Origin of the sequence: Haloarcula sp. H-GB4 (assembly GCF_030848575.1) — an archaeon.
GTDB lineage: Archaea > Halobacteriota > Halobacteria > Halobacteriales > Haloarculaceae > Haloarcula.
The window spans coordinates 998778-1054466 of the sequence record NZ_JAVDDX010000002.1 but is presented as its reverse complement, the minus strand read 5'-3'; the positions used below and the strand labels follow the sequence as shown (position 1 = coordinate 1054466).

53 protein-coding genes and 2 tRNA genes (2 of these 55 running past the window's edge) are annotated in these 55689 nt (G+C 63.4%); 29 read left to right on the top strand and 26 right to left on the bottom strand.

Annotated elements, in window-relative coordinates; all coding sequences use genetic code 11:
• Positions 1–439: the 3' portion of a hypothetical protein gene (locus tag RBH20_RS13980; protein ID WP_306709612.1), read on the top strand. It extends 209 nt beyond the left edge of the window; 439 of the gene's 648 nt are visible here — the last part of the coding sequence; its start codon lies beyond the left edge, outside the window; the stop codon is at positions 437–439.
• Positions 440–463: 24 nt separating this feature from the next.
• Here RBH20_RS13980 and RBH20_RS13975 read toward each other — a convergent pair whose 3' ends face one another.
• A complete protein-coding gene (locus tag RBH20_RS13975) occupies positions 464–1300 on the bottom strand; it encodes a proline dehydrogenase family protein (RefSeq protein WP_306709611.1) in 837 nt (278 codons plus the stop codon).
• Positions 1301–1371: 71 nt separating this feature from the next.
• Complete coding sequence (locus RBH20_RS13970; RefSeq protein ID WP_306709610.1) at positions 1372–2343, bottom strand: proline racemase family protein; 972 nt, start codon at positions 2341–2343, stop codon at positions 1372–1374.
• A gap of 140 nt (positions 2344–2483) precedes the next feature.
• On the opposite strand from RBH20_RS13970, the gene RBH20_RS13965 reads away from it, so the two are divergent.
• The 7 genes from RBH20_RS13965 to RBH20_RS13935 all read left to right on the top strand — a co-directional run bounded on the left by RBH20_RS13965 (position 2484) and on the right by RBH20_RS13935 (position 8166).
• Complete coding sequence (locus RBH20_RS13965; protein WP_306709609.1) at positions 2484–3776, top strand: ABC transporter substrate-binding protein; 1293 nt, start codon at positions 2484–2486, stop codon at positions 3774–3776.
• 30 nt (positions 3777–3806) lie between these two features.
• Complete coding sequence (locus RBH20_RS13960; RefSeq protein ID WP_306709607.1) at positions 3807–4724, top strand: branched-chain amino acid ABC transporter permease; 918 nt, start codon at positions 3807–3809, stop codon at positions 4722–4724.
• Positions 4721–5830, top strand: a complete 1110-nt coding sequence (locus RBH20_RS13955) for a branched-chain amino acid ABC transporter permease (protein ID WP_306709605.1) — start codon at positions 4721–4723, stop codon at positions 5828–5830. The genes RBH20_RS13960 and RBH20_RS13955 overlap by 4 nt, the downstream gene beginning before the upstream one ends.
• Positions 5823–6635 (top strand): ABC transporter ATP-binding protein, encoded by an 813-nt coding sequence (locus RBH20_RS13950; protein WP_306709603.1) that lies wholly within the window; start codon positions 5823–5825, stop codon positions 6633–6635. The genes RBH20_RS13955 and RBH20_RS13950 overlap by 8 nt, the downstream gene beginning before the upstream one ends.
• Positions 6632–7354 (top strand): ABC transporter ATP-binding protein, encoded by a 723-nt coding sequence (locus RBH20_RS13945; RefSeq protein WP_306709601.1) that lies wholly within the window; start codon positions 6632–6634, stop codon positions 7352–7354. The genes RBH20_RS13950 and RBH20_RS13945 overlap by 4 nt, the downstream gene beginning before the upstream one ends.
• Positions 7355–7471: 117 nt before the next feature.
• Positions 7472–7882, top strand: a complete 411-nt coding sequence (locus RBH20_RS13940) for an SCP2 sterol-binding domain-containing protein (RefSeq protein ID WP_005537091.1) — start codon at positions 7472–7474, stop codon at positions 7880–7882.
• Positions 7883–7920: 38 nt separating this feature from the next.
• Complete coding sequence (locus RBH20_RS13935) at positions 7921–8166, top strand: hypothetical protein (RefSeq protein WP_004590621.1); 246 nt, start codon at positions 7921–7923, stop codon at positions 8164–8166.
• Positions 8167–8177: 11 nt separating this feature from the next.
• On the opposite strand, the gene RBH20_RS13930 is transcribed toward RBH20_RS13935, so the two are convergent.
• On the bottom strand, positions 8178–9224 hold the full coding sequence (locus tag RBH20_RS13930) for a HAMP domain-containing sensor histidine kinase (RefSeq protein ID WP_306709598.1): 1047 nt from the start codon (positions 9222–9224) through the stop codon (positions 8178–8180).
• Between the two features lie 117 nt (positions 9225–9341).
• Positions 9342–11318: a DUF460 domain-containing protein gene (locus RBH20_RS13925; protein ID WP_306709596.1), complete on the bottom strand. Its 1977-nt coding sequence runs from the start codon at positions 11316–11318 to the stop codon at positions 9342–9344.
• A gap of 165 nt (positions 11319–11483) precedes the next feature.
• Here RBH20_RS13925 and RBH20_RS13920 point away from each other — a divergent pair, with 165 nt between their 5' ends.
• From RBH20_RS13920 to RBH20_RS13905, 4 genes are all read left to right on the top strand, one after another.
• Entirely contained in the window at positions 11484–12044 is a 561-nt protein-coding gene (locus tag RBH20_RS13920) for a sugar O-acetyltransferase (protein WP_306709594.1), read from the top strand.
• Positions 12045–12121: 77 nt separating this feature from the next.
• Positions 12122–12469 (top strand): thioredoxin family protein, encoded by a 348-nt coding sequence (locus tag RBH20_RS13915; RefSeq protein ID WP_306709592.1) that lies wholly within the window; start codon positions 12122–12124, stop codon positions 12467–12469.
• 62 nt (positions 12470–12531) lie between these two features.
• Positions 12532–13299, top strand: coding sequence for a hypothetical protein (locus tag RBH20_RS13910; protein WP_306709590.1), 768 nt, complete (start codon positions 12532–12534; stop codon positions 13297–13299).
• Between the two features lie 74 nt (positions 13300–13373).
• Positions 13374–13892: an HPP family protein gene (locus tag RBH20_RS13905; RefSeq protein WP_306709588.1), complete on the top strand. Its 519-nt coding sequence runs from the start codon at positions 13374–13376 to the stop codon at positions 13890–13892.
• Between the two features lie 31 nt (positions 13893–13923).
• On the opposite strand, the gene RBH20_RS13900 is transcribed toward RBH20_RS13905, so the two are convergent.
• On the bottom strand, positions 13924–14154 hold the full coding sequence (locus RBH20_RS13900; protein WP_373567967.1) for a universal stress protein: 231 nt from the start codon (positions 14152–14154) through the stop codon (positions 13924–13926).
• Between the two features lie 8 nt (positions 14155–14162).
• Here RBH20_RS13900 and ddh point away from each other — a divergent pair, with 8 nt between their 5' ends.
• Positions 14163–15089, top strand: a complete 927-nt coding sequence (gene ddh / locus RBH20_RS13895) for a D-2-hydroxyacid dehydrogenase (protein ID WP_306709586.1) — start codon at positions 14163–14165, stop codon at positions 15087–15089.
• A gap of 36 nt (positions 15090–15125) precedes the next feature.
• Here ddh and RBH20_RS13890 read toward each other — a convergent pair whose 3' ends face one another.
• Both RBH20_RS13890 and thiD read right to left on the bottom strand, forming a co-directional pair.
• The gene (locus RBH20_RS13890; protein ID WP_306709583.1) at positions 15126–15761 is read right to left on the bottom strand and encodes a DsbA family protein; all 636 of its coding nucleotides are present in this window, start codon (positions 15759–15761) and stop codon (positions 15126–15128) included.
• 75 nt (positions 15762–15836) lie between these two features.
• Positions 15837–17222 carry a bifunctional hydroxymethylpyrimidine kinase/phosphomethylpyrimidine kinase gene (gene thiD, locus RBH20_RS13885; RefSeq protein ID WP_306709582.1) on the bottom strand — a complete coding sequence of 462 codons (1386 nt, stop codon included), beginning with the start codon at positions 17220–17222 and terminating at the stop codon, positions 15837–15839.
• 122 nt (positions 17223–17344) lie between these two features.
• Between thiD and RBH20_RS13880 the strand changes: the two genes are divergently transcribed.
• Positions 17345–17509, top strand: a complete 165-nt coding sequence (locus RBH20_RS13880) for a hypothetical protein (protein ID WP_004590650.1) — start codon at positions 17345–17347, stop codon at positions 17507–17509.
• 5 nt (positions 17510–17514) lie between these two features.
• Here the strand turns inward: RBH20_RS13880 and RBH20_RS13875 are convergent, their stop codons facing one another.
• From RBH20_RS13875 to RBH20_RS13840, 8 genes are all read right to left on the bottom strand, one after another.
• Positions 17515–18396, bottom strand: a complete 882-nt coding sequence (locus RBH20_RS13875) for a DMT family transporter (protein ID WP_306710467.1) — start codon at positions 18394–18396, stop codon at positions 17515–17517.
• Between the two features lie 40 nt (positions 18397–18436).
• Positions 18437–20749, bottom strand: coding sequence for a peptidase (locus tag RBH20_RS13870; RefSeq protein WP_306709580.1), 2313 nt, complete (start codon positions 20747–20749; stop codon positions 18437–18439).
• A 248-nt stretch (positions 20750–20997) separates the two neighbouring features.
• Positions 20998–21291, bottom strand: coding sequence for a stress response translation initiation inhibitor YciH (yciH, locus tag RBH20_RS13865; protein ID WP_004516073.1), 294 nt, complete (start codon positions 21289–21291; stop codon positions 20998–21000).
• Positions 21292–21335: 44 nt separating this feature from the next.
• The gene (locus RBH20_RS13860) at positions 21336–23570 is read right to left on the bottom strand and encodes a transglutaminase domain-containing protein (RefSeq protein WP_306709567.1); all 2235 of its coding nucleotides are present in this window, start codon (positions 23568–23570) and stop codon (positions 21336–21338) included.
• Positions 23567–24541 carry a DUF58 domain-containing protein gene (locus RBH20_RS13855; RefSeq protein WP_306709565.1) on the bottom strand — a complete coding sequence of 325 codons (975 nt, stop codon included), beginning with the start codon at positions 24539–24541 and terminating at the stop codon, positions 23567–23569. The genes RBH20_RS13860 and RBH20_RS13855 overlap by 4 nt, the downstream gene beginning before the upstream one ends.
• The gene (locus RBH20_RS13850; protein ID WP_306709563.1) at positions 24538–25497 is read right to left on the bottom strand and encodes a MoxR family ATPase; all 960 of its coding nucleotides are present in this window, start codon (positions 25495–25497) and stop codon (positions 24538–24540) included. The genes RBH20_RS13855 and RBH20_RS13850 overlap by 4 nt, the downstream gene beginning before the upstream one ends.
• 193 nt (positions 25498–25690) lie before the next feature.
• A complete protein-coding gene (locus tag RBH20_RS13845; RefSeq protein ID WP_306709561.1) occupies positions 25691–25960 on the bottom strand; it encodes a hypothetical protein in 270 nt (89 codons plus the stop codon).
• An 83-nt stretch (positions 25961–26043) separates the two neighbouring features.
• The gene (locus tag RBH20_RS13840; protein ID WP_004959132.1) at positions 26044–26727 is read right to left on the bottom strand and encodes a class I SAM-dependent methyltransferase; all 684 of its coding nucleotides are present in this window, start codon (positions 26725–26727) and stop codon (positions 26044–26046) included.
• 162 nt (positions 26728–26889) lie between these two features.
• On the opposite strand from RBH20_RS13840, the gene RBH20_RS13835 reads away from it, so the two are divergent.
• Together RBH20_RS13835 and RBH20_RS13830 are read left to right on the top strand one after the other, a co-directional pair.
• Complete coding sequence (locus tag RBH20_RS13835) at positions 26890–28233, top strand: tryptophanase (RefSeq protein WP_306709557.1); 1344 nt, start codon at positions 26890–26892, stop codon at positions 28231–28233.
• 98 nt (positions 28234–28331) lie between these two features.
• Positions 28332–28550, top strand: a complete 219-nt coding sequence (locus RBH20_RS13830; protein ID WP_306709555.1) for a hypothetical protein — start codon at positions 28332–28334, stop codon at positions 28548–28550.
• On the opposite strand, the gene RBH20_RS13825 is transcribed toward RBH20_RS13830, so the two are convergent.
• From RBH20_RS13825 to RBH20_RS13795, 7 genes are all read right to left on the bottom strand, one after another.
• Positions 28507–29484: a 5,10-methylenetetrahydromethanopterin reductase gene (locus tag RBH20_RS13825; protein WP_306709553.1), complete on the bottom strand. Its 978-nt coding sequence runs from the start codon at positions 29482–29484 to the stop codon at positions 28507–28509. The genes RBH20_RS13830 and RBH20_RS13825 overlap by 44 nt on opposite strands.
• Positions 29471–30244 (bottom strand): coenzyme F420-0:L-glutamate ligase, encoded by a 774-nt coding sequence (locus RBH20_RS13820; RefSeq protein ID WP_306709552.1) that lies wholly within the window; start codon positions 30242–30244, stop codon positions 29471–29473. Before RBH20_RS13820 ends, RBH20_RS13825 begins: the two co-directional genes overlap by 14 nt.
• A gap of 110 nt (positions 30245–30354) precedes the next feature.
• Entirely contained in the window at positions 30355–30843 is a 489-nt protein-coding gene (locus tag RBH20_RS13815) for a metallophosphoesterase family protein (RefSeq protein ID WP_306709550.1), read from the bottom strand.
• Positions 30844–30917: 74 nt separating this feature from the next.
• Entirely contained in the window at positions 30918–31214 is a 297-nt protein-coding gene (locus tag RBH20_RS13810; RefSeq protein ID WP_306709548.1) for a winged helix-turn-helix transcriptional regulator, read from the bottom strand.
• A gap of 121 nt (positions 31215–31335) precedes the next feature.
• Positions 31336–31989, bottom strand: coding sequence for a hypothetical protein (locus RBH20_RS13805; protein ID WP_004959117.1), 654 nt, complete (start codon positions 31987–31989; stop codon positions 31336–31338).
• Positions 31990–32438: 449 nt separating this feature from the next.
• A tRNA-Asp gene (locus RBH20_RS13800) sits at positions 32439–32511 on the bottom strand.
• Between the two features lie 51 nt (positions 32512–32562).
• A tRNA-Asp gene (locus RBH20_RS13795) sits at positions 32563–32635 on the bottom strand.
• 276 nt (positions 32636–32911) lie between these two features.
• On the opposite strand from RBH20_RS13795, the gene RBH20_RS13790 reads away from it, so the two are divergent.
• From RBH20_RS13790 to RBH20_RS13765, 6 genes are read left to right on the top strand one after another with little or no spacing between them, the layout of a single operon-like run.
• A complete protein-coding gene (locus RBH20_RS13790; RefSeq protein WP_004959115.1) occupies positions 32912–33139 on the top strand; it encodes a DNA-directed RNA polymerase subunit H in 228 nt (75 codons plus the stop codon).
• Positions 33139–34704, top strand: coding sequence for a DNA-directed RNA polymerase subunit B'' (locus tag RBH20_RS13785; protein WP_306709543.1), 1566 nt, complete (start codon positions 33139–33141; stop codon positions 34702–34704). The genes RBH20_RS13790 and RBH20_RS13785 overlap by 1 nt, the downstream gene beginning before the upstream one ends.
• A 1-nt stretch (position 34705) precedes the next feature.
• The gene (rpoB, locus tag RBH20_RS13780; RefSeq protein ID WP_306709541.1) at positions 34706–36532 is read left to right on the top strand and encodes a DNA-directed RNA polymerase subunit B; all 1827 of its coding nucleotides are present in this window, start codon (positions 34706–34708) and stop codon (positions 36530–36532) included.
• Complete coding sequence (locus RBH20_RS13775; RefSeq protein WP_306709539.1) at positions 36529–39438, top strand: DNA-directed RNA polymerase subunit A'; 2910 nt, start codon at positions 36529–36531, stop codon at positions 39436–39438. Before rpoB ends, RBH20_RS13775 begins: the two co-directional genes overlap by 4 nt.
• A 2-nt stretch (positions 39439–39440) precedes the next feature.
• Positions 39441–40628 (top strand): DNA-directed RNA polymerase subunit A'', encoded by a 1188-nt coding sequence (gene rpoA2, locus RBH20_RS13770; protein WP_306709537.1) that lies wholly within the window; start codon positions 39441–39443, stop codon positions 40626–40628.
• A complete protein-coding gene (locus RBH20_RS13765; RefSeq protein WP_306709534.1) occupies positions 40628–41053 on the top strand; it encodes a NusA-like transcription termination signal-binding factor in 426 nt (141 codons plus the stop codon). Before rpoA2 ends, RBH20_RS13765 begins: the two co-directional genes overlap by 1 nt.
• A gap of 57 nt (positions 41054–41110) precedes the next feature.
• Here the strand turns inward: RBH20_RS13765 and RBH20_RS13760 are convergent, their stop codons facing one another.
• Entirely contained in the window at positions 41111–43498 is a 2388-nt protein-coding gene (locus RBH20_RS13760) for a methyl-accepting chemotaxis protein (protein WP_306709532.1), read from the bottom strand.
• Between the two features lie 470 nt (positions 43499–43968).
• Here RBH20_RS13760 and RBH20_RS13755 point away from each other — a divergent pair, with 470 nt between their 5' ends.
• The 6 genes from RBH20_RS13755 (at position 43969) to RBH20_RS13730 (ending at position 48507) form a co-directional block, all read left to right on the top strand.
• On the top strand, positions 43969–44397 hold the full coding sequence (locus tag RBH20_RS13755) for a 30S ribosomal protein S12 (RefSeq protein WP_306709529.1): 429 nt from the start codon (positions 43969–43971) through the stop codon (positions 44395–44397).
• Between the two features lie 2 nt (positions 44398–44399).
• Entirely contained in the window at positions 44400–45020 is a 621-nt protein-coding gene (locus RBH20_RS13750) for a 30S ribosomal protein S7 (protein WP_306709527.1), read from the top strand.
• A gap of 49 nt (positions 45021–45069) precedes the next feature.
• On the top strand, positions 45070–46446 hold the full coding sequence (locus RBH20_RS13745; RefSeq protein ID WP_306709525.1) for a PQQ-dependent sugar dehydrogenase: 1377 nt from the start codon (positions 45070–45072) through the stop codon (positions 46444–46446).
• A 74-nt stretch (positions 46447–46520) separates the two neighbouring features.
• The gene (locus tag RBH20_RS13740) at positions 46521–47099 is read left to right on the top strand and encodes a biotin transporter BioY (RefSeq protein ID WP_306709523.1); all 579 of its coding nucleotides are present in this window, start codon (positions 46521–46523) and stop codon (positions 47097–47099) included.
• On the top strand, positions 47099–47803 hold the full coding sequence (locus RBH20_RS13735; RefSeq protein WP_306709521.1) for an energy-coupling factor ABC transporter ATP-binding protein: 705 nt from the start codon (positions 47099–47101) through the stop codon (positions 47801–47803). Before RBH20_RS13740 ends, RBH20_RS13735 begins: the two co-directional genes overlap by 1 nt.
• Positions 47797–48507 carry an energy-coupling factor transporter transmembrane protein EcfT gene (locus RBH20_RS13730; protein WP_306709519.1) on the top strand — a complete coding sequence of 237 codons (711 nt, stop codon included), beginning with the start codon at positions 47797–47799 and terminating at the stop codon, positions 48505–48507. The genes RBH20_RS13735 and RBH20_RS13730 overlap by 7 nt, the downstream gene beginning before the upstream one ends.
• Positions 48508–48555: 48 nt before the next feature.
• Here the strand turns inward: RBH20_RS13730 and RBH20_RS13725 are convergent, their stop codons facing one another.
• From RBH20_RS13725 to RBH20_RS13715, 3 genes are all read right to left on the bottom strand, one after another.
• The gene (locus RBH20_RS13725; protein ID WP_306709517.1) at positions 48556–51654 is read right to left on the bottom strand and encodes a PAS domain S-box protein; all 3099 of its coding nucleotides are present in this window, start codon (positions 51652–51654) and stop codon (positions 48556–48558) included.
• 153 nt (positions 51655–51807) lie between these two features.
• Positions 51808–52602 (bottom strand): DUF5781 family protein, encoded by a 795-nt coding sequence (locus RBH20_RS13720; RefSeq protein ID WP_306709516.1) that lies wholly within the window; start codon positions 52600–52602, stop codon positions 51808–51810.
• Positions 52603–52668: 66 nt separating this feature from the next.
• Positions 52669–53862, bottom strand: a complete 1194-nt coding sequence (locus RBH20_RS13715; RefSeq protein ID WP_306709514.1) for a PLP-dependent aspartate aminotransferase family protein — start codon at positions 53860–53862, stop codon at positions 52669–52671.
• A 203-nt stretch (positions 53863–54065) separates the two neighbouring features.
• Here RBH20_RS13715 and RBH20_RS13710 point away from each other — a divergent pair, with 203 nt between their 5' ends.
• A protein-coding gene (locus RBH20_RS13710; protein WP_058994061.1) for an elongation factor EF-2 crosses the window boundary here: on the top strand, positions 54066–55689 show its 5' portion. The gene runs 563 nt beyond the window's last position; only the first 1624 of its 2187 coding nucleotides appear in the window; the start codon lies at positions 54066–54068; the stop codon falls past the right edge of the window.

The following is a 55689-nucleotide window of genomic DNA, read 5'->3' as shown; positions in this document are numbered from 1 at the left end:
ACCAATCGACCGCGAGGGGTCGCTTGCTCCCCGTGCGTATCCTGGGCAGCCGCCATCGGAGCTAGCGGGCCAGAGCATGGTCGAGTACGTCACCGCGTTCGAACTGGCCTACCGGCAGAACGCCGAGATGGTAGCGAACACTGACATGACGACTGACGGCAAGCCCGATAGCTACCTGACGCGGTTCGACATCTCCGTCCAGAGTACCTGGGTCGCCCCGGGGCCAACTAATTCGGCTGTCATCCGATTGCAGTACATCGGCTCCGGACGGATTCACCCCGGGATGGACTTCGACTATATAACTCAATATGTCACGTACTATGTCAGCTCGACACGGGCCGTCCGTGCCAGAACGACCCGGAACGATTTCGATGGGGCCGATTCGCTAGACCCCGACCCGTGGGAGAATGGGAATCCCGTTGCCTGCTTCGAAGGATAGGGCAGCACGTAGCCAACAGCTACTCTAACTCAACACGGCTCGGACAGCAAACAGCGCGTTTTCCTTGCGTTCGCGGACGCGCCGGTAGAAGTAGGAGAACCACTTGTCGCCGTAGGGGATGTACTGCCACATCGGGACGCCCTCGGCGGCGAGGTCGCGCTGTTCGTCGTCGCGGACGCCCATCAGCATCTGCACCTCGTAGTCGGTTCCGTACTCGTCGTGGAGGTCCTTCGCGTAGTCTATCATCGCCGGGTCGTGGCTGCCGACGGCGACGCCGCCCTCGAACTCCTCGAACATCAGTTCGAGACAGTCTCGATAGGCTTCGTTGACGCGCTCTTTCTTCTTGTAGGAGACACTCTTTGGCTCGGAGTAGGCTCCCTTGACTAGTCGGACCTTCCCGGGAAGGGGTGCAAGCCGTTCGAGGTCCTCGGGCGTCCGCTTGAGGTTCGCCTGCGTACAGACGCCGACGCCGCCCTCGTGTTCCGTAACGAGTCGCTCGTACGCGTCAAGGGTCACGTCGGTTGTAGTGTAGTCCTCCATATCGACCCAGACGAAGACATCACGGTCGTCACCCGCTGCGACAATACGTTCAAGATTCTCGACGAATACGTCGTCGCCAACGTCAAGTCCGATCTGCGAGGGCTTGACTGAGATACAGCAGTCGAGGCCGCTCCTGTCGATTTCCTTGACCAACTCGATGTACTGGTCTGCGTCCTCGTCGGCTGGCTGGCGCTCGTCGTAGTGTTCGCCAAGCAGATTTAGGATGCCCTTGACGTCGTCATCGTTGAGCGAAGCGACGTGGTCGAGCGCCCCCGGCGCTGTCTCCCCGGCGACGAAGTTGTTTGCTATCGGCGGAATCATTATCGAAACTACGCCACTATATCAGCCTAAACGCACCCCCTACCAAAAAAATCAGTCTATAACGCCTGAAATCAAACGAGAGTAAAACTGCCGAGCGTATCGTCGTCGTCCCGGTAAAACGTGTGCTCGCCCGTGATATGCGCTGTACCCGAGACGACCGGGCTGGTCACGGTTACCCCTCCGTCAACGCTGGTATCGGTGATGTACCCCTCAAATGTCGACCCGACCGGGCCAGTCACTTCGACACGCTCGCCGACGGCGAGGTCGCCGTCGACGTGATGGAGCGTCAACCGCGCACACGTGCCTGTTCCACAGGGGGAGCGGTCGACGGAGCCGTCGGCGAACACCACACAGCTCCGGTCGCCGTCGCCGCCAGCTGTGAGTTCGACTGCTGAGACGGTCGCCCGCGTACCGGTGACTGGGTCCTCGGGTGCGGCGTCGTTGACTGCTCGGCGGAGTTCCAGTGCGGGGTCGATACACTGCGTGGCGTCCTCGCTGTTGAGCGTGACGCCGAGACTGTCAGCGTCGACGACGGCGAAGTAGTTCCCGGAATAGACGATACGAGCTTCGACCGGGACGCCGTCCTGTTCGACGGTTACCGTCTCACAGACGTAACTGTCGACGTTTTCGAACGCAACGCGACGGACGACGCCGTCAGCTATCTCGACCGTCACGTCGACCAGTCCGGCGGGGGTTTCGACAGTCAGCTCTGGCACTTCGGGAAGCTCGCCCCGTTCGATGAGTGCGGTGACGACTCCGATGAGGCCGTGACCACACATGTCCAGATAGCCATCTGTATCCATGAAGAAAACCCCGAGGTCAGCCCGGTCGGTCGGTACCGGGACTGCTCCGAACATGCCTGCGTGTCCGCGGGGCTCCTGCATGAGGAGTTTCCGGACGCCGTCAGCCGTGGCTTTGAACTGGTCGCGTCTCTCCCGGACGGTCGCTCCGGTGAGCGTGTTGGCCTCGATACCGTCGAGGACGATGCGTGTTGGTTCCCCACCCGTGTGCGTGTCTACCGTGATGAACTCCGTTCGTTCCATAGCCGTAGCGATACTCTATGCGGCAAACGCGTTCCAGAAGTATTAATTCACGGCTTCTCGTATGCCGTGGAGAACATGGTGCCTACCATGGACGGTGACAGGGTTATACAGGGACTTACGAAAAAGGATATCAGTATACCATGAACGACCATGACACGCGTTCGATTGACAGGCGAAGCGTAATCAAAGCCGCTGCCAGTGCCGGGCTCGTCGGCCTCGCCGGCTGTTCCGGTGGTGCTCCCGACGAAGGTGATGGGGGTGACGGCGAATCGACGGATTCCGCGACGGATTCCTCGACGGACTCCGGGTCCGAAACCTACACCATCGGGATGGTTGACAGCCTCTCCGGGTCACTGTCGGCGTTCGGTCAGCGGAACCAGCGCGGCAAGGAAATCGCGCTCGACGATATCAACTCCGTCGGTGTCAGTGGCGGCGAACTGGCGATCTCACAGCAGGACGACCAGAGTACGAGTCAGGGTGGGGTCAGCGCAGCCCAGACGCTCGTCAATCAGGAAGGGGTCCCGCTGCTCATCGGCACTGTCGGGAGCGGCGTCAGCACGGCCATCCACGAGAGCGTCGTCCAGAACACGGACGTCGTCCAGATCAGCCAGAACAGCACTAGCCCGAACCTGACGAACTTCCCGGACCTGCTCCGGATGCCACCGGCCGGCAAGGCTCAGGCGGAGGCAATTTCGTCGCTCCTCAACGAGGACGGCAACGAGTCCGCTGCCCTGGCCTGGATTAACAACGACTACGGCCAGTCCGTCGGTGAGGCCTTCATCGAAGCCTACGACGGGGAGATTGTCTACAATGAACCCCACGATCAGGGCCAATCCTCCTACAGCAGCACCATCTCCTCGATGTCTGACACCGACGCTGACGCGTGGGTGTTCATCACCTACCAGCCGGAGTTCGCAACGATGTCCCAGGAGGCGTTCGATCTGGGTGTCACCGACCAAGCCGCCTGGTACGGCGGTGACAGTGTCAAGGGCCCAAAAGTCCTCGAATCCGCTCCCGAGGGTAGCCTCAACGGAATGAAAGCTGTGGTTCCGAGCGTCCCGCAGGACGCCGAGAACTACCAGGCGTTCGTCTCAGAGTTCGAAGAGCGCTTCGGCGAGGAACCAACGTCGTGGTCGGCCTATGCCTACGACGCGGTGGTCGTCAGCGCACTCGCTATCGAAGCCGCCGACGAGTTCACGGGCTCGGCGCTCATGGAGGTCGTCCGGGACGTGACTCGTCCCGAGGGTGAGGAGGCGACCACCTACGAGGATGCACACGAAATTCTGGCCAACGGTGGCTCTCCGTCGGACGTGGACTATACCGGCGTGAGCGGCCCCATCGACCTTGACGAGAACGGTGATCCCGTCGGGTTGCTGCAGGTGTTCGAAGTTGTGGACCACGCGTACGAATCCAGCGGCTTTATCGAGGGCTAACGCGGCCACAACCCTTTCCCATTTTCACCAATGGCGCAGATATTACAGTACCTGGCAAACGGGCTCGTTTTCAGTAGTATCATCATCCTCGGGAGTATCGGTCTCTCGCTGGTCTACAGCATCGCCGACTTTGCGAACTTCGCACACGGCGATACGATGACGCTCGGTGCCTACGGGGCGTTCGTCGCGTTCGGTGTGTTCGGCGGCCTCGGCGGCACCGTTCTCGGTCTCCCGGTTGGGTTCTTCCTGTCTCTGGCGGTCGGGATGGCGCTTGCCGCCGTCGTTGCCGTCCTCACCCATATCTTCGTGTACAAGCCCCTCGATACGGACTCAATCGGGCTGCTCATCACGAGCATCGGCGTGGCGTTCGTCTACCGCGCGGTGCTACAGGCGACCTTCGGGACGGACTTCCTGCAGTACGATATCCGCCGTAGCGGGCCGATTCCGGTGCTACTTGACACACTCGATATCGCCGTGACACAGCGAGACGTTGCGATCATCGTCAGCGCGGCGGTTCTCGTCGCCGGCCTGCATCTCCTACTCCAGCGGACGACGCTGGGCCGGAAGATGCGTGCGACAGCTGACAACCCCGATCTCGCACGCGTGAGCGGTATCCGAACTGACCGCGTCATCCTCGTCATGTGGGTCGTCGGCAGCGCCCTGGCTGCCGCCGGCGGCGTCTTCCTCGCGTTGTACAGCCAGCTCGACCCGCGCATCGGGTTCAACATTCTGCTGGTCGTGTTCGCCGCAGTCATCCTCGGCGGTATCGGGTCGGTGTACGGCGCGATGCTCGGTGGGCTCCTCATCGGGATGCTCCACGAACTGACGCCGCTGCTTAGCGATGTTGGCCTTCCGATCAGTAACGCCTACGCGCCGGCTGTTGCGTTCGTCATCATGGTCGCGGTCCTGCTTGTCAGGCCCCGGGGCATCGCAGGTGATATGACATGAGCACGCTTGATGTCGGTACGTACTCGCCCCGCGAAAAGGGCGTCGTGGGACTGCTCGGCGCGCTCGCTGCGCTCCTGCTCGTGGCGGTTTTGACCGGCGTCCTCGCACCAGCGTACCTGCTGTATCTCATTGGGTTGTCGGCGATGTACATGCTCCTCTCGATGGGGCTGAACGTCCAGTGGGGGTACGGTGGCATGATCAACTTCAGCGTCGCGGCCTTCTTCGGCCTCGGCGCGTACGGGACCGCGCTGCTGACGGCGTCCGGCTCACCGATCTCCGGCGGTGTTAGTCCCGTCATCGCGCTATTTGGTGGTCTCGCCCTCGCGGCGGTGCTCGCGGTACTCATCGGCTATCCGACGCTGAAACTCCGCGATGACTACCTCGCGATCGCGTCACTGGGGCTCGCGGAGGTCGTGCGTATCTTCATCCTCAACGAATCGCAGTGGACGGCGGGCAGCGCCGGTCTGACCGGCATCCCGCTGTTTTTCTCCGACTGGCCTGTGCTCGGCGACCTGACCTACCCGTACGTATTCAACGTGGGCGGGACGCCAGTGTTCAATATGAGTCAGTCGGTCGTCACCAGCTTCCTGAACGTCGTCCTCGTCACAGTGATCGTCGCGGCGGTCTACCTGTTCCTCCGGCGCATCCACCAGTCGCCGTGGGGCCGCGTCCTCCGGACAATCCGGACCGACGAGGACCTTGCGGAGACGCTGGGCAAGAACACGTTCGCGTTTAAGATGCAGGCGTTCGTCATCGGGAGCCTCATCATGGCGCTTGCGGGCGTGTTCTACTCCCATCTCGTGTTGTTCGTCAGCCCGCAGGACCTCCAGCCCATCACGACGTTCTACGTCTGGGTCGCCGTTATCCTCGGCGGCACTGGCAGCGACCGCGGCGCGATGCTTGGTGGGTTTACAATCGTCGCTATCCAGCAGGGGACGCGCTTCCTGACTGACACCGGGGCGCTACCAATCGGTGCCGCGCCCTTCCGACTCATGCTGGTCGGGCTGCTCATCATCTTCATCGTCAGGCTCCGCCCGGAGGGGATTCTCCCGCCGGAGCGCGAACTTATCTGGCCCGACTCGCTGGGGGGCGGTCGCGATGAGTGAGCAGTCGCTCGTCTCCGACGGCCCCGTCCTCGGGAAGGCCGACCCCGTTCTCCGTGCTGAGGGGCTGGAGAAACGCTTCGGCGGCCTCGTGGCAACGGACGACGCGTCCATCGAGGTCGAACGCAGCACGATTACGGGTCTCATCGGCCCGAACGGGGCCGGTAAGTCGACGCTGTTCAACCTCGTCTCGGGCTTCTATGAGCCCGATGCAGGCTCCGTCTCGGTCAACGGCGTCGACGTGACTGGCCAGAAGCCCCACGAAATCGCCGATCAGGGGATGATCCGGACGTTCCAGACGCCACGAAAACCGGAGGGGATGACCGTCCGGGAGGCGCTGCTGGTGGGGCCACACAACCAGACCGGGGAATCGATAATCCCGTTGTTCACATCGCCAAGTACCGTCGAACAGGAGGAACGGCGCTCGCTGGAACAGGCCCAGAAGATGCTCGAACGGTTCGAGATCGGTGATCTGGCCACCCAGCCTGCGACGGATCTTTCGGGCGGACAGATGAAACTGGTCGAACTGGCCCGCGGAATGATGGCCGAACCCGATCTGCTGCTCCTCGACGAGCCTGTCGCCGGTGTCAACCCCGTGCTGGCCGACAAACTCGCCGGGTTCATCGAGGAACTCAACGAGGAGGGGATCACCTTCCTCATCATCGAACACGACATGAACTTCATCATGCGGCTTGCCGACCCGATTATCGTCCTCAATCAGGGAAGTGTCCTCGTTGAGGGGCCGCCCGAGGCGGTCCGGAGCGACGAGCGCGTCATCGACGCCTATCTGGGAGGGCCGTCGGAATGACCGACCCCATCCTCACTGTCGACAGCGTCGACAGCGGCTACGGCGAAGTACAGGTGCTCGATGACCTCTCGCTGACCCTTGGCGAGGGGGAAATCGCCTGTCTCGTCGGCCCGAACGGGGCCGGCAAGTCTACCGTTCTCAAGACGGTGTTCGGTATGCTGGAGCCTTGGACCGGCTCGGTACGTCTCGGCGACCGCGAAATCGGCGGGATGGCCCCCGAGGACATCGTCCGTATCGGCGTCGGCTACGTCCCACAGACGGAGAACGTGTTCGGCTCGCTGACCATCGACGAGAACCTCCGGATGGGCGGAGTCGCTCGTGACGGCGGCCTCGACGAGACCGTGGCCGAACTGTACGACCGGTTCCCGATCCTCGACGACAAGCGTACCGCGAACGCCAAGACGCTCTCGGGCGGCCAGCGGCAGGTGCTGGCCTTCGCCCGCGCGCTCGTGATGGAGCCCGACGTGTTGCTCATCGACGAGCCAAGTGCCGGGCTGGCTCCCAACACGGCCAAGGAAGTGTTCGACGACGTAGAGACAGTCAACGAACTCGGCACGTCGATCCTGATGGTCGAGCAGAATGCCCGTGAGGGACTGGGCATCTCCGACCGCGGGTTCGTCCTTGACCAGGGGACGGTCAAGTTCGAGGGTGAGGCCGACTCGCTGCTCGACGACCCCGAGGTGTCTCGGCTGTATCTCGGCGGCGAATCACGCCGCTGAGACCTCGTTCGACAGTTTTCCTCGCGTTCGCCGCGGAGCCACAACGACGACTTCCCGGGTGTTGCACTCGAAAGGACAAGGCAACACAGAAAAGCCCCCCTTGCATACCGCCTGCCAATGACTGTGACGCTGCCGACCGACGCCGATGACTGGGCCGCCGCGTGGCGCGACCGGATCAACGAGCGGGCCGCGTTCGCTGACAGCGCCGACGACTTCACCGCTGTATTCTGTTTCGAAATCCGTGCCGACGACGCCTACACCGGTGAACCGATACAGTTCGTCGTTGTGATCAAGGACGGTGTCTGTACCGCCGCCGGAACGGTCGCAGACCCCGAGTACGACTTCGCGTTCCGTGGCCCCTACAGCGAGTGGGTCACGATGCTGCAGGGCGACCTCGACATCTCCGCCGCCGCGATGGACGGAACCTTTGACGTCGAGGGCGACACGATGCGGCTGCTTCGCCGGCAGGACACTATCGCCGAAATGGTCGCGGCGGCACAGAACGTCGACACCGAGTTCGAGTACTGACCGACGGGCTTTTGTCCGCCCGCCGGACCAACACGGGTATGTTGGATAAACTCGGTGCGGTTGGTATCGGCGGTATCGTCGTGTTGCTCGCCGGCATCGGTCTGGTCGCGTGGAAGGCACCCATCGTCGCCGTCGGCATCGCTCTCGTCGTCGGGGGCCTCGGACTGGTCGTCTACGGCCTCGTCACGAGCCTGCTCGGCGCGTTCGGACTTGGTGGCGGCATGGGCGGTATGGGTGGCGGCGGTATGGGCGGTGGCGGTATGGGCGGCGACGGGATGCCCTGAAGCGGAAACGACTAACAGGCGGTGTCCGCATCGATATCGAATTCGAACCGTGCACCGCCGTGTTCTCCTGTTGTGACACGCACTGTCCAGCCGTGGGCTTCGGCGATTGTCCTGACGATATAGAGACCGAAGCCGGTCCCGTCAGCCGCCCGTGACGCGCCCGGTTCGAACACCCGCTCCCGTTCGTCGGGAGCGATTCCCCGGCCGTCATCCTCGATCGCGAAGCCGTCGGGTGTCGGTACGATGCGAACCGTTATTTCGGTGGCGTCGCCTCCATCTTCCTCATCGGCTGCGCGTTCATTGCGCTCAGGCCCGTGTGTGACGGCGTTAGCGAAGACGTTCTCGAACAGTCGGAGCAATCGCTTTGGGTCAGCTTCAATCAGTATCGATGGCGGGGGTTCCAGCACTGCGCTGTCGGTCTCGACGTGGGTCCACGCCGTCGTTACCACGTCAGCGATATCGACGGCCTGCTCGTCGGCTGCCAGCGCCCCGTCTCTGGTTGCGGTCCGCAGGTCCTCGATAATCGATTCTAACCGCCCTAACCCATCTCTGGCGGCGTTGATACGCTCGACCGACAGCTCCTCGGCAGCGAGTTCGAGGTGGCCACTAGTGACGGCAAGCGGCGTCCGGAGGTCGTGTGCCAGCAGGTCAGCGAACTCTGTGAGCCGCTCGTTCTGTCGCTGGAGGTGCCACTCCCGTTCCCGCCGGTCCGTAATATCCCGGCCGACACCGCTGAACCCCTGAACTGTGCCGTCGTCCGCCGTGAGGAGCCGGCCGCTGAGTTCGAACGTCACCACCCCCTCCGTCGTCTCGGCCCGCGCTTCAACGGTCGTTTGACCCGACTCGAACACCTCCTCGAGAGCTACTTCAACGGCTTCCCGGTCATCCGCGACGAAGAACTCGGTCGGCTCTGTGCCCGACAGTTCGCTATCCGTCAGGTCGAACAGCTCGTTCAGCCGAGTGTTCCAGTACGCAAGTTTGCCGTCTGCGTCGTAGACGTAGAAGACATCGTCGAGAGTCTCGACCGCGGCCGCCAGAACACGACACTGGTCTTCCATGCGAGACAGACGCACCCGAAGGACATAACTACGCAGTACGGCTGGCTCGCTGTCGGAGCAGTCCCGCACCGGTGGCGGGGCCGGCTAGCGACTGTTCACCGGCCGCCAACACAGTACCTAGTTCTCGCTCGTCGGCCGGTCAGCCCGGTGTTCGCTGATGATCTGGTCGACCATCTCCGCGTTCTGCTCCTTCCGGCGGTCGGCGGCGCGCTCTTCCCAGTCCTCGATTGCCGCCTCGATTTCGCCTTCGCGGGTGACGGCCAGTTCGTCCACTTCCTGTACGGTGACCATCTCCGCTGGCGCGACAGGAATGTCGTTATCAAACAGCACCTGATCGGCGATGTCAGAGAGGTTCCCGTTCCGGAGGACGATTTTCGGGTCGATATCCGCCAGCTGCTGGGCCGTCGACCGGCCCGCGCCCGAGGCGTCCCGGAACATGACAATGTCATCCTCAACGAGGCCGAACCGTTCATCAGCGTCGGCGATGGCGTCTCTGGTGAACTGTTCGACCACCTTGACCGGGGTCAGCCCCTCCTGTTTCTCTGAGACATCGGCGAAGTTCGAGTGATCGAGCTTCCACAGCGCCTTCAGCCTCTCGAGCTTGTCGGCCAGCGCCTCGCGTTTCTCCTCCTCCTCATCGACTTTCCGTTCGAGGGCCTCGTTACGCCGCTGAAGCCGCGTCACCTCGCGGTCTTTTCTGACCTCGCGCCGGCCCTCGCTGCGGGCCTTCTCCAGTTGCTTGTCCTTCTCCGAGAGCTGGTCGTCCTTGCGCTTGATTGTCTCTTTGAGGTCGTCAACGTGTGATTCGAGCCGTTCGATGCGGGCGTTCAGCCGCTTGATCTCCTTCTCGTCGTCGGTGAGTTCCCGCGGTTCGTGCGCCGTGGTGTCCTCGTCCTCACTGTCGTCGTCTTCGAGGTCCCGCAACACTGTTTCGACGCTCTCCTCGCCGGCGACGACGCGGTCGATGACCGGTCCGACATCGTACTGTGGCGGGACCTTGCCCGCGACGCGCTCGAACTGGTCGGCGTGGTTGTCGAAGGCGTAGAGGGCGGCGGCCATCGCGTCTCGCTCGTGGTCGTTGTCGTACGCCTCCTCCCGGGTCCGGTGTTTCTTCTCGTCGACCGGAAGGTCGGTGTCGGGTTCCCAGCCGGCGGCGCTGAAGGAGCGCCGGAGCTTCTCGACCGTTTCTGGCATCGGCGTCACGTCGGCGGCGACGACGACGGGCCGTCCGCGTTCGATAATCCACTCCGTCGTCGCGGCGGCGTCGTCAGTGCGTGAGGAGTACACGTCCAGTACAGTGCCGTCCAGAGAGACGATGGCAACGGCCGTCGTCGTTCCGGGGTCGACGCCGACGACGACGTGGTCGCGCCGTTTCGCGAGCGGCTTGAACTCGATGCCGTCCCGCCGCTGTCGCTCGATTTCGACGCGCGTGTCGCCCGACCGGGCTCTCGATACCGGGATGTCCTGTGGTCGGGCCGAGACCTGAAACACGGCGTTGGAGAACCCGCCATACTTCTCTGTCACGTCCCGCTCGTACTCCAGGCCGGCAGCGTCGAGCTCGGACTCGATATCGCGCGTTCGCTTCCGGACTGCGCCGTGGATGCGCCGGGTGTAGCGGTCCTCTGACCACCCGCCTTTTCCGGTCGAGCGGCCCCGCGAGACCTTCACCTCTGTTGTATCGGTGAAGGCGGACACCTCCTGCCCGACGTTGGCGGCGGCCAGCCGGGCCGCGGCCTCGGCTTCCTCCATCGGGTCCTTGCCGTAGGGGACGCCGTGACGTTTGGCGACCCGGGAAAGCGGTTCGGGCCGCTCGTCGCCGGTCACCTGCACCAGTTTCGTTTCGTCGGGGAGGGACCCGAGGACGTGGATCAGAGCGTCCTTGTCCTCGGCAAGTTCGTACATATTGTCCGTCGCGACGATGGCCGGCTCCTCGTCCTCGATGCGCCGGCGGAGCTTCCGCCGCGAGACCACGTCTCGCTCGACTGATTCCCCGTCGAAGACCACCAGCGCGTACGACGGCGCGTCGCCGCGCACGTCGCCGCTCTGGATGTCGACACCGAAGACGACTGCGTCGAGCGCTGCCGTGCGGTTCACGAACCATGGTAGGCGACGGTCGACTATAAATCCGTTCCGGGCTAGCAGGGTGGGTCGTGTTTCGGGACGCGATGCCGACCCCAACATCTCTTATCAGGGCGCTTCGACAGCCCACTATGACTATCCCTCGCTGCACCGCGAGAGAGACTCCGGAGGCTGGTCGGCATGCCCTCTGAAAAAGAAAAGATGCTCGCTGGCGAGCGCTACGACGCGAGCGACCCGGAACTCGTCGCCGCCCGTGAGCGTGCGAACGAACTCACCCGGGAGTACAACCAGACCGACCCGGCAGACACTGACACCAGACAGGCGCTCATCGAGGACCTGTTCGGCTCGGTCGGCGCGGACTGCCACGTCGAACCGCCGTTCCGGTGTGACTACGGCGACAACATCCACGTCGGTGAGGGGTTCTACGCGAACTTCGACTGCGTCGTACTGGACGTCTGCCGGGTCGATATCGGCGACGACTGCCTGCTCGGGCCGGGCGTCCACATCTACACCGCGACGCATCCGCTCGACCCGGATGAACGACGCAGCGGCGTCGAGTACGGGAAGCCGGTGACTATCGGCGACAACGTCTGGGTCGGCGGGCAGGCGGTCATCAACCCGGGCGTCACCGTCGGTGACGACGCCGTCATCGGGTCTGGCGCAGTCGTCACTGACGACGTTCCCGCTGGCGTCGTCGTTCAGGGCAACCCCGCGTCGGTCGTCCGTGAAATCGAGGACTGACGGCCCCGGACAGCAGTTGCGGCCGAACGAGCGTGACTCGTCGCGGGGTTCTTCGCGCTGTGGCACGTACTGCCCCCATGGACACGAAAACGGAACACAGCGTTCAGACGGTCGAAACACGGGACGAACTCGACGACGTACTGGCGACGGATGACCGCGTGCTGGTGATGGTCCGAACAACTGGCTGTACTATCTGCAAGTCGATGGAGCCGATACTTGACATCGCTGCGAAAGCCACTGACGCCACAGTGATCGTGTTCAATCCGAAACACGACCTCGATGCTGTCGACGCGTTTGATGTCCGGAGCGTGCCGACGTTCCTGCTATTTGCTGACGGAGACCTGATTCACCGCCGTGCCGACGGATTCGTCCCGGCTGAGGACCTGATCGAGTTCGTCGAGCGCGGGTCGGAATCGGACGTGTGAACTGGGTTGCATTGTCACACTGAAGCAACACTTTTGCCATTGCTTGTCGAAGTGGTCCGACGATGGCCCTCCAAATCGGCTCCGCCCTCGAAGAGGCGGGGTACCGGCTGTTCAGTCGTACCGGCGGGATACTACTCGCAGCGTTTTTAGCCCTGATAGTTAGCTTGCAGGCACTGCTAAACACTATTCTGGCGACGTCCTATGCCAGACTGGGATACGGTGAGATTGCCGCAGCTATGCCGCTCACCTTCGACATCCCGCTTACTGTTGCTGGTGCCGGTATCGCTGTCAGCTCCGTGATCTCACTGTATCTCACTATCGTGTCTTTCCGAACGTTTGTCGCTGGGGCACGCACTAGCTTCCCCGAGGGAGCGTTCACACGGAATGTCCCACTCGCGATGGTGAACGTGCTGGTCGGCGGACTCGTCTACGGTCTGCTGGTGTTCATCGGGTCGATATTGCTCATTATCCCCGGTATCTTTGCGTACGTTGCGTTCGTCTTCATGGCACCGTACATCATCGTCGAAGATCGGAACTTCATCGCGGCGCTCAAAGAGAGCTACCGGCTCACCGAGGGCGACCGGATAGCGCTGTTTGGGCTGCTGTTCATCGTCGTTGTTGCTGCGGGGCTCCTCGGCGGAGCTATCGGGCTCCTCGGCGCATTGGCGCTTTCGGGGCCGGCCTCGCAGTTACCGACTATCGTCTTCCAACCGCTGCTGTCGCTGTACAGCACTGCGGTTATCGCAGTCGCGTTTGAGCAACTCCGCGAGAGTGGTGGGCGGCCACCGTCGGCCCCGAGCGAGGACGACACGACGATGGCGGCTCTCTGACCGCTGTCGTCTCCACTCGGGTCGACTCTGTCGGACCGTGACTGTCTTATCCGTCCAGTTTCCTACCGGGAGCAATGCGACGGCATCGGGTCGGGACGAGCCTGTACGCTGGCGTGCTGTTTGTCGTCCTCGGAACGCTCGCGTGGGTGACCGGGCAACCGTTTATTTTCCCGAGTCTCGGCCCGTCTGCGTTCATGCTCGCGTTTCAGCGGGACCGCGACCGGACAGGACTGGTCAGCGTCGTCGTGAGCCATCTCATCGGCGGTCTCGCTGGGCTTGTCGCGTACGTCCTGCTCGCAACAGGCGTCTCGCTGGTCGCGGACCCGGCGGCGTTCTCGATGGCCGGGCTCCGCCTCGTTGCGAGTGCGACGCTCTCGCTCGTCGTGACGAGCTGGGGGATGATTGCGACCGATACGGTTCACGCGCCGGCCTGTGCGACGACGCTCATCGTCTCGCTAGGGCTGCTCTCGACCCCGCTGCAGGTCGCAGTCATCGTCGTCGGTGTCGGTGTCCTCGTCGCGTTCCACGCGCTCGTGTTGTCCGCGTACCACCGAGCTACTAATCCGTCCCGGCTAGGCCTGGTCGATGGGTGATGCGGTCACGCAGGACTCTGGCCACCGTGGCTTACTCCTCAGACAACTGTACGGTCAGCACCGGCACTGGTGATTCACGGACGACCGTCTCCGCGACGCTTCCGATAAGATAGTGGTCCAGCCCGGTCCGGCCGTGGGTTCCCATTACGACGAGGTCCGCGGGAACTTCCGTGACGGCGTCGACGCGCTCGGTAGTCGTTGGAACTGATCGGCTGGAGACCCTGCCGCGTTCCGGAAAAGGACTATACTGTCTCCGCTGCAGGGACGGATATGGATATCTCCAGAATCGCTGTCCACGAGTCGGTTGCGAAGGCCTGTCCGCTGGAGTCGATGGTCGCCGCGCTACAGGGGCCTGACATTCCCGTCGAGATTGTCGGCGACGACGCCTCATTCGATGCCGGTGATTGCGTCGTCACCTTCTCGCCGCGGGACGCGTTTCTGGACGCCACCTGGGTTCACGGTATCCGGGCGGGCTACGACGAGTTCGACGTGGCTGCCTACGAGGCCACCGGGACGGCGCTGACGAACAGCACCGGTATCCACGGCGACACCGTCCCAGAGACTGTCGTCGGCTACCTGACGGCGTTCGCCCGCCGCCTCCACGTCTATCGGGACCGGCAGCGCGACAACGACTGGACACAGGAACCGTACGACGCGCCGTTCACGCTGACTGGCGAGCAGGTGTGCATGGTTGGACTGGGCACTATCGGTCAGGGCGTCGCTGAACGGGCCGGTGCGCTGGGGATGGACGTCGTCGGCGTTCGCCGCTCCGGTGATCCCGCCGAGAACGTCGAGCGCGTATACACGCCCGACGAACTGGACACCGCCGTCGCCGACGCGCGCTTCGTTGTGCTGTGTTGTCCGCTCACCAAGGAGACCGAGAGCATGGCCGATGCCAGTCTCCTTGCACAGATGCGGACTGACAGCTACCTCGTCAACGTCGCCCGGGGACCGGTCGTCGTCGAGGACGCGCTGCTGGACGCCCTTGACGACGGGACGATTGCGGGGGCGGCTCTGGACGCCCACTGGGCGGAACCGCTCCCGAGCGACCATCCGCTCTGGGACCACGAGTCGGCCATCGTGACGCCACATGTCGCCGCGTCCACGAGCCGGTATCACGAGGACATCGCGGCACTTGTTGAGGAAAACATCGAACGGGTCACACACGGCGAATCACTGCGGAACCGCGTCGCGTGAGCTCAGGCGCAGGCAATGCCGCTTTGTTCGCCTCGCTCAGGCACCTTCGACCAGCCGTTCGAGCTGCTCGGGCGGAACCGCGCCGCGGGCGGCGTGGCCATCGTAGGCGAACGTCGGGACGCCGGTGATGCCCTGGCGCTTGGCCGCAGTGAATTTCTCGCGGACCGCAGAGCGGAGAGCGTCGTCCGCGAGCGCCGACCGGATTTCGTCGCCGTCGACGCCCGCGTCCTCGGCCAGATTGACCAGCAGGTCTTCGTCGCCGATATCCTGTCCGTCCTGCCACAGCGCCTCGAAGACGGCTACGTCGAAGGTCAGCCACGTCTCGTAGTCGTAGTGTTCTTTGACGTAGTAGGAGGCAATCTGGGCGGGCAGCGAGTCGATGTCGGTGGCGATATCCAGATCCATCTCGACGTCGTACTTCGCTTGCAGCCGGCGGACGCTTTCCTTGGCCTGCTCGTAGTAGTCCTCGTCTTTGCCGTCGTCGACGGTGTGGTCGATGGAGCCGTCGGGATTGCGCTTCCCGCTCCGAAGGTCGAAAGGATGCCAATCGACCTCCAGTTCGTCCTCACGCGTCGACTGGTACTGCCTGAGCGATTCGCGTCCGAGATAACAGAACGGGCAGACGTAGTCCGAGAAGACCGTGATCCGCTCGCTCGACTGTGTCTCACTCATACGTCTGGGTATGCGTTGCTCGCGGTTAAACGCGGCCACCGTCTGTGTCGGACCAACGCACGACCGACTGACCGGCTACACGTCGTCCTCGATGGTCCTGTAGACGGTCTCCACCCGGGAGACGAGGTCGTCAGCGTCCGCTGCGAACAGTGTCACGCGCCCATCGGTACCCACGCCCTCGCGGCCGACGACGGCGACCGGTGTCCCCTCGCTGGTCTCGAATGCCTGACCGACGCCCCACGCCATAGCGTCGTCGGAAACCCCGTCCGGTCGCTCGTTGGGATCGTACGCAGCGACAGGCCCGTCCAGCGACGCCAGCGCGTCCTCGATGCTGTCGGTCAGCCGGCAGTCGACGGCAAACCGGACCGCTGGGTCGTGCTCCCGGGCAGCAAGCAGGGCGCGAGCTACTGTCGTCGATGCGCCGAAGCGGACGCCGCGGTTTGGCCGGACGCCGTCCATCGTCCGGGTGATACGGCCTTCGACGGCGGCGACCGCGTCCGGTGTCTCTGCGTAGGGTGTCGCGCCGGCGACGGTTAGCCCTCGCTCGGGGACCAGCGCCGACACGTCCGCATCGACGAGCGCCGACACAGCCCGCTCGACGGCCTCGCTCGTCAGATGGCGCGCAGCGTCGTTGCGCGTCTGGACGAGGTGGTGGACCGCGCCTGGGCCCTCCCCGACGTCGACGTTGTACCGGACCGCGCTCGCAAGTAGGTCGATACTACTTCCGACCGCCGTTGGCAGGTCGTCGCCGTGGGCCAGCTGTGCTGCGATGGCCGAAGAGAGCGTACAGCCGGAGCCGTGAGTGGCCTCGGTGTCGATGCGGTCGTGGCGGAACGTCGTCACCCCGTCCTCGGTCACGAGGGTGTCGACGACGGCGTCGCCTGGGACGTGTCCCCCCTTCACGAGCGCGCTGTCGGCTCCCATCTCAACGAGGTCACGGCCTGCCCGTTCCGCGGCCGCAGGGTCGTCGACATCGCGCCCGGTCAGGACGGCGGCTTCGTCGGCGTTCGGCGTGACAACCGTCGCTTCAGCGATGAGAGTCTTGTAGGCGTCTTCGGCCTCGGCGGCCAGTAGCCGGTCGCCCGAAGCCGCCACCATCACCGGGTCGACGACGAGATTCGGCAGGTCGGCGGCGTGGTCCACGACTAGGTCGATGACGTCGCTGGTCGCGAGCATCCCCGTCTTGACCGCGGCCACGTCGAAATCCTCCGTGACCGCCTCGATCTGGGCCTCGATCTGTTCAATCGGGAGCAGATGCTGGCCCTGTACGCCCGTGGTGTTCTGTGCCGTCACGCTCGTGATCGCGCTGGTCCCGAAGCCGCCACAGGCCTCGATGGTCTTGAGGTCGGCCTGGATGCCGGCCCCGCCACCAGAGTCGCTGCCGGCGACGGTCAGCACGACTGGCGGTGTTACTGGGGCGTCCGTTCGTGTCATGTCTGAGGCCTTTGCCGGCGGCCACATATCGGTGCTGGTCTCTCAGTAGGACGATATCATGCGGGTAAATCCTAGTATGCTAATAATACTTCATACCACATCTGAGAAACATTTATGTAGCGCTGTGTCGGATGTGCCCTTGTACCACAATGGAACCAGCGTCGCGCGATACTACCGATTCCGACGAGCAGTACGGCAGCTTCACTACTGGCGGCGGCGACGTCGTCGTCTACGACACCGAGAACCCGACCGCGTGGCTTCAATCGAGCTATGCGGTACAGGTTGGCTGCTCCTCGGAGCGAAAGTCGGCCTAACCGTTCTATCCGACCGATATCATTGCGATACCGACGATAGCCAGCCCCGCAGCGGCCAGGCGTGCTCGGAACTGCGCCTCATCGAGAACAATCGCACCCAGAATGACGGCGACGATAGCCTGCCCGTTGACGATAGGTGAGACGATACTCGCTGGGAGCAACTGGAAAGACAGCAACACGATGTGGTTCGCGTAGGCGACGAACATCGCCGCGACGACGAACTTCGGGAGGTCCCCTCGCCACCCCGGTGGGACCTGGTACCGGAACGCGAACGGGGTCATCAACGCGGCGATGCCGACGGCCATCACCGGGATATATGTCGTCGGTTCGATAGCCAGTTCTTGCATCAGTACCCGCTTGCTTACATCGACGAGTGCGAACGCCGCTGCCGATAGCAGCGCCAGTTGTGCGGGCCGGGACTGTCGGGCTCGTTTGAGCGGGGCCAGTAACGCTGTGCCCTGCCAGTTCGCGACGTAGACGGCGGCGGTCGCGACGACGACGCCGCCGACCTGCAGTGGTGAGAGGTGCTGGCCCAGCAGGCCGACTTCCAGCGGCAACACGAACACGGGAACGATTTTGCTGATCGGCGAAACGTAGGAGACTTCGCCGACGCGGATCGCCCGAAAGAGGGTGAGCAGTCCCACTGCCGTCACTGCCGTCACGGCGAGTATCGACGAGAGGACGTTAATACGGTTTCCCGCCGGGAGGAATGGCTCGTTGCTGATGAAGACGATCGGGAGGTAGACGATGGGGACCAGGCTGTAGGTAAGCAACAGGAACACGGGAGATGGGTATTCGGTGAACCACCGCTTCATCACGAACAGGTATACCCCGAACACCAGCGCCGACAGGATGGCGTACGCGATTCCGACGTTCACGGTTGACAACGACCGGCCGACCGCAATAACTGTTCCCTTCGGGCTCGTGTCAGGAACGACGCTGACGGGCAATCAGCACCGCAAGTAACACTGCGAGTCCGGTTACAAGCGCGGTAAAGCCGTCGCCCGTTCCAGTTGTCGTCTGTCTGTCTGTGCGCATTTCCGTCGGCGTCGACGTTGATGCCGCCGTTCTCGTCGAAACGACCACATCGACCATCGTCGTGTTCCGTCCGTCACCCGCTGATAGCGACACTGTTCCGGGTTCGTCAAGGGTGACTGTCCGCGCGACCGTTCTCATCGCCTGTGGCGGGAGATACAGCCGCTGCTCAGCGAACACGACATCGTTGCGGCGGAACTCGACCGCTATCGTCCCCGGAATACCGTTGTCGTTGGCGACAGTAGCGGTCACGTCGACCCTGTCACCCTGCCTGACTTCTCTCGAACTCGCGGTGACGTCGGTCACGCTGGCGGCTGCCGGTTCCGTCACCACGATAGTGACGGTATCGCCGTCGACGCTGATGACGTATCGGCCAGGGTCGGCAAACGTGTGTGACACTTCGACCTCGGTCCGTACCCCTGGTTCGATCTGGCCCCGTTTCGCGGCGACGACGGTCTCGTTGACCGCGAGCGTTACGTTGTACGCCCCCGCCTCACCGCCGGCGTTCTCGACGACCGCATCGACCGCGAGCGTCTCGTTGGTCGCCAGCCGGATCGGTTCGCTCCCGCCAACCGGTGCGTTCGACCGGTAGAGACTATCTGCGCGGTAGGCGTCCGTCTGATCGACCGGTGGCAGGCTGTAGCCGATACGGGCGGGAATCGCGCCGAACAAGCGTCGATGTGTCGTCCCGTTCCACATCGTCACCGTCGCTGTCGTCTCGGTCTCCGTCGCGGTCGTGTTCCGGACGGTTTCCCCGCCAGCGGCCTCGAACTCGGTGAGGAACTGCGATTGCGTGACCGGGTCACGGTAGCCGTTCAGCGACTGAAACACGCTCTGGAGTGTCTGGTTACGGCCAGTAGCCGAGCGGATATGGACATCCGCTCGCCCGGCGACGAGCGCCCCTTTCCTGTAGTTCGCATTGGTCGTCCAGCTTGACCTGTCAGTCAATGTCACGTCGCTGTAGACTGGCAGCCCGCCTGCTGCAAGCTGTGCCCGAAACTCGTCGAACCCGATCCGGTTCTGTTCCAGCGTCAGGGCCGCAGCGTAGTATGTCGCCCAGCCCTCGACCGTCCACCGCGTCTCCCGTGTCGTCTCGTAGGCCTGCCGGCTATGGACGTACTCGTGGAGCCAGACGTTGTTGGCGGTATCCAGCGATTGCCGGGACTGGACCCACATATCCGCGTCACCGATCTGATACCCTTCGACGCCCCAGTCGACAGCCCCGGACGGCGCGGCGACGACGAACACCTGCTCGTCACGGTCACCCACTCGGAGAGCGTTCGACGCGTTCGCCATCGAGTCGAGGACTGAAATCGGCGAGGCTGTCATCGTCGCCCGTTCCGGGACAGCCAGTGTGAACGTCTGGTTGTGTGCCGTCTCCTCGAAGGTCGCCACTTCGCCGAGATACACGATTTCCTCGCCCGCCGCACCCGGGCCTGCCGTCTGGAGCGTGCGGTTGTACCTGACGGGGTCCTGGCCAGTGTAGCGCCAGCGCGTCGGCGTTCGCGACCGCGTGAGCAGCGCCCACTCGCCCGTATCGACGCTGAGATATCGGCCCTCGGATCCCTCTGGACCGCTCTTTTTGATGGTCTGATTCGGGTTAATGTGGTAGCTGATCGTCGCCGTATCTGTCGTTTCTTCCCACTCGTACACGGACTCGTTGAGGCGCTCGAATCCGCTCGTTTCGGTCACTGTCGCCTCTGCTGGGACGTGCGTTTCGAGGCTGACGACCCGGTCTGGGACCTCGTAGGCCACGGTCACCGCGACTTCACCCGGCTCTTCGGTCACACGTGCGTAGGTCTGTGTCTGCTGAATCACGTCACCGTCGCTGGTCTGTGTCGTCCCCGACGTGGCCGTCCCCGTCTCTATGTTGGCCTCTGCTGGGGCTGCCATTCCGGTTGTGTCTCCACCCTGTCCGCGCGGCTGCCGTCGATACGTCTCGGCCCTTCCCGTCCGGAGTATCGAGCCATTCGACTCGCTGGCGGCTGTCGACGACTGCACCGCCTCAACTGCCTGTCCACGCTGAGCCGATGTCGTCTCGGTTTTGTACGTACAGTTTTCGTCGGCTCCAGCCGCCGCTCCGTCGGTAGCCCCGGCCACCGTCCCGTGGTCAGCGGTCGCCGCCGCCGGGAGCGACGCGATCCCCCCACCAAGGAGAAGCACCACGAGTCCGACGGCCACCACCCGCCGGGGTACACCGAACATTGCAAACAGTTACCGCCCCGTGGTTGAAATACTTGACCGCCGATTTTGGGTGTCGGTATCATGCACCAACACTTGGGTTGACCGACCGCTGCCGGGAGCTCCCACGATGGCAAAAAACAGTCAGGCCTGAACCACTCGTAGCCGATCGCAGCGACCACTCGCGAGCAGACCGGGCTGAAAAGCTGGCGAGCAGGACACAGCAGCGGCTTGCCACGGCGCTCTCACGAGAACCGTTGGCAGTCAGGAGTTCAGGCGACGTTGAAACCTTTGTCGCGGAGGAAATCCTCGACGCGGCCCGTGTGATTGCCCTGGAGCTCTATCTGCCCGTCCTCAACAGTGCCACCGCAGGCGAACTTTGATTTGAGGTCTGAGGACAGTGAGTCCATGTCGACGTCTTTCGGGTCGAATCCCTCGATAATCGTTACCTCCTTCCCGTAACGGCGCTCGTCGATGCGGATGTTAATCTCCTGGGACTCCTTAGCGACGTCCTCACAGACGCAGAGCTCCTCAGGCAGCCCGCACGTCGAGCAGACTTCCGACATTACAATCGCGCCTACGAACACGACCTATTAAACACTGTCGGGGACTATCGCTCGGAGACGATCCCGTCGGCGATTTCGACGGCTTCGTCGGCAATCGCTTCGTCGATCTCACCGCCGTACCGGAGTCGCTCCCGTAACGTCGCCAGCCGCCGGACCCGGTCGCCGGCCCCTATTGCGTCGAGATATGCCCGTACCGTCTCTCCGCCCTTGCGGCTTCGGTGTTCTTTCGCAAGGACATACATAGCCCGCTGGAACGCCAGCTCGACGTCGGTCTCGGGGTCCACACGGCGCTGGTAGCGCAGCCACACCGCCCGGTAGGCTCGCTCGCTGAGGCCGGACCGGCGCGCGCCCGCCGCGATGCCGAGCAACGCGACGACCCCGAGGGTCATCTCCTCGCGCGACGGGAGCTCCGGCAGGCGCAGCTCCCTTCTCTCGTCCGTGTCTGACTCCCCTGCTGTGCCGGTGGGTGTGTCGGATTCCGTGGCCGTTGGTGTCTCCGTCGGCTCGGTCTCGGTCCCGTTGGTCTCAGTCAGCGGGGCGGGCGTCGACGTGTCGGATGGCGTGTACTGCTCTACCGGGTTCCCGTCGCCGACGGTGGGCGACGATTCGTCCGAACTCGCGTCTTCGATACGTTGCTGTCTGACCGCCTCACGCGGCCCGGATGGCGTCGGGTCAAACTGTACCCAGCCCTGTTCGGGGAAGTACACCTCGACCCAGGCATGAGAGTTGAGCCCGCGCACGACCCACTGGTTCTCGTCGATTCGCTGGCCGGCGGTGTACCCGACGGTCATGCGTGCCGGGATGCCCTGGGTCCGGAGCATCGTCACCATCGTCGTCGCGAAGTAGACGCAGTACCCCTCGTCCATCTCAAAGAGGAAGGCGTCCGCGACGTTGAAATCGGGGCGGTCGACGTCAAGTGAGTAGTTCTTGCTGTCCTGCAGCCACCGCTCGACGACAAGCGCCGTCTCGTAGGGGTTCTCGGCGTTCGCGGTGAGAATCGCTGTCCGTTCCGCGACCCGGTCCGGCGTGCTGTCGGGGAGCTGAGTGTACAGCTCCGCAGTCGTATCGTCGTAGTCAGTGCCGGCCTCGCGCAGCCCGTCCGGGGCCGCCACGAGTAGTTCGCTCCTGACCTCGTAGCTGTCGCCCGTCGACAGCGTGCCGTCGGGCTGGAACCCGCCCTCGCTGGAGACCGATACCGACGGCTCCCCCGAGTAGCGGACGGGCTTCCAAGCAGCCGGAACGGTCCCGATGGTCGACTCTGCCCGGAACTCCTGTCGAAGCGTCCGGGTTTCTCCCTCAGGAGAGTCGAGGCGCTGGTCGTCGTACGGGATCGGGTTCTCCGTCCGTACCCACCCGTTGCCGGTGTAGCGGTCGTAAGAGGCGACCCGCCAGTAGCGCGGTTCCTCGCTTTCGACCGTGTACCGGATCTCCGGCGTCAACGAGATGCTCCCGCGTACTGAAAGGGACTCTCCGGCGTCGAAGAGGCTCCCCTCGACAGTCTGGCCCTCTGATCCGTCGTCGTACGACAGCAAACTGTCTCGGGTGATCGGCACCTGTGACAGCGCCGTCGGGATCACGATTATCGCCGCCAACTGTTCGAGGACAGCGCGCCGCCCGGCGTCGATGCCGTCGCCGTCATCGTCCGCGTGCTCCGTTCCGTCACTGCCAGTCAGCGCGTCGGGCCGCTTCGTCAGGTCTGCCGACTCGTCCGCCGACAGCGTATCGAGCGTCCCGAAGCCGATCGTCGCTGCGATGCCGACCACACCCAGCAGCGTCGTTACCACACCGGCGTCGGTCGTCAGAGCGAAGAACGCGAGCGCTGTGCCGGCCGCCACTGTCGCCGTCACGTACCAGCGCCGCAGCGCGAAGTACCACGTCAGAAACACCGGTGCCGGCGCGAACGACAGCACCCACAGCCTAACTTTGGCGATCTGGAGCAGCGACCGCCCGGTCAGCAGGGCGGCGGTGTCGCCCAGAAGCTCCGCTATCGCCGGATTCGTCGAGAGGTTCAGTATGTATGCGATGAGTCCCCCGGCGAACAGTACTGCGCCGACACCGACCGCGAGGGGCGGTCTGAGTACACGGGCCAGCAGCGTCGCGCCGACAAGCGAGAGCGCGGTGAGCGCCAGAAACAGGGTCGGGTCGCCGACCACGTCGCTGAGATAGTACATCGTCCGCAGCGGCGCGCCGATTGCCAGCGCCGCCGCAAGCAATGCCAGTATTCGTGACCCACTCCACGGGACTTGGCGGCGGACTCGTTCCGCGACGCCGGCGCTCATCCGTTCACCTCGCCTGCAATGGGGTTGTCCTGACTGGCGGTCACAGCAGCGAAGGATTGGCGGCGGCCGTCGACCGACACCGTGACCCCGTCGCCGTTGGCCGTGACGACCACGTCAGCGTCATCCACCCGGCCGGTCTGGCCCGCGTCAGCCCGGGCCAGCAGTTCGAGCAGTCGCGTCCGGTGGGTGTCGCCGTACCCCTGCTCGACCGTGCCGTTCGGGACGGCGAGTTCGACCGCGAGACCGCTCTCCAGCGCGGCCATCGTGATCGTTGCTGCGGCGGCGGCCATTTCGTCGGCATGGCCTTCGCGGGCCTCCGCAGCGACGAGCAGGGTCCGGTCGCTCCGGTCATCAGCGAACTCCTTGACTAACAGATCCTCGCGCTTGGCGCTGGATTTCCAGTGAACATCCCGTAGCGAGTCGCCGCTGACGTACTCGCGTAGCCGGTCGAACGACTGCCGGTCCTCGCTCTCCGGCGTGAACGTTCGTGCGAACGCGTCTGTGCCACCCAGTCGGTAGACGGGCGGATACACGAGTACGTCGCTATCGCTCTCGATGGTGTAGCTCTCGCCGATAAGTCCCAGCGCGTCCGTCACCGTCGCCTCGATGGGGCCAACCCGTTGCTCACCCCGGGCTGTGTAAGTGACCCGGTACGCCACCGTCGCCGGCAGTGACCTTGTGACCGTCGTTTCCCCAGCAAGCCCCTCGGAGAGCCGAGCGGTGACTGTCGCAATGCCGCTGCCGTCGACGTGGAACTCCACGGACTTCGTCTCGCCGGGAAACCCACGGCGGAGATGGCCTAGTTCGACAGTCGGCGCACCGCTCCAGTGAACCTGCACGGCGGCGGCGAACACGCCGACGAACAGCGGGCCAGCGACAGCAGTGAGTCCGGACTGACCGAATCTGGCACTGACTAGAAGGGCGGCAACGGCGACAGCGAGGACGGCGAAGCCGCGTCGTGTCGGTCTCATTCGACGTAGACGGTATCGAGTGCCTCCGCGACGAGTGCCCGAGCGTCCTGCTCGCTACTCTCGGTCCGGATTCGGTGTGGGAGGACAACCGGCGCTTCCGTCTGGATGTCGTCGGGGATGACGTAGCTGCGACCATCGAGCACGGCGCGGGCCTGTGCAGCCCGGAGCAGCGAGATGCTCCCCCGTGGGCTAACGCCCAGTTGTGCGTTCTCCCGCGTGTACCGTGCCAGCCGGGTCGCGTACGAGCGGATGGGCTCCTCAACAACCACGTCGGCCACCGTTTCCCGGGCGGCGGACAACGCATCGAGGGTAGCGACTGAGGTGAGATCCTCGATGGGATGGTGGCCCACCACATCACCCAGCATCTCCGTCTCCGCCGCCTCGTTCGGATAGCCGAGATGCAGTTTCGTCATGAACCGGTCGAGTTCGGCCATCGGCAGGTCGTAGGCCCGGTTCTGTTCAACCGTGTTCTGCGTGGCGATGACGGTAAACGGCTGTGGAACGGGATGTGTGGTCCCATCGACGGACACCTGCTGTTCCTCCATGGCCTCCAGCAGCGCCGACTGCGTCTTCGGCGGCGCGCGGTTGATCTCGTCGCCGAGAACGACGTTGGCGAAAATCGGACCCGGCCGGAACTCGAACTCCTGTGTCTTCTGGTTGTAGATGTTGACGCCGGTCACGTCGGTCGGGAGGAGGTCCGGGGTGAACTGGACGCGCTTGAACTCGCCGTCGAAGGACGCGGCAACAGAGCGAGCAAGCATCGTCTTGCCGACGCCGGGGACGTCCTCAAGCAGGACGTGACCGCGGCCGAGCAGCGCGATGACAATGTGTTCGATGGCGGCGTGTTGCCCGACGATGACCTGCTCGACGTTTTCGATCACCTGATTGGCGACGCGTGTGGCGTCGCGGAGGGGACTGTCCGACTGTTGACTGTGTGGGGTATCAGTGTCTGTCATAGTCGCGGTCTCGTGGGACGACGCCTCGGCACGGGGACTAGTGGGATACTCTGCCCTGTCGACCAGTAAGTGTCTTGTGTGGGTGCCACATCCTCCGGGCCGTTCAATTGTAGCTACAATTACGGCGTGAGCGTATGTAACTCTGTGGATGGGTGAGAACAACACACATCCGTTTGACGGCCGGTAGCGCTGTTCACCAGGACTTACAGGCCCCACAGACGAGGTGTCCGTCCTGTGTCCACCGCCGCTCGACGACCTCGCCACACTCGGCACAGGCCGCTCCGTCGGGCGACCACGCGTAGGTCGTCACGGCCGGGTCGACCGCGTCGGTCGAAGCTTCAGAGCCGGAGGCTTCGCTTTCTGGCTCTGTAGTATCGTCTCCCGCAGACGCACCACTCTCTCCTTCGGCCTCGCTCTCGTCGCCAGCGTCGAGAAAGTCCTCCAGCGAGGTGTCCTCGGCCATACACAGTGGTTTTGCCTGCGGCCACAAAATACCCTGTCGGTCGTTCCACTCGTAGTCCGCGTTTTGACACGCCGTCCGGGCCGTTATTCGGTGGCGACGCCGACGGTCAGCAACGTCCCCAGTTCGCGGTAGCGCTCGACCATTGCCTCGCGCGTCTCGAACTCATCTGTGGGGAACGTGTCTGCCGGCGGAATCTCCACCTCGCGGTCGGGGATCGTGTCCTGTGCAGCCACGGCCAGACCCGCTTCGCGGAACGCCTCGCGGTACTCGTCGGCGCTCCAGCGGGTCATCTCGATGTCGATGAACTCCTGCCACTCGTGGGAGTGGACGTTCTCCTCGTAGTAGTTCACCGCGATGTTGGCGGTCCCGCCGGGTCGCAGCACCCGCGCGATCTCTTCGAGGGTGTGTGGCGGGTCACTGGCGTAGTAGAACGCCTCCATCGAGAACACGTGGTCGATGCTGTCGGTCGCAAACGGCAGGGCGTCGAAGTCCCCACGCAGGAACCCGATGCCGTCGTCGTCCGTGTACTCGCGGGCGTTCCGGAGCATCTCCGGCGATCCGTCGAGGCCATAACAGGGACCGGCGTCGTTGGTGTCTCGGAGCGCACGGAGCGCGTAGCCCGAGCCCGTCCCGAGGTCGAGTACCGTGTCGCCCGGCTCGACCGGCATCCGGGCGAGGACGTGCTTGGCGGTGTGCCAGTGCCGGTCCTCCATGCCTCTGTCTTTGCCTTCGGCCGCCCACGCGTCGAATTCCTCGCGGACACTCATACGTTCCCCCAGCAGTTGCGGCCTCAAAATGCCCGCTATTTCTGCCTCCTAGCAACACGTGTCCACCGATAGCCGTACCCGTCTGGTGATGGACATCTCAGCCCACTTCCGTACACAAAATATCAGGCGGAAGATAAGTCGGTCGGCGTACTGCGACACAGCATGCGCTCGTACAAGGCCAAATCGGTGACCTCGATACAGCTTCCGCCCCGTGAGCGACGTGAGACCGCGCTCACCGAGGCCGGACACAACGTCTTCAACCTCGCTGCGGATGACGTCTTTATCGACTTACTGACTGATTCGGGAACTGGCGCGATGAGTGACGACCAGTGGGCGGACGTGGTTCGAGGTGACGAGGCGTACGCCGGGTCGCGCTCGTTCAAACGCTTCCGTGAGACGGTCGCCGACGTGATGGGGTTCGACCGCGTGGTCCCGACACACCAGGGCCGCGGCGCGGAGAACGTCCTGTTCGGGGCGCTGCTGGACGACGGTGACGTCGTTCTCAACAACACGCATTTTGACACCACCCGCGCACACGTGACGAATCAGGGTGCAGTCGCGGTTGACTGCCCGGCAGAGACGGACCTGACCACTGATAGCGTCGGGACGTTTGCCGGAAACTTCTCCACAGACCGGGGATGGGACGCCGTCGAGGAGCACGGGCAGGACGCTGTTTCGGCCGTCGTTCTGACGATCACGAACAACTCCGCCGCCGGCCAGCCGGTGTCGATGGCGAACATCCGCGAGACAGCCGCCTTCGCCACGGAAATCGATGCAACGTTCGTCATCGACGCCTGTCGGTTCGCTGAAAACGCACAGTTCATCAAGCAACGGGACCCCGAATACGCCGATACGCCCCTCAGCGAGATTGCTCGCGAGCAGTTACGTCCCGCGGACGCAATCACGATGAGTGGCAAAAAGGACGCACTGGCAAACATCGGCGGGTTCACGGCTGTCCGAGACGCTGCCCTGTTTGAACAGTGCAAACAGCGCGCGATCCTGTATGAAGGATTCCCGACCTACGGTGGCCTCGCAGGTCGTGATCTTGAAGCGATGGCGACCGGCCTGCGGGAAGCGGTTCAACCGCCGTACGTCGCCGAGCGAATCGAACAGGTCGCGACCCTCGGGGACCTCCTGCGCGATCGAGATATCCCGATAGTCACGCCGACCGGCGGTCACGCCGTCTACATTGATGCGGCCGCCCTGTTCCCGGATATTCCCGCCGACCAGTACCCCGGGCAGCGACTCGTCTGCGAACTCTACCGCGAGGGCGGCGTCCGGACAGTCGAACTCGGCTCGTTTGCCTTCCCCGGGACTAACCGTCCGGAACTCGTCCGTCTCGCCCTTCCTCGCCGGACGTACTGGCACGAACACCTCGAACACATCGCGGAGACCGCTGCACGAGTTCGTGACCGCCGCGACGAGTACTCCGGCCTGGAAATCGTCTGGGAGCCCCCAATGGAAGAACTCAGACACTTTTCAGCGGAACTTGAGCCTGTTGCGTAGGGTCATTCGCCCGTGGCGCTGCGCGACAGCAGCTCCCGGGAGTCCACGTGGTAGCCGGGAACGCAAACGCAAAGTAGGGCCACGCTAACGTTCAGGTAATGCAAGGACTGCTGTCGGAACTGCTCCAGAGCATCATCGACATGCCCGGCTGGTTCCTCGACGTGGCACTGAACGACCCGCTGGCGGCACTTATGCTCGCCGTCGGTGCCGTCATCACGACCGTCTCTGTTGTCTTCTTCGGGTACCTGTCGCTGGGGGCCGTGCTCTCGCTGTTCAGCGGCTCTGGCGGTCGAGGACCGCCCCAAGCAAATCAATAGCTGTCTCGACATCCGGCCCGAGTGGCGACGCGAACACCACGCTATCAGCGTGTTCTTCTAACGCCGCTGTGCGCTCAGCCACCGCCTCTGGCGTCCCGGCGATACAGAACGCGTCCAGCATCGCCTCGGTCACGCCCTCGAATGCGGCCGTGAAATCGCCGGCCGAAATCGCCTGCCCGATGTCGTCGGCGGCCTCGTGGTTGATGCCGTGGCGGTCGAGCACCGGCGGTGGCGACCCCGCGGCGACGAACGCGACCGGTGGCCGAGCGGCCTCCCGCGCTTCGGCCTCGTCCTCGGCGACCGAGACGCTGGCGTAGGCCGCGAGGTCGAACTCACCGTACTCCTCGGGTCGCTCGTCGGCCATGTCTTCTACCTGCTCGCGTGCCCACGCGAGGTCCTTTGGATGCGCTCCGTTGTACAGCGCCCCGTCGGCGTGTTTCGCCGACATCCGGGTCATGTGGGGCCCCTGTGCACCGACGTACACCGGGATATCGTCGACCTCGTAGTTCAGCCCGGCGTCAACGGCCTCGAAGGTTCCATCGTTGTCGACTCGCTCGCCGTCCCAGAGTTTCCGCGCGGTCGTGAACGTCTCAAGCACGCGCCGCAGGGCGTCGTCGTGGTCGAAGCCGAGGTTGCTGAGCGTCGATTTATCCCCCGGCCCGATACCGAAGAGGGCTCGCCCGTCGCTCAGTTCGTCGAGCGTTGCGACCCGCGAGGCCAGTGTCACCGGATGCGTCTCGTAGGGGTTGGCGATGCCGGGACCGAGCAGTACCTCATCGGTCCGCTCGGCCATCGCGGTCAGCGACATGAACTGGTCGCGGTTGTTGTAGTGATGGCTGACGTACACGGCGTCGAGCGCGTTCGATTCGGCCTGTTCGGCAAATGAGGCGAGCTGTGCGACCGGGTGTTCCGGGGTAATTTCAATCGCGTACATGAGACCACTCTCTGAGTGCTTGTCTGACTACGTCTTTCTCCGGGTCGCGGAACAGTTGCTCGCTGCCCGCGTGGTCGCCGAAGTCGAAACCGCGGACGACTGCGGCGGGTGTGCCGCCGTCGCCTTCGCCGGTGACGAGGTTGGCCGCCGCGGCGAGTTCGTCGACGACGGCCTGAACGGTGGCTTCGAGTTCGCGGCCGTCGCGGTCGTGTTCGCCCCGCCAGTCCCGCGAGGCGGAGAGCCCGGCCCAGCCCAGCGCGACGCCGCGCTGGCCGAGGCGGAACGGCCGCCCCGACGTGTCAGTGACGATGACGCTGGGTTCGACGCCCGTCCGCTCGCGGATACCGTCGCGGATCGCTTCGGCCTCCGCCGTTGGATCTTCGGGGAGCAAGAGGAGGTCCGCGCCGGGCACGTTCGAGCGGTCGATGCCCGCGTTGACCGTGATGTGCCCGAATTTCGTCACGCCGAGGATGAAGGGGGCTTCGACCAGCACTTCCTCACACTCGTCGAGAATCGCCTGTGCCATCCGCGGGTCCTTCTCCTCGTCGGCGATGTCCTCGATGGTCGCTGCGATGCGCTCCGCACGCCCGCTTGGCTCGTACGATGACAGCGACTGCCCGCGTCCGTTGGCCTTGGAAACGATAGTGCTGGCGACACAGACCACGTCGTCGTCCCGTAGGTCGGCCTGTCTGACGAGTAGCTCGGCCACGTCGTCGCCAGGGCGGACCTCGGGCAGCCCCTCGACCGCGAAGACTTCCATACCACTTGTGGGGTCTCTGCCGGAAAAAGACCCCCGTTCGCTGCAAAGCCGGCCAACAGTGGCAACAGCTGCCGGTACATCCCGGGCGCGACGGCGCTCACCCACCCGCGCTACAGTTCGTGTTGGGCCACGTCGAGCGAGCCGTCCTCAACGGTCGCGGTCAGCATCGTCGGGCGGTCTGCCGGCGATGCGCCCGTGACGCTGCCGGGGTTCAGGAGCCGGACGCCCTCGTAGATCATGTCTGTCTGTTCGTGGGTGTGGCCGGCGACGCCAACGGCGCTGCTGTCGGCTCCCTCGCGGACCGCAGCGGCGACACGGTCCGCCCAGCCCCGCGGCGACCCGGTGCCGTGTGTCACGACAAACGTGACGCCGCCAAGCTCGACTGTCGCCCGTTTCGGCAACCCGATCTGTGGGTCGATGTTACCGGAGATGGCGGTCAGTTCCGTCGCCATGTGGCGAATGTCAGCGAGAGCCCCTTTGCTGTCGAAATCACCGGCGTGGATGACGTGGTCGGCGACCTCGATGCGTTCCCGGAACGACGGCGGAATCTCGTGTTCCCGGGACGGGATGTGCGAATCGCTGATAAGAGCGACATCCATACCGATGCATTACCTTGGCGTTCGAAAAGGGTTACTGCCACGGAAACAGATACCGACCACTCGTCCCGGCGGCGCTACTCTGTGGACGAAAACACGTCTCGCAGCCCGTCCAGTTGTTCGACCAGCCGGTCGATGCCGCCGTTGATCGTTGCGACCCGCTCGTCGATATTGTCCACCGGAATCGCTCCCTGCGGCGTCGGCTCGATGAGTTCATCGTCTTCCAGCATCCGTAGCGAGTACCGCACCTTGTGTTTCGGGACATCTGTCTCCTCGGCGAGCCGAACGATACCGATCGGCCCGTTCTCGATGACGGCTTCGAGGATCGACAGGTCCCGCCCCTCCTTCTCGACCTGATCTTCTAGTCGGTCCATTCCCATAGCAAATCGTATCTGTGCATTTACGGTCGTGACACATAAACGCCCCAGTTGCGGCACTGTGATTCGGGTTTGCTCTCTGTACTGCTCTATGACTCTGCGTCCGAACTGTCAGTCGCTACTCGTCCGAGACTGGCGTCCGTCGAAGCTCGTCGAGCTGGTCCCGGAGCTTGCTCAGCTCTGTCTCTAGTTCTTCGCGGCGATCGATAAGCGCGCTCAGTTCCTCCGTGTTGACCGAGTAGTCGTTGTCCATCGCTACGTCCAGCGCGTCGGTCGTTGCGCTCGTGAGGTCGGACGCGACCCGCAACACCTCGCTTGGCGTCCCGCGAGATTCGTACAGCTCCTGTTCGCCCGACAGCGGGCTGTATGTCACCATCGGCGACTCGATGCCACGGTGGTAGCTCACTGCGTAGCTCGTATCCGTTACCGGGTTGAGGCGGTCGTCCGCCCGCTCCGTCCGGACGATATTGAACGGCTCGGCTAACGCGGGAAACGTGTCGGCGAGATCCCGGAGCCGGTCCGCGGCGGTCACGTCCAGTTGCGCCTCCACGTCGCCAAAGAACTGCCGCGAGTTGGTGAGGCTAAACGCCACGGTATAAAACACTGACTCGTCGCTATCGGCCAGATTGCGAACTCGGTCGCGGACCTCCTCATGACGGCCCTCGATAGTGAGCTTCTCCAGTTCTTCAAGCAGCGCCCGGACGCCCTCCTCGCGTTCGAGGAACGCCTCGACAATCGCGCCAGGCATTTCCTCGCCATCCACGTCCTCCATGGCCCCTCTTTTGCGGGGCCTCGTAAACAGTTTGTCGCTGATAGCCGCTACCCGGCACGCCGTACAACCAACACAAAACATATGCCACCCCGCGTGAAGTGATAGCACGTCCGGCCCCGGTGGACGGACACTATGACAGGCCAAGGGGGCACTCCCCCGGACGTCTGCTGTTGTCCTGTTCGTCTGCTATCAGTACATGCCGTTTTCTCGGCCAGTAAACGGTGTGTACTGCCTGTTGGATGTTACTAAAGCGCGTACTGGGCTGATATGTAGAATGGGCGCGACTCACTAAACCGCGTGGCTTGTCGAGTTGAATGCAGAGAAACGCCCGGAGCGGGATTTGAACCGACGGAAGACGGTCGCCTCACTCCGTTCGGCGCTACCACTTCCAGGGTTCAAATTCGCCCATTACGGATTTACGGCTCACGAGTTTGTTCGCCGCAAAAGTACGCCCGGAGCGGGATTTGAACCCGCGTCACGACCGTGACAGGGTCGTATGATGGGCCACTACACCATCCGGGCAGCAGACAAGCACACACTGCATGGTGCTCGCCAGTTTGATTGCAATAGGAACGCCCGGAGCGGGATTTGAACCCGCGTCACGACCGTGACAGGGTCGTATGATGGGCCACTACACCATCCGGGCCTTCGTTGCATTCCTTCGTACCTTGGTGTTGGTATTAAGACTTTCCAAAGAGACCCGCCCCGGGATGAGTGCACATGACGAGACCCAAAGTTCTATGTCCGGTCTGCTGCATGTGATTGGTAGGAGCAAACACGCCCGCAGTCCGTGAGGGTGTGCGGGTCCAATAGCCACGGCAGAGCGACTTGGCAAGTGTTATATGAACCCCGACAGTATGACCCTGTAGTATCTCGTGACAGCCACCTTCTCCAGCAGCAGGCCAAACGCACACGCACACACATGGTAGATGTAAGTCAACACGACCTCGTCCCAGACCACAGTGTCGTCGACGAGGACGACCTCGAAGCAGTACTCACCGAGTATGAAATCAAGAAGACGGACCTTCCGAAGATCAAGCGCACCGACAAGGCGCTGCCCGATGATGCCGAAGTCGGTGACGTGGTTCGGATCGTCCGCGACTCCAGAACGACGGATGAAGCCGTCGTGTACCGACTGGTGGTAGAATAATGGACACACAAGATCGCCGCGCTATATCGCGTGAATATTTCGCCAAGGAACGGCTCGCCGAACACCACTTCCGCTCGTTTAATGCGTTCCTCGACCGGGGAATGCAGCAGGTCGTCGACGAGAAAGAGACCATCGAGACTGACATCGGTGACAAGGAAGGGCAGGAACCGGTGTGGGTCGAACTGGGCGACGTCCGCGTCGTCACCCCACGGGTCCGCGAAGCTGACGGCAGCGAGGAACTGCTGTACCCGCAGGAAGCCCGTCTCCGCAACATCACCTACTCCGCGCCGGTGTTCATGGAGATGGCCATCGTCCGCGGTGGCGAGGAAGAACCGGAAGAAGTCGTCGACCGGACGGAGACCAAGATCGGGCGGATGCCCATCATGGTCGGGTCGAACAAGTGTAACATCGCAGGCTTCAACGACGAGGAGCTCATCGACATCGGCGAGGACCCTGCAGATCCCGGTGGCTACTTCTGTGTCAACGGCTCCGAGCGGGTGCTGATGACCAGTGAGGACCTCGCCCCGAACAAGATTCTGGCCGAGTACGACACCAAGTACGGCGACGAGGTGCAGGTCGCCAAGACGTTCTCCCAGCGCCGTGGCTACCGCGCGCTGGTGCTGTGTGAACGGACGCGGGACGGACTGCTGGAAGTCTCGTTCCCATCCGTCTCGGGCAGTATCGACTTCGTCACGCTGGTCCGCGCGCTCGGGCTGGAGTCGGACGAGGAGATCGTCCACCGCGTCAGCGAGGACCCGGAAATCGTGAAGTTCATGCTGGAGAACTTGGAGGAGGCCGAAGTCCAGACGACCGAGGAAGCCATCGAGACGCTGGGCAAGCGTGTCGCCTCCGGGCAGGGCAAGAACTACCAGCTCAAGCGAGCTAACTACGTTATCGACCGCTATCTCCTCCCACATCTACACGAGGAAGGCGTCGAGGAAGAAGAGGTCCGCATCAACAAAGCATTCTACCTCTGTCGGATGGCCGAGGCGTGTTTCGAACTCGCACTCGAACGCCGCGAATCCGACGACAAGGACCACTACGCCAACAAGCGCCTGAAGGTCAGCGGCGACCTGATGACCGACCTGTTCCGGACGGCGCTGAACAAGCTTGCCCGGGACGTGAAATACCAGCTGGAACGGGCCAACATGCGAAACCGCCAGCTGTCCGTCTCGACGGTCGTTCGCTCGGATGTGCTGACTGAGCGACTCGAGCACCCGATCGCGACGGGGAACTGGGTCGGTGGCCGCTCTGGTGTGAGCCAGCTGGTCGACCGGACCGACTTCATGGGGGTGCTGTCACACCTCCGCCGACTGCGCTCGCCGCTCAGTCGTTCCCAGCCACACTTCGAGGCACGGGATCTGCACGCGACCCAATGGGGTCGCATCTGTCCCTCTGAGACGCCGGAGGGCCCCAACTGTGGGCTGGTGAAGAACTTTGCCCAGGCGATGGAGCTGTCACAGGACGTATCGGACCCACAGGGTCTCAAACAGGAGCTTGCCGAGATGGGGGTTCAGGGCATCCCCGGTATCGAGTCGATCGAACAGCAGCCCGCGGACGATTAACATGAGTCAGGGACGCGAAGCCAAAGTATACGTAAACGGTAGTCTGGTTGGGACACATCCCGACCCGGAACAGCTCGCAGAACAGGTACGACAGGCGCGACGACGGGGTGATGTCTCCCAGATGGTCAACGTCTCGGTCAAGAACCGGACCGGGGAAGTCATCATCAACGCCGACGCCGGCCGTGCCCGACGCCCGCTGCTGGTCGTCGAGGACGGCGAGCCGCTGATGACCGACGAGGAGGTCGAGCAGGTCAAAAACGGCGAACTCGAATTCGAAGAGCTCGTCGAACGCGGCCTCGTTGAGTTCATCGACGCTGAAGAGGAAGAGGACATCCTCGTCGGTGTCGACGAGGGCGAACTCACCGAGAACCACACGCACCTGGAAGTCGACCCGCAGCTGATGTTCGGTATCGGTGCCGGGATGATTCCCTACCCCGAACACAACGCCTCACCCCGGATTACGATGGGGTCGGGGATGATCAAGCAGTCGCTTGGCCTGCCGTCGGCGAACTACCGTATTCGCCCGGACACGCGCCAGCACCTGCTACATTACCCGCAGCTGTCGATGGTCAAGACCCAGACCACCGAACAGATCGGCTACGACGACCGCCCCGCGGCACAGAACTTCGTCGTCGCCGTGATGAGCTACGAGGGGTTCAATATCGAGGACGCACTCGTCATGAACCAGGGGTCGGTCGACCGTGCGCTCGCCCGCTCGCACTTCTTCCGTACGTACGAGGGCGAGGAACGGCGCTACCCCGGTGGTCAGGAGGACCGCTTCGAGATTCCCGACGACGAGGTCCGCGGCGCACGCGGTGAGGAAGCGTACACGCACCTTGACGACGACGGCCTCGTCAACCCCGAGACGAAGGTCGGCGAGAACGCTGTCCTGCTCGGCAAGACCAGTCCGCCCCGGTTCCTCGAAGAGCCGGACGACATGGGCGGTCTCTCACCACAGAAGCGCCGGGAGACGAGCGTAACGATGCGCTCGGGCGAATCCGGTGTCGTGGACACGGTTACGCTGATGGAAGGCGAAGACGGCTCGAAGCTCTCGAAGGTCTCTGTGCGTGACGAACGCATCCCCGAACTCGGGGACAAGTTCGCCTCACGGCACGGCCAGAAGGGTGTCGTCGGCCACATCGCCCCGCAGGAGGACATGCCCTTCACCGAGGAGGGTGTCGTCCCGGACCTCATCATCAATCCGCACGCGCTGCCGTCGCGGATGACCGTCGGCCACATTCTGGAGATGATCGGCGGGAAGGTTGGAGCGCTCGAAGGCCGCCGTGTCGACGGCACCGCCTTCACCGGCGAGGACGAGGAGGAACTCCGTGGCTCGCTCGAAGAGCACGGCTTCGACTCCAGCGGCAAGGAGACGATGTACTCCGGTATCACCGGCGAGAAGATCGACGCGGAGATCTTCGTCGGCGACATTTTCTACCAGAAGCTGTACCACATGGTCTCGAACAAGCTGCACGCCCGCTCGCGCGGGCCGGTGCAGGTGCTCACCCGCCAGCCGACCGAGGGGCGCGCCCGCGAAGGTGGCCTCCGTGTGGGTGAGATGGAACGGGACGTGCTCATCGGGCACGGTGCGGCGATGGCGCTCAAGGAGCGCCTGCTCGATGAGTCCGACCGCGAGTGGATCAACGTCTGCGGGCAGTGTGGGATGACCGCCGTCGAGAACGTCGAACAGCGGCGTATCTACTGTCCGAACTGTGAGGAGGAGACCGACATCCACGAGGTCGAGATGTCCTACGCGTTCAAGCTCCTGCTCGACGAAATGAAGGCGCTCGGAATCGCCCCGCGGATCGAACTGGAGGACGCAGTATGAGCTCACAACAGACACCCCAGGAAATCGGTCAGCTCAGTTTCGGGCTGATGGACCCAGAGGAGTACCGGGAAATGTCGGCCACGAAAGTGATCACGGCCGACACGTACGACGACGACGGCTTCCCAATCGACATGGGGCTGATGGACCCGCGACTCGGGGTCATCGACCCCGGGCTGGAGTGCAAGACCTGCGGGAAACACAGCGGGTCGTGTAACGGCCACTTCGGCCACATCGAACTCGCCGCCCCCGTCATCCACGTCGGCTTCGCGAAGCTCATCCGCCGACTCCTGCGCGGGACCTGCCGGGAGTGCTCCCGGCTCTGTCTCGACGAGCACGAGCGCGATGAGTTCGCTGACCGACTGACACGGACCCAGGACCTCGGTCGCGACCTCAACGACGTGACAAAGGCCGCAATCCGGCAGGCCCGAAAGAAGGACCGCTGTCCGTTCTGTGGCGAGAAGCAGTACGACATCAAACACGAGAAGCCGACTACCTACTACGAGGTTCAGGACGTGCTGGCCTCAGACTACCCCGAGCGGATCGCCGCCGCGATGGAGGAGTCCGAAGAGCCGATCTCACCGATCGACCTCTCCGAGGAAACCGGCATCGACAGCAGCCGCGTTCAGGAGATCCTCAGCGGCGAGTTCCGACCCCGGCAGGAAGACCGAAAGGCCCTAGAGAAGGCGCTGTCGGTCGACCTGACCGAGGAGGACATGAACAAGCTGATGCCCAGCGACATCCGGGACTGGTTCGAAGACATCCCGGACGGTGACATCGAAGTACTAGGCATGAAGCCGGCTCGCTCCCGGCCGGAGTGGATGATTCTGACGGTGCTGCCGGTGCCGCCGGTGACCGCTCGCCCCTCGATTACGCTGGACAACGGCCAGCGCTCCGAGGACGACCTCACCCACAAGCTCGTGGATATCATCCGCATCAACCAGCGGTTCATGGAGAACCGCGAGGCGGGTGCACCACAGCTGATTATCGAGGACCTCTGGGAACTGCTGCAGTACCACGTCACTACGTTCATGGACAACGAGATCTCGGGCACGCCGCCGGCGCGACACCGCTCCGGCCGGCCGCTGAAGACGCTCTCCCAGCGCCTGAAAGGCAAGGAGGGCCGATTCCGTGGCTCGCTGTCCGGGAAACGCGTGAACTTCTCCGCTCGTACCGTCATCTCGCCGGACCCGACGCTCTCGCTGAACGAGGTCGGTGTGCCGGACCGGGTCGCCAAGGAGATGACCCAGACGATGAACGTCACCGAGCGCAACCTGGAGGAAGCGCGACGGTACGTCTCCAACGGGCCTGAAGCACACCCCGGCGCGAACTACGTTAAGCGGCCGGATGGCCGCCGGCTGAAGGTGACCGAGAAGAACTGCGAGGAACTCGCAGAGAAGGTCGAAGCGGAGTGGGAAGTGTCCCGCCATCTGGTTGACGGCGACATCATCATCTTCAACCGCCAGCCGTCGCTGCACCGGATGTCCATCATGGCCCACGAGGTCGTCGTGATGCCGTACAAGACGTTCCGGCTGAACACGACGGTCTGTCCGCCGTACAACGCTGACTTCGACGGGGACGAGATGAATATGCACGCGCTGCAAAACGAGGAGGCCCGGGCTGAGGCCCGCGTCCTCATGCGTGTGCAGGAACAGATGCTCTCCCCGCGCTTTGGCGAGAACATCATCGGCGCGATTCAGGACCACATCAGCGGGACCTACCTGCTGACTCACACCAATCCGAAGTTCAACGAGACGCAGGCGCTTGACCTGCTCCGGGCGACCCGCATCGACGAACTGCCCGAGGCCGACGGCGTCGACGAGGGCGGCGAGGAGTACTGGACCGGCCGCTCGCTGTTCTCGGAGCTGCTGCCCGACGACCTGAATCTAGAGTTCACGTCCTCCGCTGGCGACACTGTCGTCGTCGAGGACGGCCAGATGACCGGCGGTACTATCGACGAGGACGCCGTCGGTGCCTTCGGTGGCGAAATTGTCGACACCATCGCCAAGGACTACTCGCGGACCCGTGCCCGGATTCTCGTCAACGAGGTCTCGGCGCTGGCGATGCGGTCGATCATGCACTTCGGGTTCTCCATCAGCATCGACGACGAGTCGATTCCGCGGGAAGCAGAAGAGCAGATCAACGACGCCATCGACAGCGCGTACGACCGCGTCGAGGAGCTCATCGAGACCTACGACCGCGGCGAGCTCGAATCGCTGCCCGGCCGGACCGTCGACGAGACGCTCGAAATGAAGATCATGCAGACGCTGGGCAAGGCACGTGACTCCGCCGGTGACATCGCCGAGGACCACTTCGGCGAGGACAACCCGGCCGTGATCATGGCCGAATCCGGTGCGCGTGGGTCGATGCTGAACCTGACCCAGATGGCCGGCTGTGTCGGCCAGCAGGCAGTCCGTGGCGAGCGGATCAACCGCGGCTACGAGAACCGCACCCTCTCACATTTCGAGGAGAACGACCTGTCGGCGGACGCCCACGGCTTCGTGGAGGCCTCCTACCGCTCCGGGCTCGGCCCGAAGGAGTTCTTCTTCCACGCGATGGGTGGCCGCGAGGGGCTTGTCGATACGGCTGTCCGGACGTCGAAATCCGGGTACCTGCAGCGCCGCCTCATCAACGCCCTCTCGGAACTCGAAACGCAGTACGATGGGACTGTCCGGGACACCTCGGACACCATCGTCCAGTTCGAGTTCGGCGAGGACGGCACGTCGCCGGTCGACGTGTCCTCGAACCAGGACGGCGATATCGTGGATGTCGATCAGATCGCCGACAGCGTCCTCGACGAGGAGTTCGAGAGCGAGAAACAGAAAGAGAGCTTCCTCGGGACCCGCACCGAGCGGACCAACCTCTCGGAGCACGCCGACGACTGGTGGATGGCCGAGGGTGACGACTAACAATGACAGCACACGACGTATCAGCAGACATCGAGGCCGTCGTCGAGGACACTGAGTTGCCCCGACGGCTGAAAGACGAAGTGTACAGCACTATCGACGAACGCGGCGTCGGCGTCGACGACGCTGACCGCATCGCCAAGGCTGTCGAGACCCGTTACCTCGACACGCGCGTCGACCCACTTGACCCGGTCGGGACCGTCTCGGCCCAGTCCATCGGTGAACCGGGAACGCAGATGACGATGAACACGTTCCACTACGCGGGGGTCGCCGAGATCGACGTGACGCAGGGCCTGCCACGGCTCATCGAGCTGGTGGACGCCCGGAAGACGCCGGACACGCCGATGATGACGGTCCACCTCGACGAGGAGTACGCCACGGACCGCGAGCGTGCCCACGAGGTCGTCTGGAAGATCGAAGCGACGCGCATCCTCGCGCTCGGTGACATCTCGACGAACGTCGCAGACATGCTCGTCGAGATCGACCTCAACGAGGACACGCTGCTGGAGCGGTGGCCGACGGTCAACGACACGGACGCCATCGCCGAGGAGATCGCTGAGACCATCGAGTCGAACCTCGGTGTCTCGACCCGGCAGGCCGGCACGGTCATCGAGTTCGGCCCGGAGGAACCAAGCTACCGCGACCTGCTGCAACTGGTCGAGGAGCTGCGGGAGATCGTCTTCAAGGGGATTGAGGAAATCACCCGTGTCGTTATCCGCAAGGAGGAGACCGACAACGGCGAGGAGTTTGTCCTCTACACCGAGGGCTCGGACTTCGGCGAAGTGCTGGACATCGAAGGCGTCGACGCCTCCCGGACAACGTGTAACAACATCCACGAGATCTACCGGGAACTCGGCGTCGAAGCGGCCCGCGAGACGCTTATCAACGAGACGATGAACACGCTCGAAGAGCAGGGGCTCGACGACGTGAACGTCCGGCACCTGATGCTCGTGGCCGACATCATGACCAACGAGGGGACCATCGAGTCCATCGGCCGCCACGGCATCTCGGGGTCGAAAGACTCCGTGCTCGCCCGTGCAGCGTTCGAGGTGACGGTCAATCACCTGCTCGACGCCGCCATCCACGGCGAGGTCGACGAACTCGACGGCGTCACGGAGAATGTCATCGTCGGGAAGCCGATCAAACTTGGCACCGGTGACGTCAACCTCCGGATGGGTACGACCCAGGACTGATGCGGGTCGAACTCTCGGACGAAGCACGTCGACTGGTCGCCCTCTTCGAGGACGAGGCAGCCGTCACCGTCCGGGATTGCGTCGTCGACGAAGACCACGACCAGGTGGTGTATCTGATCAAACGCGGGGAGATGGCTGACGCCATCGGCCCGGGCGGCCAGACGGTTGAGCGTGTTGAAGAGCGTCTGGGACGCGAGGTCAAACTCGTCGAAGCCGCCGAGACGGCCGAGGACTTCGTGGCTAACGCGCTCGCGCCGGCCGCGGTGTACAACGTCACCGTCTCGGAGAACGACGACACCGTCGCCTACGTCGAAGTGGCACAGGAAGACCGCGGGGCCGCTATCGGCCGTGAAGGCCGAAACATCGATGCCGCCCGGCAACTGGCCAAGCGGCATTTCGAAATCGACGGCATCGAACTGACCTGAGCGGGGCGGTCCCGCTCGTATCGTCTTTTTCTAAAGCTTACCGGAAAGCGACTGCGTTCAGTCGTCGCCCACTGAGACGTCCGACGCGTCGTGCTCGTACACGTCGGTATCGCTGTGCGAGGGTCCGCTATCGACATCGAACGTCTGCAGGAGTTCGCTGAGGTCGCCGGCCTGATCGGACAGGGATTCGATACCGCTGGTGACCTCGTTGATAGTCGCGGTTTGTTCCTCCGCCGCGGCGGCAACGTTCTCGGCGCTAGAAGCGGTTTCCTCGCTGATCGTCCCGACCTCGTCGGTCATCGCCACGACCTCTTCCGTCGTCGCGGCCTGTTCGTCGGTGGCGTCGCTGATGGACTGAATGCCGTCGTTGACCTCCTCGACGCGGTCGACAATGGCCTCAAGCGACTCGATGGCGTCGTCGACGGTATCGATGCCGTCCGTGACGGAGTCGCCCATCTGTCTGATGTCGGTCACGGCGTTGCCGGTGGTGTCCTGCACATCCTCGATAACCGTCGAGACTTCTTCGGTGGCTTCGGTCGTCTCCTGTGCGAGGCCTTTGATCTCGTCGGCGACGACGGCGAACCCTTCACCCGCTTCACCGGCCCGCGCGGCCTCGATGGAGGCGTTCAGAGCAAGCATATTGGTCTGTTCAGCGATGTCGTCGATGAGGTCGACGATGTCGCCGATCTGCTCCATCTCCTCGTCGAGGGACTCGACGCGGTCGATTGTTTCGTCTGCTCGCGTCTCGATGTCGTTCATCACTTCGATGGCCTCCGATGCGCGCTCGCTGCCGGTTTCGCCGATCTCGGCAGCTTCGTCCGATGTGGTCGCGACTTCGTTGGCCTGTGCTGCGACCTCTTCGACCGTCGCGGAGAGGCCCGACATCTCGTCGACCGTTTCTTCGATGTTCTCGTACTGCGTTTCCGCCCCGTCGGCGATCTCCTGCACGGATTCGCTGACTTCCTCGCTGGCGCCACGGACCTCAGTAGCGCTCGCGGTGATCTGGTCGGCGGAGCCGTCGACGTCGTCGGCGAACTCCCGGATACGCATGACTGTCTGGCCGAGCTGGGCGAGCATATCGTTGAACGCGGCGGCGATATCGGCCATCGCATCGTTGTCAGTGTCAGTATCGAGGCGCTGGGTGAGGTCGCCGTCGGCTGCTTTCCGCATTACGGCCGAGAATTCCTCGGCCTGCTGTTCGAGTGTTCCCGCTATCTCTTCTGCTTCCGCTTTGGACTCCTCGGCCTCCTGCTGGGCCTGTTCGAGGTCGCTGATGAACGATTCGAGATTACCGTGCATACTCGATAGCGACGCTCCAAGCTGGCCGGGGACGTCCTCATCGAGCGCCGGGTCGTCGAACGCCTGTCTGGAGAGCGCGTCTGCCTGTGCGGCGACGGTGTCGAGATACGTCTTCATCTCGTAGAAGGCGTTCTGGACGTCGCCGACCTCGTCGAGGCGATCTGATTGTTGGATATCGGTGTCGAAGTTCCCCACCGCGAGCGCTTCTGCCTGCGTTGAGAGCCGTCTGAGTGACTGCATAATGCCGCGACCAACGAGAACACCGATAAGCACGAACCCGGCCAGCGAGACGCCGATGATGGCGACGAAGCTCCCCTGAATACTGTCACGGAGCGCGAAGGCGGTCGATTTCGGGGCCTGCTTGACGACGATCCACGGCGTGTCATCGACAGACTCCGCGGCGATCAGGTATGACCCACTCCGGGCCACGCCGCTGTTTTCCGCTGTGAGTGCGGTCAGGTTGGTGGAGACGTTGTACTGCGTGCCGATGGTCGAGGCGTCCTCGGCGAACTGGACCGTCCCATCTTGTCGGACGATCCGCGTTTCACCGCCGTCGATGGAGTTGCGGAACTGGGCCGTCCGTGCGGTCACGTTATGCACCACGACCACGAGTTTGTCGCTTCGAGCGACCGGGCTCGCGAAGGCGATGTACTTCCCCCCATCGTAGGTGTACACTTTCGACATATCGACCGAGTTCGACCCGGTGACCGAGAGGCTCTCGCCCTCCCATGCGAAGTCATCCGTCCGGAGCGATGTCTCGCGTCGGTCGCTCAGCGACGACTCCCTGATTTCTAGAGTCTCTTCATTGACGTAATGGATGGCGTACACCGAGTCCGGCTGGTAGAACGCTTGCCGCTGTAACGCGCCACGGATCATCGTCGGACTCCCCTCCTGAACGTCGGACAGCGTCGAGAGGGTTCGCGCGGCGTTGCGCTGGCTCCGAACCCAGTCCGCTGTCGTGGCCGCTGTCTGGACGGTGCCGGTCTGCAGTTCGTTCTCGCGCTGTTCTGTCAGTTCGTCTGCAACCGTCCGCTCCGCGGTGACGCTAACACCTGCAACGAGCAGGGCAATACAGAGAATGATAAGCGCCAGCTTCCGGAGATACGTTTGCCGGACGACATCTGGGAGACGTTGTTCAAGTTTCATAGCTACTACGGCGGGTCTGTCTGAATAACCCAAGCGCCGGTACTAGAAACCACCTACCCAGTTATCACACCTGATTCCAAGAACGTGCGTTATCTCCCCGTTGACGGGCTGTGGCACGGGACCTGTAGCCGCTGACGTGCATACTGTCGGCTGCACGGCTGTGAAGGGGCCTGTCAATTCAGGCTGTCGGCCCCATCGAAACGGTTGCCGCCGATAGTGTTAGTCGACTCCTGTGCGGGGTCGACGTCGCAGAGCGCGGATTCTCGACAGATGGTAGCGTGTTGCGTTGAGCGTCATACCCCGACGGAAACATCGTGTTGACCGCTTCTTTCCCGTTGTCGTGTCCCTTCCCTCGCGCTATCTACCGCACTTTTGACCCGTCTATGGCACAGAACGCCACACACGCCAACGCTACCGGCTGAGTCCGAAAGAGGAGTCTTAAGTACCTCCGAAAGGTACCAGTGCCTACTATGGCGAACGGCAAGTACGCCGCGCGCAAGCTCAAGAAGGACCGCCAGCAGCACCGGTGGTCCGACACTGACTACGCGCGTCGCGAACGCGGCCTGGGCAAGAAGTCCGACCCGCTCGAGGGTGCGCCCCAGGGACGAGGTATTGTACTGGAAAAAGTCGGAATCGAGGCTAAGCAGCCGAACTCCGCTATCCGGAAGTGTGTCCGCGTCCAGCTCATCAAGAACGGTAAGCAGGTCACCGCGTTCTGTCCCGGTGACGGCGCTATCTCTTTCATTGACGAGCACGACGAGGTCACGATCGCGGGTATCGGCGGGGCGAAGGGCCGCGCGATGGGCGACCTCTCCGGTGTTAACTACAAGGTCGAGAAGGTCAACGGTGTCTCCCTTATTGAACTCGTTCGCGGGAACGCGGAGAAACCGGTCCGATAACCATGAGTGCAGAAGACACACCCGAAGCTGACGCTGACGCGGCTGAGGAAAGCGAGTCGGAGACGGCCCGCGCGAAGCTGTTCGGCGAGTGGGAAATCACGGACATCGAGTACTCCGACCCCTCGACCGAGCGCTACATCACTGTCACGCCGATCGCCCACACGATGGGGCGACACGCGGACAAGCAGTTCAAGAAAAGCGAGATCAGCATCGTCGAGCGGCTGGTCAACCGCCTGATGCAGACTGACGAGAACACGGGCAAGAAACAGCTTGCGACCTCCATCGTCACCGAGGCGTTCGAAATCGTTCACGAGCGCACCGACGAGAACCCGATTCAGGTGCTCGTCAGTGCTGTCGAGAACAGCGCCCCCCGAGAGGAGACCGTCCGCCTGAAATACGGTGGTATCTCGGTCCCGAAGGCCGTCGACGTCGCGCCACAGCGCCGCGTCGACCAGGCCCTGAAGTTCCTCGCTGAGGGCGTCTACGGTGGCTCGTTCAAGACCACCACGAGTGCCGCCGAATCGCTCGCACAGCAGCTCATCGGTGCTGCTAACGACGACGTCCAGACCTACGCCGTCAACCAGAAAGAAGAGAAAGAACGCGTCGCGGCTGCCGCTCGCTAACTCGGCTGTCTCCGACATCTTTATTCTTCCATACTCGGCAGAGAAATCTATGCGAAACCCCTGCCGTGACGCCCGCTCCCGCCGCCAGTATCTCGCCGCGCTTGGCGGTATCGGAGCGACTGTACTGGCCGGCTGTCGCGGTGAGTCCGGGACACAGACGGAGCCCCCGGACCCGACGACTACAACGGCGGCAGGCCCGACCCGGGCGCTGGAGCGCTACGACGTATCCCTCAGCCACGAGCGTACCCAGTCTCCCGACACCGACTGGACGGCTCCGACCACGTCGCCGGCTGACACGCCGCTCGCCACCGAACCACTCATAGAAGACCTCGAAATCCCGTGGGACCTCTCGTTTGCCGCGGACGGAACGCTGTTTCTCACCGAACGGGTCGGACGCGTCCTCTCGTTCGTGGACGGCAGCGTTCGAACAGTCACTGAACCGGCCGAGGTCATCGACGCGGAATCAAGCGACGACAGCTGGTGGGTCACCGGCGGTGAGGGCGGCACGCTCGGCGTCGCCGCACACCCAACCTATCCCGATCCGCCGGTGGTGTACGTCTACTACACGACAATGACCGCCGACGACGTACGGGTCAATCGGGTCGTCGCGATGGACGTGTCGGCCGAGGACCCGGCTGCCACGGAGTCAGTCCTCATCGGCGACATTCCCGGGAGCAAGATACACAACGGCGGGCGGCTCACGTTCGGCCCCGAGAACTATCTCTGGATTACGACGGGGGACGCGGGCGACGGCGAACTGTCTGCCGACACCGACTCGCTCGGCGGGAAGGTCCTCCGCGTGACGCCTGCGGGCAACCCTGCGCCCGGGAACCCAAATCTGGGCGGAGACCCGCGGGTGTTCACCTACGGCCACCGGAACCCACAGGGACTGGCCTGGCTCCCCGACGGGACGCTCGTCGCCTCCGAGCACGGCCCGACCGGACGGGACGAACTCAACCGTCTCGAAGCTGGGGGCTACTACGGCTGGCCCGACACTCGCAAGCACGCGGAGTACCTCGATGCTGACCCCGAGGTCCGGCGGCCGCTCGCCAACACGGGCAACACTGGCGGGTGGGCACCCGCCGGCTCGCTGTTTTACACCGGCGATGCTGTGCCCTTGCTCCGGAACCGACTGCTCACCGGTGGCCTGAAGGGTCAGAAACTCCTCATGACGACGCTAACACCGGCCGGTGCGGACCTGCCACCGGGTGCCGACGCCGAGGTGTACGACGCGGACTGGACCGACGACGCCTACACCGCGACGACCCACTCTCTGCTGGCCGACGAACTCGGTCGGATTCGCCACGTTGAGCAGGGCCCAGACGGCGGGCTGTACCTCGTCACGTCGAACCGCGACGGGCGGGCTGGCGACGGATTCCCGCGAGAGCGTGACGACGTACTCGTGCGCGTCACGCCCGCCGAGTGAACGACGCGGGCGGCCAGCGGAAACGCGCTCCGTGAACCACTGGCTATATTTCAGTTGACGAGAGAGGGAGACCCATGGCAACAGAGCAATCTGTCGACCTCGTTGATGACGACACTGTGGGCTTGTTCACGAAGGCGGTGCTGCTCGCGGCGCTGACCGCGGCGCTCGCACAGATATCTATCCCGCTCCCGGGGACGCTACCGCCGTTCTCGCTACAGCCCTTCGGGATGTTCTTCGCCGGCCTGCTGTTGGGGCCGCTGTGGGGCGGCGTCGCCCTGCTGTTGTACGTGCTTGTCGGTATTGCCGGCGCTCCGGTATTCTCGAACGCGAACGCGGGTCTGGGCTACGTCATTGCCGGGCAGGGGACCGGCGGCTTCCTTGTTGGCTTCCTCGTCGGTGCGGTCGTTGCCGGCGCCATCGCGCACCGGAGCATAGCGCCGAAACCGGTCGTGAACCTCTCTGTCCCGGTGCAGGTCGTCGCGCTCACCGCGGCGGTTGCCGTCGTGTATGCTATCGGCATCCCGTGGATGTCATTCGTAACTGGCCTACCACTCACTCGCGCCGCCGCTGTGATGGCTCCGTATATCCCGCTTGACCTCCTGAAGCTCGGTATCGCGATCGCCATCGTGCAGGGTGGGTACCTCGGCGATTGATGATCGAGGTCAGCAACCTGCGCTATCGGTACGGCGATGTCGATGTCCTCGACGGGGTGACGCTGTCGATACCTGCTGGCCAGTACTGTCTGCTCGCCGGGCCCAATGGGAGCGGTAAGACGACGCTTGTCCGGCATTTCAACGCCTTACTGGCCCCCGACGCCGGAACGGTCACTGTCGACGGAACAGACGTGACGGACGACCCCGTCGTCGCCCGGACGCGCATCGGGATGGTGTTCCAGCACCCACGCGACCAGTTCGTCGCTGCGACCGTAGCGGCTGACGTGGCCTTCGGCCCGGAGAACCTCGGGCTCGACAGGACAGAGATCGACCGCCGGGTCGAGACGGCGCTCGACGCTGTCGACCTCGGTGGTGCCGCCGAGAGCCGTATCGACGCTCTCTCCGGCGGTGAGCAGGCCCGCGTCGCCATCGCCGGCGCACTCGCTATGGAGCCGGATTACCTCGTGCTCGACGAACCGCTCGTCGGACTCGACTGGCCGGCGAGGAAGTCAGTGCTTGACCACCTCGACGCGCTGGTCGCTGATGGCACGGGTGTCATCATCGTCACGCACGATCTCCGGGACCTCCACGAGCGGGCCGACCGCGTCGTCGCGCTGCACGAGGGGCAGGTCGTTCTCGATGCGTCGCCAGCCGAAGCGCTCGACACCCTCCCGGACCTCGGCATCCGAGACCCGCGATGTTGAGCTACCGACCCGGCACGACGTTTGCGCATCGGCTGGACCCACGGTCGAAGCTGCTGGTCCAGTTCGGGCTCGCTATTGCCGCGGTCGCTCACCCCACGCTCCCATGGCTTCTCGGGACGCTCGCATTCGCACTGGGTACCCTCGCGGCGGCGCGGCTCTCGCCACTGGCCGTTTTGCACTCGTATCGGGTCGTCCTCGCAGTGCTGGCGCTGGCCCCGTTCGTCGCCGGCGTGGCGCTTGGCCCACCGTGGTTTCGGATCGACCCGGCGCTCCGCTCTGCCTTGCACGTCGGGCGTGTCCTCCCGGTGTTGCTCGTCAGCGCCGCCTACCTCACGTCGACGCCGGTCCGGGACACGCGGGCGGCGGTCCAGCGTCTGATACCCGGGAAGCCCGGCCAGATTCTCGGCATCGGGATGGCGCTTGTCGTCCGGTTATTCCCGCTGGTGCTCGCTGACGTTCGAGAGGTGCGCGACGCGATCCACGCCCGTGGCGGCGAGGCCCGCCCGCTCCGGGACCGCGTTCGGCTGCTTGCCGTCCGGTCACTGGAACGGACGCTCGACCGCTCAGACCGGCTCTCGGTCGCCCTGCGGGCCCGCTGTTTCGCCTGGAACCCGACGCTTCCGCCGCTCACATTCGACCGTCGTGACTACCCGGTACTGGCCCTCGGCATCGCGCTGGCGGTGTCGCCGCTTGTCCCGGTCTAGCCAGTCGCTTGCGTACGACTGAGTACAACTGATGGCTTCGCTACGCTATTACTCCACGATATCGACACCGGTAATCTCGAACCGTGCGCCGCCCTCGCTACTCTCGTCGATAGTCACCGTCCAGTCGTGGGCATCGGCGATCTCCGCGACGATCCAGAGCCCAAATCCGGTTCCAGCGTCCGATGTCGAGTAGCCTGTTTCGAACACGCGTGACCGGTTTTCCTCGTCGATACCCTCGCCGTCGTCCTCGACATAGAAGCCATCGTCAAGTTCTCCGATGGTGACTGCCACGTCGTCGCTGCCGTGCTCCACGCTGTTACTGAACAGGTTCTCAAGCAGTTGTTCCAATCGACTCCTGTCGGCACGAACAACGGCGTCCGTCTCGACAGTGAGGTTGGCGTCGCTGGTTTCGACGTTGTGCCAGCACTGTTCGGCCGCGTCCGTGAGCGCCACTACGCCGCCGTCAACCGGCGACTGCTCATCGCGTGCGGTCGCGAGCAGGTCGTCGATGAGCGTTCGCATCCGTTCGAGCGCGTCACTGGCGCTGTCGAGGTGTTCGCTATCGTACTCCTGCTGGGCCAGTTCGATGCGCCCCTCGGCGACTGACAGCGGATTCCTGAGGTCGTGGCTGACGATGCTAGTGAACTCTTCGAGGCGTTCGTTCGTCTCTTCCAGTTCCTGCTCGCGGCGCTTACGCTCAGTGATGTCCCGGTCAATACCGATTGCTCGGACCGGTGTCCCGTCGCTGTCGGATTCGACGCGCCCCTTCGCCTCTATCCAGCGGACCTCGCCGTCACAGATGATCCGGAATTCGGCTTCATACGTCCCGCTTTCGGCTGCCGACTCAATGCGGGCCGCCACGTCTGCCTGGTCCTCTGGATGGACCAGCGGTAAAAACTCGTCCAGCGACTCGATGTCAGTGTCGTACAGTGTCTCGGACCCGGGGTAGTACGATAGGTCGCCGGACTCGAACTCGCGGTCCCAGACGACCGCATTGGTGGTCTCCAGCGCGATCTCCATCCGTTCGCGTGCACCCTCAAGTTCACGCTCCCGGAGCTTTCGGTCAGTGATATCCTGAACCGAGCCCCGGAGCTTGACAACGTCGCCGTTCTCGGTGACCGGTTCACACAGTGTTCGGACCCACCGGTACGTGTCGTCGTCCTCGATGCGCACCTCCATGTCGTACCCTTCGGTCGTTTCTATTGCTCGATGGAACTCAGCCATGATCGTTTCTCTGTCGTCGGGATGGTACAGATCGACGAGAGATTCGATGCTCATCTCCGCCTCCGGTGTCAAGCCGTGTAGTCGGTAGAACTCGCCTGTCGCCGTCAACTCCGGTGGGTCAGTCGTCACGTCTATCTCCCAGCCGCCGACACTCGCGATCCGCTGGGCCTGATCGAGAAGCTCCTTCGTCCGCGTAAGCTCCTGTTCACGTGCCTTCCGTTCGGTGATATCTCGGCCGATGCCGGCCAGCATCGGATTCCCGTCAGGGTCCTCGACACGGGTCGCCGTGAACTCGTGGGGAATCCGGTCCCCGGATTTCGCAACAAACGGTATCTCCACGCGGGTGGTTCCGCCCTCGAACACCGATTCGATAGCGGCCGCAACGAGGTCTCGATACTCCTCCGGGAAGAACTCGGTTCCGTGGGTCCCAGCTACTTCCGCGGCCGAGTAGCCGGTCACGTTCAGCAGACTCTCGTTCCAGCGCCGGAAGCGGCCGTCGCTGTCGAGGACGTAGAACACGTCGTCGATGGCATCCAGCATATCGTCCGTGTACTCTTTGTACCGCTCGAGGCGCTGCTCGCGCTGTTGGCGTTCGAGTTCATAGCTCACCCACTGCGTTGCGAGATGGACAAACGTCTTTTCTTCCTCCGTGAACGGTGTCTCGCGGTGCGCCCGGTCAACGAAACAGAGCGTCCCTGAATGTGCGTCACGGACACGGACCTCGCCGCTGATGTACGTCTCGTATTCCCAGCGTTCGTATGCCGGGTCCGAGGCCCACCCCTCTTCGGGTGCCTCCGCGATTGCCATGATGCTCCCTGTATCGATCATCTTCCGGCAGTACGACTGTGACAGTGGCGTGACAGTTCCCGGCTTGAGTCGGTCATCGCTTCCGCTCGCATAGCGGATGGTGAACTCATCGCGGTCAATATCATTCGAGGACAGGAACGCGCTAGCGGTCCCAAGACGCTCCCGGCCTAGGTCCAGGACTGCCTGTATCTTCTCTTCGAACGAGGCGTCGGCGTCGGCGCTGATCTCGTAGAGTGTCCGGAGCGTCTGGTTGTGCTCCGCGAGCTGGTTCTTTGTGGCTTCGAGCTCGCGCTCGCGGTTCCGCCGCTCGGTGATGTCACGAGCGAATCCGGCCACACGAACTATCTCACCGGCGTCGTTCGTGATCGGCTCGCCCTGTATCCAGACCCAGCGCTGATATTCTTCTGCTGCGTTGACACGGCATTCGACATCGGCCGACTCGCCATCCATGAGGCTCTGCATCGTGTCTTTCATCAGTTCACGGTCCTCGGGGTGGATCCCGTTCAGGAAGTCGTGGGGGTTCTCCCGGAGCTTGGCAACTGACCGGCCCCAGATATCCTCGTAGGCGGAGTTGATCACGAGCAGTTCACTCAGGTCGGCGGTGAACTCCCAGAGGATATCATGAGTCGCCTCAGTGAGTTCACGGACGCGGCGTTCTGACTCGGCGGCCTGTCGCTTCGCGCGGTACTCAGAGACCGCGTTTTCGATGCGGTTGGCCAGCAGTTCGTACACCTCGACACCGAACGACTTCTGTAGATAGTCGGTTACACCCATCGAGATGGCTTCGCTGGCTACCTCTTCACTCCCTTTGCCGGTGAACAGAATGAACGGTAGATCCGGGTTTGTCTCCCGAATCGAATCGAGCAGTTCGACGCCGTTCATCTTCGGCATATCGTAGTCGGAGACGACAGCGTCGAATCCCTTCTGGGCGAGCCGGTCAAGCCCGTCTCGTGCGCTGGTCGCGGTTTCGACGGAGATTCGATCGTCCGCGGCCTCTAGGGAATCCGCTGCGACGGCCACGAAGTCGGGATCGTCGTCGATGTGTAATACCCGGATCCGTTCGCCGACGACATCGGTTTCGCCGTCGAGATGCCGGCCGCGAAGCGCCTCAGTCATGGTCAACTAGTTCACAAGTCCACGCAAAAACAGTTCTGCCGGCTAATCTACATTCGCGCATGAGCGAAGCCTGCAGTCGACGGCAACGAGGCCATCGCCTGCGTGTGACAACACCGATCGTCAGTGAATCAGACAGCACTAGCGCATTCGGCTTCAGTCTGCTGCGCGGCCGCCGCCGCCAGCGTACGCGCGAGTCACGTCGACGAGCGCCTTCCGAAACTCGGACTCGTCCGGCTCGGGCGCGAGTGCTGCGAAGTGGTGCTTGAACTCCGCGAGGTCGATCGATTCGGCGTCTTGGGCCGCGGCGTGGGCGAGGTCGTACAGCCGGTGGTCCGTCTCGACTAGGTCGTGGCGCTCACACAGCGCAAGGGCGAACGCCGCGTTGACGGCTGTGATATCCGGGTCTGCAGCTGGTGTCAGCCGTGCGGCCGGTTCGCCTAGATGTCGCACTCGAGTCGGCGATGCCGAGCGGTCCCATGTCGGTGGGTCGTCGGGCCGGTCCGCGACGGCAGCCGCGAGGCTGGCTTCCAGAAACGGCACCAGTTTGTCGCCGGGCACCACCGGCATCCAGATGTCGTCGGCGTAGACGTCTTTCATGTGGTTGGCGATCTGGTAACAGTGCGTGAGCTTTCGCTGTTCGACCGAGCGCCCCGCCAATGCGAGGTAGATGGCTTCCCGCGTCGATTGTGTGTGTGACGGATGTCCGCGTTCGTGGTGGTGCATGTGCGCGTATTCGTGTAACGCCAGTTCGCGGGCCATCGCGCTCGTCGCGGCTTGACGGGAGATTGTCAGCCTGTGAGCGTCATCGCTGTGGCTGACGCGGGTACGCTCGTCAGGGTCCTCCCGGACCCGGACAGTCACTGGTCGTTTCAGGTCGTGTTCCGTCGAGAAGAGGTCCCTCGCTCCGAGAAACGGTTCGGCCGGCCCACCCTGCACGTGCACATCCATGTGTCACATTCTCATGGGCCACAGAGCTATTAATCCACGGGTGGGGGCAGGGTTCGCACGCAGTGCTCAGGACTCAAGCGCCGCGAAACCGCGCTCCAGGTCGGCCCGGAGGTCCTCGACGTCCTCGATCCCCACCGAAAGGCGGATGAGCGTATCAGAGATGCCGAGATCGTTCCGTGCCGCCGGTGAGAGCGGTTCGTGCGTCATCGCCGCCGGAAGCTCCGCCAGACTTTCGACGCCGCCAAGGCTGACTGCCAGCGTCACCGTCTCTAACGCTTCGAGGAAGCGCTTTGCGTCGGCCATGTCTCCGGTCAGTTCGAACGAGAGCACGCCGCCAAAGCCCTGCATCTGCTCGCGAGCGAGGTCGTGCTGCGGGTGGATCTCTAACCCCGGGTAGTGGACTGTCTCGACGCGTTCGTGGTCCTCGAGGTACTGCGCGAGGGCCATGGCGTTGTTCTCGTGGCGAGTCATCCGGACGCCCAGCGTTTTGATGCCCCGCGAGATGAGATAGCTGTCGAACGGGGCGAGCATATTCCCGAGCGCGATCTGCTGGCGGAACTCGACCCGCTCGGCGACCTCGGGGTCGTCGGTAATCAGCGCGCCGCCGACAGCATCGCTGTGGCCGTTGAGGTACTTCGTTGTGCTGTGGACCACGAGGTCTGCACCGAGTGACAGTGGCTGTTGGAAGTACGGACTTGCGAAAGTGTTGTCGACGCCGACCGTCGCGTCGTAGTCGGCAGCGACGGCCGCAATCGCGTCGATGTCACACAGTCTGATACCCGGGTTCGTCGGAGTCTCGACCCAGACTAGTTCTGTTGCCGGTGTCATCGCGGCCGCTACAGCGTCGACATCGGTCGCATCGACGAACTCCACGTCGACCCCAAGCTGATCCCGGAACAGCGTTTCGAACATTCGCCGCGTGCCCGCGTACAGGTCATCAAACGCAACGACGTGGTCACCCGGCTCGACCAGTGAGAACACTGCTGTCGCAACGGCTGCCGTCCCCGAGCTGAACGCATAGGCCCGATCTCCGCCCTCGAGCGCGGCTAACTCCTGTTCGAGGCCGTGTCGGGTCGGGTTCGACAGTCGCGAGTAGAGGAACTCTCCTTCCCCCGGGTCGATGTCCTCTAGAGAAAGGTCCGTGTCGAGCCCGGCCAGTTCGTAGGTCGAGGAGAGGTGTATCGGGAGCGTGACATCCCCTACTGCTGACGCCGTCTCAGTATCGACTGCGACCGTGTCTATGTGTGGCTGTCGAGTCATACGCTCCCGTCCGCTGGCTGGCGCTAATACCTTTGCAATCATTACTCATCTGCCTGCAAATAATTATAATCGCTGAGCATACGCCTTTAGCTATCGACGGGTCGGAATGCCAGACCATGCCACGCGAACGGCCGAATTTCGAGCGGTCACGGCCGTAGTGAAACACTATCCTTTTGACCCTGCTGTTGATAGAAAGCTGTATAATGGGCCGACGTAAGAAAATCGTCCAAGAATGTGAGACACTGATGGACGATCCGGAGCACATCCGGAACATCGCCATCGCTGCTCACGTCGATCACGGAAAGACGACACTGACAGACAATCTGCTGGCTGGTGCCGGCATGATTTCCGACGACACCGCCGGCGAACAGCTGGCGATGGACACCGAAGAAGACGAACAGGAACGTGGGATCACCATCGACGCGGCTAACGTTTCGATGACCCACGAGTACGAGGACCAGAACCACCTCATCAATCTTATCGACACCCCCGGCCACGTCGACTTCGGTGGCGACGTGACCCGTGCGATGCGTGCCGTCGACGGCGCGCTGGTGGTCGTCGACGCCGTCGAGGGCGCGATGCCCCAGACCGAGACGGTGCTCCGGCAGGCGCTCCGTGAGGGCGTCAAGCCGACGCTGTTCATCAACAAGGTCGACCGCCTGATCTCCGAACTTCAGGAAGGCCCCGAAGAGATGCAGAAGCGCCTGCTCGCGGTCATCCAGGACGTTAACGACCTTATCCGCGGCATGACCGAGGAGATGGACGACATCGAGGACTGGACGGTCTCTGTCGAGGAAGGGACTGTCGGCTTCGGCTCCGCGCTGTACAAGTGGGGTGTCTCGATGCCGTCGATGCAGCGCACCGGCATGGACTTCGGCGAAATCATGGAGCTTGAGCGCAACGACAACCGCCAAGAACTCCACGAGCGTACGCCGCTGTCCGACGTGGTGCTCGACATGGTGTGTGAGCACTTCCCCAACCCTGTCGACGCCCAGCCGATGCGCGTTCCGCGTATCTGGCGTGGCGACGCCGAATCCCAGCTCGCCGAGGACATGGCGATGGTCAACGAGGACGGCGAAGTCGTCCTGATGGTTACTGACATCGGTGTCGACCCTCACGCCGGCGAGATCGCCGCCGGTCGTGTCTTCTCCGGCACGCTGGAGAAGGGTCAGGAGCTGTACGTCTCCGGAACCGCGGGCAAGAACCGGATCCAGAGCGTCGGTATCTACATGGGTGGCGAGCGCGAGGAAGTCGAGCACGTTCCCGCCGGGAATATCGCCGCCGTCACGGGCCTCAAGGACGCCATCGCTGGCTCCACTGTCTCAAGCGAAGAGATGACGCCGTTCGAGTCCATCGAGCACATCTCGGAGCCGGTCATCACGAAGTCCGTCGAGGCACAGAACATGGACGACCTGCCGAAGCTCATCGAGACGCTCCAACAGGTCGCGAAGGAAGACCCGACCATCCAGGTCGAAATTAACGAGGACACCGGCGAGCACCTCATCTCCGGCCAGGGTGAGCTTCACCTGGAAGTCATCGGTCAGCGTATCGAGCGCAACCAGGGCATCCCGATCAACACCGGTGAGCCGATTGTTGTCTACCGCGAGGCCCCGCAGGAAGACAGCCGCGAAGTCGAAGGTCGGTCGCCGAACAACCACAACCGCTTCTACATCAGCATCGAGCCGCTCGGCGAGGACATCGTCGAGACAATCAAGATGGGCGAAGCGTCGATGGACATGCCAGAACTGGAGCGCCGTGAAGCGCTGCAGGAGGCCGGCATGGACAAGGACGACTCCCAGAATATCGAGCACATCCACGGGACCAACA

What these genes read in the sequence shown, in the direction of transcription:
- RBH20_RS13840 (WP_004959132.1), bottom strand. Translation starts at nt 26,727, where the DNA reads ATGAGTGTCCGCGAGGAATTCGACGCGTGGGCGGCCGAAGGCAAAGAC.
- RBH20_RS13740 (WP_306709523.1), top strand. Translation starts at nt 46,521, where the DNA reads ATGGCAACAGAGCAATCTGTCGACCTCGTTGATGACGACACTGTGGGC.
- thiD (WP_306709582.1), bottom strand. Translation starts at nt 17,222, where the DNA reads ATGTGGCCGCCGGCAAAGGCCTCAGACATGACACGAACGGACGCCCCA.
- RBH20_RS13955 (WP_306709605.1), top strand. Translation starts at nt 4,721, where the DNA reads ATGAGCACGCTTGATGTCGGTACGTACTCGCCCCGCGAAAAGGGCGTC.
- RBH20_RS13765 (WP_306709534.1), top strand. Translation starts at nt 40,628, where the DNA reads ATGCGGGTCGAACTCTCGGACGAAGCACGTCGACTGGTCGCCCTCTTC.
- RBH20_RS13810 (WP_306709548.1), bottom strand. Translation starts at nt 31,214, where the DNA reads ATGGACCGACTAGAAGATCAGGTCGAGAAGGAGGGGCGGGACCTGTCG.
- RBH20_RS13720 (WP_306709516.1), bottom strand. Translation starts at nt 52,602, where the DNA reads ATGGATGTGCACGTGCAGGGTGGGCCGGCCGAACCGTTTCTCGGAGCG.
- yciH (WP_004516073.1), bottom strand. Translation starts at nt 21,291, where the DNA reads ATGTCGGAAGTCTGCTCGACGTGCGGGCTGCCTGAGGAGCTCTGCGTC.
- RBH20_RS13735 (WP_306709521.1), top strand. Translation starts at nt 47,099, where the DNA reads ATGATCGAGGTCAGCAACCTGCGCTATCGGTACGGCGATGTCGATGTC.
- RBH20_RS13880 (WP_004590650.1), top strand. Translation starts at nt 17,345, where the DNA reads ATGGAACCAGCGTCGCGCGATACTACCGATTCCGACGAGCAGTACGGC.
- RBH20_RS13970 (WP_306709610.1), bottom strand. Translation starts at nt 2,343, where the DNA reads ATGGAACGAACGGAGTTCATCACGGTAGACACGCACACGGGTGGGGAA.
- RBH20_RS13960 (WP_306709607.1), top strand. Translation starts at nt 3,807, where the DNA reads ATGGCGCAGATATTACAGTACCTGGCAAACGGGCTCGTTTTCAGTAGT.
- RBH20_RS13750 (WP_306709527.1), top strand. Translation starts at nt 44,400, where the DNA reads ATGAGTGCAGAAGACACACCCGAAGCTGACGCTGACGCGGCTGAGGAA.
- RBH20_RS13935 (WP_004590621.1), top strand. Translation starts at nt 7,921, where the DNA reads ATGTTGGATAAACTCGGTGCGGTTGGTATCGGCGGTATCGTCGTGTTG.
- rpoB (WP_306709541.1), top strand. Translation starts at nt 34,706, where the DNA reads ATGAGTCAGGGACGCGAAGCCAAAGTATACGTAAACGGTAGTCTGGTT.
- RBH20_RS13910 (WP_306709590.1), top strand. Translation starts at nt 12,532, where the DNA reads ATGGCCCTCCAAATCGGCTCCGCCCTCGAAGAGGCGGGGTACCGGCTG.
- RBH20_RS13860 (WP_306709567.1), bottom strand. Translation starts at nt 23,570, where the DNA reads ATGAGCGCCGGCGTCGCGGAACGAGTCCGCCGCCAAGTCCCGTGGAGT.
- RBH20_RS13815 (WP_306709550.1), bottom strand. Translation starts at nt 30,843, where the DNA reads ATGGATGTCGCTCTTATCAGCGATTCGCACATCCCGTCCCGGGAACAC.
- RBH20_RS13855 (WP_306709565.1), bottom strand. Translation starts at nt 24,541, where the DNA reads ATGAGACCGACACGACGCGGCTTCGCCGTCCTCGCTGTCGCCGTTGCC.
- RBH20_RS13870 (WP_306709580.1), bottom strand. Translation starts at nt 20,749, where the DNA reads ATGTTCGGTGTACCCCGGCGGGTGGTGGCCGTCGGACTCGTGGTGCTT.
- ddh (WP_306709586.1), top strand. Translation starts at nt 14,163, where the DNA reads ATGGATATCTCCAGAATCGCTGTCCACGAGTCGGTTGCGAAGGCCTGT.
- RBH20_RS13905 (WP_306709588.1), top strand. Translation starts at nt 13,374, where the DNA reads ATGCGACGGCATCGGGTCGGGACGAGCCTGTACGCTGGCGTGCTGTTT.
- RBH20_RS13930 (WP_306709598.1), bottom strand. Translation starts at nt 9,224, where the DNA reads ATGGAAGACCAGTGTCGTGTTCTGGCGGCCGCGGTCGAGACTCTCGAC.
- RBH20_RS13850 (WP_306709563.1), bottom strand. Translation starts at nt 25,497, where the DNA reads ATGACAGACACTGATACCCCACACAGTCAACAGTCGGACAGTCCCCTC.
- RBH20_RS13715 (WP_306709514.1), bottom strand. Translation starts at nt 53,862, where the DNA reads ATGACTCGACAGCCACACATAGACACGGTCGCAGTCGATACTGAGACG.
- RBH20_RS13965 (WP_306709609.1), top strand. Translation starts at nt 2,484, where the DNA reads ATGAACGACCATGACACGCGTTCGATTGACAGGCGAAGCGTAATCAAA.
- RBH20_RS13975 (WP_306709611.1), bottom strand. Translation starts at nt 1,300, where the DNA reads ATGATTCCGCCGATAGCAAACAACTTCGTCGCCGGGGAGACAGCGCCG.
- RBH20_RS13805 (WP_004959117.1), bottom strand. Translation starts at nt 31,989, where the DNA reads ATGGAGGACGTGGATGGCGAGGAAATGCCTGGCGCGATTGTCGAGGCG.
- RBH20_RS13940 (WP_005537091.1), top strand. Translation starts at nt 7,472, where the DNA reads ATGACTGTGACGCTGCCGACCGACGCCGATGACTGGGCCGCCGCGTGG.
- RBH20_RS13950 (WP_306709603.1), top strand. Translation starts at nt 5,823, where the DNA reads ATGAGTGAGCAGTCGCTCGTCTCCGACGGCCCCGTCCTCGGGAAGGCC.
- RBH20_RS13745 (WP_306709525.1), top strand. Translation starts at nt 45,070, where the DNA reads ATGCGAAACCCCTGCCGTGACGCCCGCTCCCGCCGCCAGTATCTCGCC.
- RBH20_RS13730 (WP_306709519.1), top strand. Translation starts at nt 47,797, where the DNA reads ATGTTGAGCTACCGACCCGGCACGACGTTTGCGCATCGGCTGGACCCA.
- RBH20_RS13835 (WP_306709557.1), top strand. Translation starts at nt 26,890, where the DNA reads ATGCGCTCGTACAAGGCCAAATCGGTGACCTCGATACAGCTTCCGCCC.
- RBH20_RS13915 (WP_306709592.1), top strand. Translation starts at nt 12,122, where the DNA reads ATGGACACGAAAACGGAACACAGCGTTCAGACGGTCGAAACACGGGAC.
- RBH20_RS13760 (WP_306709532.1), bottom strand. Translation starts at nt 43,498, where the DNA reads ATGAAACTTGAACAACGTCTCCCAGATGTCGTCCGGCAAACGTATCTC.
- RBH20_RS13790 (WP_004959115.1), top strand. Translation starts at nt 32,912, where the DNA reads ATGGTAGATGTAAGTCAACACGACCTCGTCCCAGACCACAGTGTCGTC.
- RBH20_RS13820 (WP_306709552.1), bottom strand. Translation starts at nt 30,244, where the DNA reads ATGGAAGTCTTCGCGGTCGAGGGGCTGCCCGAGGTCCGCCCTGGCGAC.
- RBH20_RS13845 (WP_306709561.1), bottom strand. Translation starts at nt 25,960, where the DNA reads ATGGCCGAGGACACCTCGCTGGAGGACTTTCTCGACGCTGGCGACGAG.
- RBH20_RS13920 (WP_306709594.1), top strand. Translation starts at nt 11,484, where the DNA reads ATGCCCTCTGAAAAAGAAAAGATGCTCGCTGGCGAGCGCTACGACGCG.
- RBH20_RS13755 (WP_306709529.1), top strand. Translation starts at nt 43,969, where the DNA reads ATGGCGAACGGCAAGTACGCCGCGCGCAAGCTCAAGAAGGACCGCCAG.
- rpoA2 (WP_306709537.1), top strand. Translation starts at nt 39,441, where the DNA reads ATGACAGCACACGACGTATCAGCAGACATCGAGGCCGTCGTCGAGGAC.
- RBH20_RS13830 (WP_306709555.1), top strand. Translation starts at nt 28,332, where the DNA reads ATGCAAGGACTGCTGTCGGAACTGCTCCAGAGCATCATCGACATGCCC.
- RBH20_RS13890 (WP_306709583.1), bottom strand. Translation starts at nt 15,761, where the DNA reads ATGAGTGAGACACAGTCGAGCGAGCGGATCACGGTCTTCTCGGACTAC.
- RBH20_RS13775 (WP_306709539.1), top strand. Translation starts at nt 36,529, where the DNA reads ATGAGCTCACAACAGACACCCCAGGAAATCGGTCAGCTCAGTTTCGGG.
- RBH20_RS13945 (WP_306709601.1), top strand. Translation starts at nt 6,632, where the DNA reads ATGACCGACCCCATCCTCACTGTCGACAGCGTCGACAGCGGCTACGGC.
- RBH20_RS13825 (WP_306709553.1), bottom strand. Translation starts at nt 29,484, where the DNA reads ATGTACGCGATTGAAATTACCCCGGAACACCCGGTCGCACAGCTCGCC.
- RBH20_RS13785 (WP_306709543.1), top strand. Translation starts at nt 33,139, where the DNA reads ATGGACACACAAGATCGCCGCGCTATATCGCGTGAATATTTCGCCAAG.
- RBH20_RS13725 (WP_306709517.1), bottom strand. Translation starts at nt 51,654, where the DNA reads ATGACTGAGGCGCTTCGCGGCCGGCATCTCGACGGCGAAACCGATGTC.